Origin of the sequence: Octadecabacter dasysiphoniae, from assembly GCF_021532615.1 — a bacterium.
Taxonomy (GTDB): Bacteria; Pseudomonadota; Alphaproteobacteria; order Rhodobacterales; family Rhodobacteraceae; genus Octadecabacter; species Octadecabacter dasysiphoniae.
On the sequence record NZ_JAKGAQ010000001.1, the window covers coordinates 287771 to 342975 of the forward strand.

Annotated in this window: 58 protein-coding genes (2 of these 58 running past the window's edge); 28 read left to right on the forward strand and 30 right to left on the reverse strand. The window is 57.9% G+C overall.

Translation table 11 applies throughout. From position 1 onward, the window contains the following. Both L0664_RS01340 and L0664_RS01345 read left to right on the forward strand, forming a co-directional pair. A protein-coding gene (locus L0664_RS01340; protein WP_235223826.1) for a biopolymer transporter ExbB crosses the window boundary here: on the forward strand, positions 1-761 show its 3' portion. The gene continues 418 nt to the left of window position 1, outside the view; only the last 761 of its 1179 coding nucleotides appear in the window; the start codon falls outside the window, past its left edge; it ends in the stop codon at positions 759-761. A 3-nt stretch (positions 762-764) separates the two neighbouring features. Next, positions 765-2639 carry a peptidoglycan -binding protein gene (locus tag L0664_RS01345; protein WP_235223827.1) on the forward strand — a complete coding sequence of 625 codons (1875 nt, stop codon included), beginning with the start codon at positions 765-767 and terminating at the stop codon, positions 2637-2639. Between the two features lie 69 nt (positions 2640-2708). Here L0664_RS01345 and L0664_RS01350 read toward each other — a convergent pair whose 3' ends face one another. The 3 genes from L0664_RS01350 to gloB form a co-directional block, all read right to left on the reverse strand. Further along, positions 2709-3665, reverse strand: a complete 957-nt coding sequence (locus L0664_RS01350; protein ID WP_235223828.1) for a M23 family metallopeptidase — start codon at positions 3663-3665, stop codon at positions 2709-2711. After that, positions 3665-5986 (reverse strand): ATP-dependent Clp protease ATP-binding subunit ClpA, encoded by a 2322-nt coding sequence (gene clpA / locus L0664_RS01355; protein ID WP_235223829.1) that lies wholly within the window; start codon positions 5984-5986, stop codon positions 3665-3667. Before clpA ends, L0664_RS01350 begins: the two co-directional genes overlap by 1 nt. 198 nt (positions 5987-6184) lie before the next feature. Beyond that, a complete protein-coding gene (gene gloB / locus L0664_RS01360; RefSeq protein ID WP_235223830.1) occupies positions 6185-6946 on the reverse strand; it encodes a hydroxyacylglutathione hydrolase in 762 nt (253 codons plus the stop codon). 61 nt (positions 6947-7007) lie between these two features. Between gloB and L0664_RS01365 the strand changes: the two genes are divergently transcribed. The 7 genes from L0664_RS01365 (at position 7008) to L0664_RS01395 (ending at position 14344) form a co-directional block, all read left to right on the forward strand. Next, positions 7008-7754: a class I SAM-dependent methyltransferase gene (locus tag L0664_RS01365; RefSeq protein WP_235224878.1), complete on the forward strand. Its 747-nt coding sequence runs from the start codon at positions 7008-7010 to the stop codon at positions 7752-7754. 138 nt (positions 7755-7892) lie between these two features. Continuing rightward, on the forward strand, positions 7893-8939 hold the full coding sequence (locus tag L0664_RS01370; RefSeq protein ID WP_235223831.1) for a glycosyltransferase family 2 protein: 1047 nt from the start codon (positions 7893-7895) through the stop codon (positions 8937-8939). 319 nt (positions 8940-9258) lie between these two features. Then, positions 9259-9819, forward strand: coding sequence for a F0F1 ATP synthase subunit delta (locus L0664_RS01375; RefSeq protein ID WP_235223832.1), 561 nt, complete (start codon positions 9259-9261; stop codon positions 9817-9819). Beyond that, positions 9819-11357 carry a F0F1 ATP synthase subunit alpha gene (atpA, locus tag L0664_RS01380; RefSeq protein ID WP_235223833.1) on the forward strand — a complete coding sequence of 513 codons (1539 nt, stop codon included), beginning with the start codon at positions 9819-9821 and terminating at the stop codon, positions 11355-11357. Before L0664_RS01375 ends, atpA begins: the two co-directional genes overlap by 1 nt. 247 nt (positions 11358-11604) lie before the next feature. Next, complete coding sequence (locus L0664_RS01385; RefSeq protein ID WP_235223834.1) at positions 11605-12477, forward strand: F0F1 ATP synthase subunit gamma; 873 nt, start codon at positions 11605-11607, stop codon at positions 12475-12477. Between the two features lie 20 nt (positions 12478-12497). After that, complete coding sequence (atpD, locus tag L0664_RS01390; protein WP_235223835.1) at positions 12498-13922, forward strand: F0F1 ATP synthase subunit beta; 1425 nt, start codon at positions 12498-12500, stop codon at positions 13920-13922. A 23-nt stretch (positions 13923-13945) separates the two neighbouring features. Then, the gene (locus tag L0664_RS01395; protein WP_235223836.1) at positions 13946-14344 is read left to right on the forward strand and encodes a F0F1 ATP synthase subunit epsilon; all 399 of its coding nucleotides are present in this window, start codon (positions 13946-13948) and stop codon (positions 14342-14344) included. A 78-nt stretch (positions 14345-14422) separates the two neighbouring features. Here L0664_RS01395 and L0664_RS01400 read toward each other — a convergent pair whose 3' ends face one another. After that, on the reverse strand, positions 14423-15172 hold the full coding sequence (locus tag L0664_RS01400; protein ID WP_235223837.1) for a leishmanolysin-related zinc metalloendopeptidase: 750 nt from the start codon (positions 15170-15172) through the stop codon (positions 14423-14425). Positions 15173-15481: 309 nt separating this feature from the next. Between L0664_RS01400 and L0664_RS01405 the strand changes: the two genes are divergently transcribed. After that, positions 15482-16684, forward strand: a complete 1203-nt coding sequence (locus L0664_RS01405; protein ID WP_235223838.1) for an MFS transporter — start codon at positions 15482-15484, stop codon at positions 16682-16684. Positions 16685-16772: 88 nt separating this feature from the next. After that, positions 16773-17123 (forward strand): H-type lectin domain-containing protein, encoded by a 351-nt coding sequence (locus L0664_RS01410; RefSeq protein WP_235223839.1) that lies wholly within the window; start codon positions 16773-16775, stop codon positions 17121-17123. A 3-nt stretch (positions 17124-17126) separates the two neighbouring features. Here the strand turns inward: L0664_RS01410 and L0664_RS01415 are convergent, their stop codons facing one another. Next, entirely contained in the window at positions 17127-18146 is a 1020-nt protein-coding gene (locus L0664_RS01415; protein WP_235223840.1) for a ribose-phosphate pyrophosphokinase, read from the reverse strand. A gap of 95 nt (positions 18147-18241) precedes the next feature. On the opposite strand from L0664_RS01415, the gene L0664_RS01420 reads away from it, so the two are divergent. Further along, positions 18242-18838 carry a 2-hydroxychromene-2-carboxylate isomerase gene (locus tag L0664_RS01420; RefSeq protein ID WP_235223841.1) on the forward strand — a complete coding sequence of 199 codons (597 nt, stop codon included), beginning with the start codon at positions 18242-18244 and terminating at the stop codon, positions 18836-18838. On the opposite strand, the gene L0664_RS01425 is transcribed toward L0664_RS01420, so the two are convergent. The 6 genes from L0664_RS01425 to L0664_RS01450 form a co-directional block, all read right to left on the reverse strand. Next, complete coding sequence (locus L0664_RS01425; protein WP_235223842.1) at positions 18835-19875, reverse strand: threonine aldolase family protein; 1041 nt, start codon at positions 19873-19875, stop codon at positions 18835-18837. The two genes, L0664_RS01420 and L0664_RS01425, sit on opposite strands and share 4 nt — an antisense overlap. Further along, on the reverse strand, positions 19876-20346 hold the full coding sequence (locus L0664_RS01430) for a YcgN family cysteine cluster protein (protein ID WP_235223843.1): 471 nt from the start codon (positions 20344-20346) through the stop codon (positions 19876-19878). It lies immediately after the preceding gene. Next, the gene (locus tag L0664_RS01435; protein ID WP_235223844.1) at positions 20339-21271 is read right to left on the reverse strand and encodes a bifunctional riboflavin kinase/FAD synthetase; all 933 of its coding nucleotides are present in this window, start codon (positions 21269-21271) and stop codon (positions 20339-20341) included. Before L0664_RS01435 ends, L0664_RS01430 begins: the two co-directional genes overlap by 8 nt. 47 nt (positions 21272-21318) lie before the next feature. Then, on the reverse strand, positions 21319-21774 hold the full coding sequence (locus L0664_RS01440; RefSeq protein ID WP_235223845.1) for a MaoC family dehydratase: 456 nt from the start codon (positions 21772-21774) through the stop codon (positions 21319-21321). 94 nt (positions 21775-21868) lie between these two features. Then, complete coding sequence (locus L0664_RS01445) at positions 21869-22741, reverse strand: TIGR01459 family HAD-type hydrolase (RefSeq protein ID WP_235223846.1); 873 nt, start codon at positions 22739-22741, stop codon at positions 21869-21871. 121 nt (positions 22742-22862) lie between these two features. Next, on the reverse strand, positions 22863-23780 hold the full coding sequence (locus tag L0664_RS01450; RefSeq protein WP_235223847.1) for a manganese-dependent inorganic pyrophosphatase: 918 nt from the start codon (positions 23778-23780) through the stop codon (positions 22863-22865). 295 nt (positions 23781-24075) lie between these two features. Between L0664_RS01450 and L0664_RS01455 the strand changes: the two genes are divergently transcribed. Together L0664_RS01455 and L0664_RS01460 are read left to right on the forward strand one after the other, a co-directional pair. Beyond that, on the forward strand, positions 24076-24252 hold the full coding sequence (locus L0664_RS01455) for a hypothetical protein (RefSeq protein WP_235223848.1): 177 nt from the start codon (positions 24076-24078) through the stop codon (positions 24250-24252). 78 nt (positions 24253-24330) lie between these two features. Further along, the gene (locus L0664_RS01460; RefSeq protein WP_235223849.1) at positions 24331-24987 is read left to right on the forward strand and encodes a DUF2161 domain-containing phosphodiesterase; all 657 of its coding nucleotides are present in this window, start codon (positions 24331-24333) and stop codon (positions 24985-24987) included. Here the strand turns inward: L0664_RS01460 and L0664_RS01465 are convergent. Continuing rightward, positions 24984-25970, reverse strand: a complete 987-nt coding sequence (locus L0664_RS01465) for a TraB/GumN family protein (protein ID WP_235223850.1) — start codon at positions 25968-25970, stop codon at positions 24984-24986. The genes L0664_RS01460 and L0664_RS01465 overlap by 4 nt on opposite strands. 189 nt (positions 25971-26159) lie before the next feature. Here L0664_RS01465 and L0664_RS01470 point away from each other — a divergent pair, with 189 nt between their 5' ends. From L0664_RS01470 to groL, 3 genes are all read left to right on the forward strand, one after another. Further along, complete coding sequence (locus tag L0664_RS01470; protein WP_235223851.1) at positions 26160-26984, forward strand: hypothetical protein; 825 nt, start codon at positions 26160-26162, stop codon at positions 26982-26984. Between the two features lie 183 nt (positions 26985-27167). Then, on the forward strand, positions 27168-27455 hold the full coding sequence (locus L0664_RS01475; RefSeq protein WP_235223852.1) for a co-chaperone GroES: 288 nt from the start codon (positions 27168-27170) through the stop codon (positions 27453-27455). 40 nt (positions 27456-27495) lie between these two features. After that, entirely contained in the window at positions 27496-29139 is a 1644-nt protein-coding gene (groL, locus tag L0664_RS01480; protein ID WP_235223853.1) for a chaperonin GroEL, read from the forward strand. A 125-nt stretch (positions 29140-29264) separates the two neighbouring features. On the opposite strand, the gene L0664_RS01485 is transcribed toward groL, so the two are convergent. Continuing rightward, positions 29265-29717: an NUDIX domain-containing protein gene (locus L0664_RS01485; RefSeq protein ID WP_235223854.1), complete on the reverse strand. Its 453-nt coding sequence runs from the start codon at positions 29715-29717 to the stop codon at positions 29265-29267. 77 nt (positions 29718-29794) lie between these two features. On the opposite strand from L0664_RS01485, the gene L0664_RS01490 reads away from it, so the two are divergent. After that, entirely contained in the window at positions 29795-30529 is a 735-nt protein-coding gene (locus L0664_RS01490; protein ID WP_235223855.1) for an esterase/lipase family protein, read from the forward strand. Between the two features lie 87 nt (positions 30530-30616). On the opposite strand, the gene L0664_RS01495 is transcribed toward L0664_RS01490, so the two are convergent. From L0664_RS01495 to L0664_RS01505, 3 genes are all read right to left on the reverse strand, one after another. Beyond that, the gene (locus L0664_RS01495; protein ID WP_235223856.1) at positions 30617-31690 is read right to left on the reverse strand and encodes a 5-(carboxyamino)imidazole ribonucleotide synthase; all 1074 of its coding nucleotides are present in this window, start codon (positions 31688-31690) and stop codon (positions 30617-30619) included. Further along, entirely contained in the window at positions 31683-32168 is a 486-nt protein-coding gene (purE, locus tag L0664_RS01500) for a 5-(carboxyamino)imidazole ribonucleotide mutase (RefSeq protein ID WP_235223857.1), read from the reverse strand. The genes L0664_RS01495 and purE overlap by 8 nt, the downstream gene beginning before the upstream one ends. Before the next feature lie 82 nt (positions 32169-32250). Next, positions 32251-32469, reverse strand: coding sequence for a YdcH family protein (locus L0664_RS01505; protein WP_235223858.1), 219 nt, complete (start codon positions 32467-32469; stop codon positions 32251-32253). 191 nt (positions 32470-32660) lie between these two features. Between L0664_RS01505 and L0664_RS01510 the strand changes: the two genes are divergently transcribed. The 3 genes from L0664_RS01510 to L0664_RS01520 are packed head-to-tail and all read left to right on the forward strand — an operon-like array spanning position 32661 to position 34398. Next, positions 32661-33074 (forward strand): Hsp20 family protein, encoded by a 414-nt coding sequence (locus L0664_RS01510; protein ID WP_235223859.1) that lies wholly within the window; start codon positions 32661-32663, stop codon positions 33072-33074. A 3-nt stretch (positions 33075-33077) separates the two neighbouring features. Continuing rightward, positions 33078-33302 carry a DUF1150 family protein gene (locus L0664_RS01515; RefSeq protein ID WP_235223860.1) on the forward strand — a complete coding sequence of 75 codons (225 nt, stop codon included), beginning with the start codon at positions 33078-33080 and terminating at the stop codon, positions 33300-33302. 55 nt (positions 33303-33357) lie between these two features. Continuing rightward, positions 33358-34398 (forward strand): succinylglutamate desuccinylase/aspartoacylase family protein, encoded by a 1041-nt coding sequence (locus L0664_RS01520; RefSeq protein ID WP_235223861.1) that lies wholly within the window; start codon positions 33358-33360, stop codon positions 34396-34398. Between the two features lie 103 nt (positions 34399-34501). Here L0664_RS01520 and L0664_RS01525 read toward each other — a convergent pair whose 3' ends face one another. Beyond that, complete coding sequence (locus L0664_RS01525) at positions 34502-36214, reverse strand: bifunctional sulfate adenylyltransferase/adenylylsulfate kinase (RefSeq protein WP_235223862.1); 1713 nt, start codon at positions 36212-36214, stop codon at positions 34502-34504. A gap of 283 nt (positions 36215-36497) precedes the next feature. Further along, entirely contained in the window at positions 36498-37442 is a 945-nt protein-coding gene (gene trxB, locus L0664_RS01530) for a thioredoxin-disulfide reductase (RefSeq protein ID WP_235223863.1), read from the reverse strand. Between the two features lie 182 nt (positions 37443-37624). Between trxB and L0664_RS01535 the strand changes: the two genes are divergently transcribed. Further along, on the forward strand, positions 37625-38125 hold the full coding sequence (locus tag L0664_RS01535) for an Lrp/AsnC family transcriptional regulator (RefSeq protein ID WP_235223864.1): 501 nt from the start codon (positions 37625-37627) through the stop codon (positions 38123-38125). Positions 38126-38136: 11 nt separating this feature from the next. Here the strand turns inward: L0664_RS01535 and L0664_RS01540 are convergent, their stop codons facing one another. The 5 genes from L0664_RS01540 to lgt all read right to left on the reverse strand — a co-directional run bounded on the left by L0664_RS01540 (position 38137) and on the right by lgt (position 42413). Next, the gene (locus L0664_RS01540) at positions 38137-38820 is read right to left on the reverse strand and encodes a Hint domain-containing protein (RefSeq protein WP_235223865.1); all 684 of its coding nucleotides are present in this window, start codon (positions 38818-38820) and stop codon (positions 38137-38139) included. A gap of 437 nt (positions 38821-39257) precedes the next feature. Then, positions 39258-39422 carry a hypothetical protein gene (locus L0664_RS01545; protein WP_235223866.1) on the reverse strand — a complete coding sequence of 55 codons (165 nt, stop codon included), beginning with the start codon at positions 39420-39422 and terminating at the stop codon, positions 39258-39260. A gap of 269 nt (positions 39423-39691) precedes the next feature. Beyond that, the gene (gene pgeF / locus L0664_RS01550; protein ID WP_235223867.1) at positions 39692-40459 is read right to left on the reverse strand and encodes a peptidoglycan editing factor PgeF; all 768 of its coding nucleotides are present in this window, start codon (positions 40457-40459) and stop codon (positions 39692-39694) included. Continuing rightward, positions 40456-41502, reverse strand: a complete 1047-nt coding sequence (locus L0664_RS01555; protein WP_235223868.1) for a class I SAM-dependent methyltransferase — start codon at positions 41500-41502, stop codon at positions 40456-40458. The genes pgeF and L0664_RS01555 overlap by 4 nt, the downstream gene beginning before the upstream one ends. Continuing rightward, a complete protein-coding gene (gene lgt, locus L0664_RS01560; protein WP_235223869.1) occupies positions 41499-42413 on the reverse strand; it encodes a prolipoprotein diacylglyceryl transferase in 915 nt (304 codons plus the stop codon). Before lgt ends, L0664_RS01555 begins: the two co-directional genes overlap by 4 nt. Positions 42414-42513: 100 nt before the next feature. Here lgt and L0664_RS01565 point away from each other — a divergent pair, with 100 nt between their 5' ends. Continuing rightward, positions 42514-42753, forward strand: coding sequence for an accessory factor UbiK family protein (locus L0664_RS01565; protein WP_049833660.1), 240 nt, complete (start codon positions 42514-42516; stop codon positions 42751-42753). Between the two features lie 142 nt (positions 42754-42895). On the opposite strand, the gene L0664_RS01570 is transcribed toward L0664_RS01565, so the two are convergent. Then, positions 42896-44017: an FAD-dependent oxidoreductase gene (locus tag L0664_RS01570; RefSeq protein WP_235223870.1), complete on the reverse strand. Its 1122-nt coding sequence runs from the start codon at positions 44015-44017 to the stop codon at positions 42896-42898. A gap of 257 nt (positions 44018-44274) precedes the next feature. Between L0664_RS01570 and ileS the strand changes: the two genes are divergently transcribed. Both ileS and L0664_RS01580 read left to right on the forward strand, forming a co-directional pair. Further along, entirely contained in the window at positions 44275-47259 is a 2985-nt protein-coding gene (ileS, locus tag L0664_RS01575) for an isoleucine--tRNA ligase (RefSeq protein WP_235223871.1), read from the forward strand. A 118-nt stretch (positions 47260-47377) separates the two neighbouring features. After that, complete coding sequence (locus L0664_RS01580; RefSeq protein WP_235223872.1) at positions 47378-47830, forward strand: methylated-DNA--[protein]-cysteine S-methyltransferase; 453 nt, start codon at positions 47378-47380, stop codon at positions 47828-47830. 44 nt (positions 47831-47874) lie between these two features. On the opposite strand, the gene L0664_RS01585 is transcribed toward L0664_RS01580, so the two are convergent. The 5 genes from L0664_RS01585 to fsa form a co-directional block, all read right to left on the reverse strand. Continuing rightward, a complete protein-coding gene (locus L0664_RS01585; protein WP_235223873.1) occupies positions 47875-48582 on the reverse strand; it encodes a CDP-alcohol phosphatidyltransferase family protein in 708 nt (235 codons plus the stop codon). 41 nt (positions 48583-48623) lie between these two features. After that, complete coding sequence (locus L0664_RS01590) at positions 48624-49562, reverse strand: tyrosine recombinase XerC (RefSeq protein ID WP_235223874.1); 939 nt, start codon at positions 49560-49562, stop codon at positions 48624-48626. Then, positions 49562-50293 carry a DUF484 family protein gene (locus tag L0664_RS01595; RefSeq protein WP_235223875.1) on the reverse strand — a complete coding sequence of 244 codons (732 nt, stop codon included), beginning with the start codon at positions 50291-50293 and terminating at the stop codon, positions 49562-49564. The genes L0664_RS01590 and L0664_RS01595 overlap by 1 nt, the downstream gene beginning before the upstream one ends. 111 nt (positions 50294-50404) lie before the next feature. Continuing rightward, positions 50405-50599 carry a hypothetical protein gene (locus L0664_RS01600; RefSeq protein ID WP_235223876.1) on the reverse strand — a complete coding sequence of 65 codons (195 nt, stop codon included), beginning with the start codon at positions 50597-50599 and terminating at the stop codon, positions 50405-50407. Positions 50600-50770: 171 nt separating this feature from the next. Beyond that, entirely contained in the window at positions 50771-51424 is a 654-nt protein-coding gene (gene fsa, locus L0664_RS01605; RefSeq protein WP_235223877.1) for a fructose-6-phosphate aldolase, read from the reverse strand. A gap of 126 nt (positions 51425-51550) precedes the next feature. On the opposite strand from fsa, the gene L0664_RS01610 reads away from it, so the two are divergent. Further along, positions 51551-52180 carry a LysE family translocator gene (locus L0664_RS01610; RefSeq protein ID WP_235223878.1) on the forward strand — a complete coding sequence of 210 codons (630 nt, stop codon included), beginning with the start codon at positions 51551-51553 and terminating at the stop codon, positions 52178-52180. Continuing rightward, the gene (locus tag L0664_RS01615; RefSeq protein ID WP_235223879.1) at positions 52180-54372 is read left to right on the forward strand and encodes a primosomal protein N'; all 2193 of its coding nucleotides are present in this window, start codon (positions 52180-52182) and stop codon (positions 54370-54372) included. The genes L0664_RS01610 and L0664_RS01615 overlap by 1 nt, the downstream gene beginning before the upstream one ends. Before the next feature lie 89 nt (positions 54373-54461). Here L0664_RS01615 and L0664_RS01620 read toward each other — a convergent pair whose 3' ends face one another. Continuing rightward, complete coding sequence (locus L0664_RS01620; RefSeq protein ID WP_235223880.1) at positions 54462-54752, reverse strand: DUF6958 family protein; 291 nt, start codon at positions 54750-54752, stop codon at positions 54462-54464. Positions 54753-54828: 76 nt separating this feature from the next. On the opposite strand from L0664_RS01620, the gene L0664_RS01625 reads away from it, so the two are divergent. Then, on the forward strand, positions 54829-55205 hold the 5' portion of the coding sequence (locus L0664_RS01625) for an MFS transporter (RefSeq protein WP_235223881.1). The gene runs 856 nt beyond the window's last position; only the first 377 of its 1233 coding nucleotides appear in the window; the start codon lies at positions 54829-54831; the stop codon falls past the right edge of the window.

Consider the following 55205-nt stretch of genomic DNA (forward strand, 5'->3'; position numbering starts at 1 on the left):
TCGTCAACACATTGATTTTTCTTGGTCTTTTGGGCACGTTTTATGGCCTTGCAACCACGGTGCCGGCCTTGGTCGAAACCATCCAATCCCTAACCCCCGGCGAAGGCGAAACCGGCGCACAGGTGTTTGAACGCTTGCAGGCGGGCCTCGAAAGCCAGTTGGGCGGAATGGGAATTGCGTTCGCGTCGTCCCTGCTTGGTCTTGCAGGGTCTTTGGTCGTCGGGCTTTTGGAACTGTTTGCAAGCCACGGGCAGAACCGGTTTTACCGCGAACTCGAAGAATGGTTGTCCACGATCACGCGCGTCGGGTTGGCCGCAAATGACGAAGGCGGTGGCGATCAATCCGCGATGGCGGGCGTCGTTGATCATATGGTTGAACAGATGGAACGCATGCAGGTGATGTTTGCCGCGTCCGAGGCCAGCCGCACAGAAGCCAACGAACGTATCGGCGCGCTTGCGGGTGCTGTTGAACAACTCGCTAAAGGCACGTCAACAGACGAAGCATCGGCGCAACTGACCCGCGTGGCCGACGCCCAAGAAAGCCTGATTGCTGCGCTGAAAGATACGGGCATGGAAGGCATCGACGCCGAAAGCCGGATGCGGTTGCGGTCCATCGATGTCGGTTTGCTGCGCGTTCTTGAAGAAATGGCCGCCGGACGTCAGGAAATCATTCAGGACCTGCGCGCAGACATGGCAGGGCTGACCAAGGCCGTGCGCCAAGGCACACGCGAGGCGCGCAAAACCAATCAGGATGGCGGCTAAGTCATGGCCTTAAGCCGCAGAACAGGTGCGCGTTTTCAAGCGTCTATCTGGCCGGGCTTCGTAGACGCGATGACCGGGCTATTGCTGGTGCTGATGTTTGTCCTGACCATTTTCATGGTTTTGCAATTCGTCCTGCAAGAAACGATCACTGGGCAGGAAAACGAGCTGGATGAGCTGAACGCGCTGGCCAATTCGCTGTCGCAAGCCTTGGGGATGCAAGAACAACGCTCGGCTGATCTTAATGCGCAGGTCGGCACGTTGTCTGCTGATCTGGCAACCATGCAAACCGCGTTGAACGACAGTGAGGCCGCTGTTGCGCGACAAAATGCGATTATCTCACGGCTTAATACCGACCTTTCGAACGCAACTGCGCGCATCACGGGGTTCGAGGCGCAAGTGGCGGGATTGTTGGCGCAACGCCGTGATGCAACGGCGGCGATTGAAGCGCTGGAAGCCCGTGAGGCCGAGCTGATTTCATCCCAAGAGGCGTTGAACCTGGCATTGGCACAAGCACGAGACGAGATTGATGCGGGTGCAGAAGCCGCACGACTTGCCGCCGCGCGCCGCGAAGCCCTAGAGGCCATGATTGCTGAACTTGAAGCAGACGGCACTGCGGCGGACGAACAGATTTCCGCGCTCGAAGCCCAGCGATTGGTTGATGCAGCCGCCGCCGAAGCCCTGCGCGCGCGCCTTGAAAATGCGGACACGGAACTGACCGCGATGACGCTTGCCCTGGAAGAACAGCGGCGCGATGCAGAAAACACACTGACATTGCTCGCTGCGGCCGAGGCGGCGCGGGATGATTTGGACAGCAATCTTGCGATTGCATTGCTGGCCCAACAAGAAGCAGAGGCAGCCGCGCAATCCTTGGGCCTTGAGCGGGAGGAGCTCGCGCAGCGATTGGCCGCAGCCGTTGAGGATCAACAGGACGCGGATGTGACGCGCGCCGCGCTTGAGACGCAGTTGGCCCAAGCACTGATCGCGCGCACGGAGTTAGAGGCTGCTATGTCTGATGCCGCAGACCAACGGGCGACCTTGGGCGATGAATTGGCCGCAGCTGTTGCGGCGTTGGCGGCGGCGCAGGCGTCTTCGGGGGCTGTTTCAACCGATCTGGATCGTCAGACAGCGTTGCTTGCACAAGCGAACGAAGCGTTGTCCCAAGAACAAGCCTTGTCTGCCGAAAGCCAGCGGCAGGTCGCATTACTGAACGAGCAAGTGGCCGCGCTGCGCAGCGAATTGGGCCGCCTGCAAGGGTTGCTGGATTTGGCAAACGACGAAGATGTAACGGCAAACGTACAGATCGAAACTCTGACGCAGGATTTGAACACGGCCATGGCGCGGGCGTTGCTAGCTGAACGGCGCGCCAGCGTTCTGGAAGCCGCTGAGCTGGAACGCCTCGCGGCAGAAGCGGTTGAATTGGAACGGTTCCGGTCGGATTTCCTTGGCCTGCTGCGCGGGGTGCTCGAAGGTGTCGACGGCGTGCGGATTGAAGGGGACAGGTTCGTGTTCTCCTCTGAGGTGCTTTTCGAACAGGGCGCCGCCGAACTGTCTGCCGAGGGACGCCAGGAAATAGCCAAAATTGCCCAAATTTTGCGCGACGTCGCGGGGGAAATCCCGGATGAGATCGATTGGGTCATTCGTGTCGACGGGCACACCGACAATGTGCCGCTGTCGGGCGCAGGCGCTTTTGCCAACAACTGGGAGCTAAGCCAGGCACGCGCGCTTTCCGTTGTGCTATACATGGTGAATTTCCTTGCGATTCCGCCAGATCGCTTGGCGGCGAACGGGTTTGGGCAGTACCAGCCATTGAACCCGGCAAACACGGATGAAGCCCGCGCGCAGAACCGCCGGATTGAGCTAAAGCTGACAGAGCGGTGATCTGAAGGAGCGGCTTCGACGCGCATGATCCTTGGCGCGTGGCGCTGGCACGAGACAATCGCGGGGCAGTTACGGCAGGGTGATGACCGTGATTTGACGGTCAAGTTCGACGCCATCGCGCATTTGGATCGCCGTGCCCGTATAGTTGCCCGCAGGAAAACCAACGTCTGGCGGATTCAGCCCGCCGGCGCGCATGAACAGGGCTTGTTGACGATCCAGCACATCTTCGGTTTCAAAAAGCGGGCCGCCGGGCCCTTCAATCGATAAGGTCATGACATCCCCCGCTTGTGCGCCAAATGCAAAGGCCCACAAAACAATTGGTGCATCCGACATCAGCGTTTGCGCCGCTGCAGTGCCTGCTTTTACGGCTGCGTAGTTCGGGATTTTGGCGGAAAACCCTGTCGCAAGTAGGCCGCCAGTCGGTGTGGTGATTGAGGCATCCCAAAGGCCATCGACAGGTGCAGCGTTGCAATCTGTCTGTCCTTCAGGCGCAAACGGATCAACCATTTGCCCACCTTGACGCACCGAGATGTGGACATGCGGGAACTGGGTGCGCCCCGAAAGACCAACCAGACCCAAGACATCACCGGTTTCGACGATATCGCCGGGCAGGACCGAGACTGAGCCCATGCGCATGTGACAATACTGGGTTTCCCACCCATTATCATGCACGACAACGACACCATTTCCGCAATCGCGCCCATTGATTTCGCCAGCCAGATCAAGCGTATACAGCACATCACGCATGTCATTGCGCACGCCGCGCACGGTACCAGCCGCCGCTGCGAGAACGTCGACACCATCTTCCATTGCAGTAAGGGAGATCAGCCCGAAATCCGTGCCTTTGTGGCCATCATAAGTGAGGACGCCACACTGGAAATCTGACGCGCCTTCGGTGGGGTCATGATCGACGTAATTCTGGATATAACAGCTGTCGCCCAAGGTGCAGTCGATCGGAAGGGCGAGGGAAATATCCTGCGCCACGGCGGGCATGGCGCAGGATAGGAGTGCAAGTGTAAGGCGCATTAGTCCGCTGCGAGGAGGGGTGGTTTGTCCTTAGAAATACGAGCCTTTTCCGGAGGTTCGATCTGCAAGTCCAATTCACCTTTTTTCATACCAACTTTGACGTGGCCACCTTTGGCGAGGCTGCCGAATAACAACTCTTCGGCCAGTGGTTTTTTGATGTGTTCTTGGATCACACGGCCCAGCGGACGCGCACCCATTTTGTCATCATAGCCCTTGTCAGCCAGCCATTCAGCCGCCGGGCGTGTCAGTTCAATCGACACATTGCGGTCCATCAATTGGGCCTCAAGCTGGAGGACGAATTTTTCGACCACCTGCAAGATCACTTCTTTGCCCAAAGGCGCAAAGCTGACCACTGCATCCAAACGGTTGCGGAATTCCGGCGTGAACGTCTTCTCGATGGCTGCTGTGTCTTCGCCTGTGCGGCGATCACGGTTAAATCCGATCGCTTCTTTCGCCATTTCAGAGGCACCTGCGTTGGACGTCATGATGATGATAACATTGCGGAAATCGGTTGTCCGGCCGTTATGGTCGGTCAGTTTGCCGTGATCCATCACCTGCAACAGAATGTTGTAGACGTCCGGGTGGGCCTTTTCCATTTCATCAAGCAGCAATACGCAGTGTGGATTTTGATCAACTCCATCAGTCAGCATGCCACCTTGATCAAAGCCGACGTAGCCGGGAGGGGCACCGATCAGACGTGAAACCGCGTGCTTTTCCATATATTCAGACATGTCAAAGCGCATCAATTCAACGCCCAAAGTATCAGCCAACTGCTTGGCGACTTCGGTTTTGCCCACGCCTGTCGGACCCGCGAACAGGTAGTTTCCGATAGGTTTTTCAGGTTCGCGCAGACCCGCGCGTGCCAGTTTGATGGCTGAGGACAGCGCCACAATTGCATCGTCCTGCCCGAACACCACGCGTTTGAGGCTTGATTCCAGATCTTTCAGAACTTCGGCATCGTCTTTCGTGACATTCTTTGGCGGAATGCGGGCAATTTTCGCGACTACGGCCTCGATCTCTTTGGCGCCGATGGTCTTACGGCGCTTGGATTCGGTAACCAGATGCTGTGCGGCACCTGCTTCGTCGATCACATCGATCGCTTTGTCAGGCAGCTTGCGGTCATTGATATAGCGCGCGGCGAGTTCCACGGCGGATTTGATCGCGTCCGCGGTGTATTTGATCTGGTGGTGGTCCTCGAAATACGGCTTCAACCCTTTCAAAATCTTGATTGAATCCTCAACCGAAGGCTCGTTCACGTCGATTTTCTGAAAACGACGGGCGAGTGCGCGGTCCTTCTCGAAATGTTGGCGGAACTCTTTGTAGGTTGTCGAACCCATGCAGCGCAGTTTGCCGCCCGCAAGCGCGGGTTTCAGCAGGTTGGACGCATCCATTGCGCCGCCAGACGTGGCACCTGCGCCAATTACAGTGTGGATTTCGTCGATGAACAGCACCGCATCGTCGTGATCCTCAAGTTCGGTCATGACGGCCTTCAGGCGTTCTTCGAAATCACCGCGGTAACGGGTTCCGGCCAGCAGCGCGCCCATGTCCAACGAATAGATCGTCGTTTCAGACAGGACCTCGGGCACTTCGCCGTTAACCACTTTGCGTGCCAAACCTTCCGCGATGGCGGTTTTGCCAACACCTGGATCACCCACCAAAAGGGGGTTGTTCTTGCGGCGGCGGCACAGCACTTGAATGCAGCGTTCGACTTCGTGGTCGCGCCCGATCAGCGGGTCAACATCGCCTTCCTGGGCTTTGACGTTCAGATCGACACAGTATTTCGCCAGCGCGCTTTCGTCCTTACCGGAATCACCTGCTGCCTCTGCTTCTTCATCCAATGATGGGGCGCCTGATACCGGGCGCGCTTCGCCGAATGCGGGGTCTTTGGCGACACCGTGGGCAATGAAATTCACTGCGTCATAGCGCGTCATATCCTGATCTTGCAGGAAGTAGGCGGCATTGCTTTCGCGTTCGGCAAAGATCGCGACCAGCACATTTGCGCCAGTGACTTCGGTGCGCCCGCTGGATTGGACATGGATTGCCGCGCGTTGGATCACGCGTTGGAAGGCGGCTGTCGGGACCGCTTCGGACCCTTCGACTTCGGTCACCAGCGTGGACAGGTCGTCCTCGATAAAATCATCAAGCGTTTTGCGCAATTCTTCGAGATCAACCGAACAGGCCTTCATGACGCGTGCGGCGTCAGGCTCATCGATCAGGGCGAGCAACAGGTGCTCGAGTGTGGCGAGTTCGTGTTTGCGCGCATTGGCCAAGGCCAGCGCGGAATGAATGGACTGCTCAAGCGTTGTCGAAAATGATGGCACGTTGCGTGCTCCTCTTTATCGGGGGTCTGCGCGGGTCTGTGTTTCGCGCCAACCGTGACCTCTTATAGTTAAATTTCGGCTTATTCTGCGCGGCTTCAAGGAAAAACTTGCCACGATGTTGTTACATTGTGTCTTTTGTAGCCTGCATGTGCGTCTGACAGGCCTGTTTTTTAGGCGTATGCGGCGATTTCCGGCGTTCTAGAAAACATCGCGTTTTTTGCGCACGGCGGTAAAGACATCGACCGGATCGGTGTTGGTTAACCCCATGGCAGATTGAAGCGCGCCCACATCGGCACGCAGGAACGGGTTGGTGCGCTTTTCGACGCCGAGGTCAGATGGGACTGTCGGGTGCCCTGCGGCGCGGGTTTTGGTGATTTCGTCTACCCGAGAGATAAGGTCCGCGTTCTCAGGTTCAATAGTCATCGCGAACGCCGCGTTCGTTTCGGTATATTCGTGCCCCGAACAGACCCGCGTATCATCGGGCAGGGCGCGGAGTTTTTGCATCGAACCCCACATCTGCGCGGGCGTGCCTTCGAACAATCGCCCACACCCCAGCGCCATGAGGCTGTCGGCAGTGAACACAATGCCAGAACCCGCAAAGTGCAGTGCGATATGGCCAATGGTATGCCCGGACACATCCATCACATGCGCATCTTCGCCACAAATGCGGACAACGTCCCCTTCAGCTATTGCGAGATCGAGGCGGGGCAGGCGGTGCGCGTCTGCCTGGGCACCGATCACCCGCGCCGATCCCCGAAGCGGTGCAAGCCCGTCCACATGATCCCAATGATGATGGGTCAGCAAGATATCCGTCAATGTCCAGCCTTGTGCGTCAAGTGCCGCCTGAATGGGCGGCGCATCCGGCGCATCCACCAGCAACGTCTGTTCTGTATCCGCGTTGTGCAGCAAATAGGCGTAGTTATCCGCCAGGCAGGGGATCGTGAGCAGTTCGAGGGGCATGGCGTTGTCACCTTGTGTTGCTATGGTATCTTAATTGTCGCTGAAACGACGTGGGGCCGCAATGCATCTGGACGTGCATGATCTTCGGGAATTTTATTATCGCAGCCCGCTTGGGCGTGCGGCCCAAAAGGTTATCCGTACAGAACTGGTGCGGATGTGGCCCGATGCAAGGGCACAAACTGTTGTTGGGTTCGGATTCGCGGTGCCGCTGTTGCGCCCGTTTCTGGGTGAGGCGCGCCGCGTTATCGGGCTGATGCCGGGCCCCCAAGGCGTGATGCCATGGCCCGCAGGGGAAAAGAACGTCAGCGTGTTGTGCGAAGATACGTTGTGGCCGCTTGCCGCCGGTTCGGTGGACAAATTGGTGCTGCTGCACGGTTTGGAAACGTCCGATCATCCTATGGCGATGTTGGATGAATGTTGGCGTGTGCTGGCCCCTGAAGGGCGGGCGGTGTTTATTGTGCCTAACCGCACGGGGCTTTGGTCACGTTCGGACGCAACGCCGTTCGGGTTCGGGCGACCCTATTCCATGGGGCAGCTCGAATTGCAGCTGCGCTCCATCGGGTTGATCCCGACAAAAACGCTTTCGACGCTGTATCAACCCCCATCGGCCAAACGCGGCTGGCGCAAGCTGGCCAATACAATGGAAAGTGCCGGACGTCATTTACCCGTGTTCGCAGCGGGCGGTGTTTTGATGGTGGAAGTCACCAAACAGGTGCCCCAGCCAAAACGCCCGGGCCTGACAGAGGCGGTCAAACGGCCCCTGCGTGTGCTTGAGGGCATGGGCGGCCCCGTGGTGAAGCCGATCTAGGGCCAGCGCCCCAATTGCCCCTTCTACACCCAACAATTGCAGCGTTTTGACCCTAATGTTGCCGTTTTCATGAACAATTAATCAATAAATCGTTCAGTGCGGCACGTGTCGGCACAGCAATATAAGGGAATCGAGCATATGCGAGTGACATCTATCACCCCAATGAAAAACGAAGGCCCCTATATCCTTGAATGGGTGGCGCACAATCGCTCTATCGGTATCAACGATATGCTGGTTTTTTCCAATGATTGCTCTGATTTCTCTGACCTGATCCTCGAACGGCTGGATGAAATGGGCATTTTGCGCCACACAACCAATCCGTCCGTGCGTATGAACAACCCACGCCATCACATCGAACTGGTCCGCTACGTCAATGAATTGGCCCGCCTGCGCCGGTCTGACTGGGTGACGCATCTGGACGCTGACGAATTTATCCGCATCAAGGTCGGCAATGGCAAAATCGAAGATCTGGTTGCGGCCGTGCCCGAAGCCGACGCAATTTCACTTTCGCTGCATACATTCGGGTGTGGTGGTAATGACGGTATTCTGACGGAAAACAGCCTTGTCACTGAATCCTTTCATCTGCGGGCAGACACCAACAATCGCCGAGCACCTGTGAAATATCTGGCCCGTGGTGAATTCTCATGGGTCAACTTTGCAAATAACTCCCCCGAAATCGCGCCCAAAGACGTGGATCGCGTGCGCTGGGTGAACGGTGACGGCGAATATATCCCGGCTGAAAAATTCAGTGAACCATTTAAGGCATTGCCTGCGCGCATGACGGCGTTTGGCCTTGTGGATGTGGCGCATTACACGATCCGGTCGTTTCAGGGCTATCTGCTTCAACGCGATCGCGGCAATGCCAACCCGATGAAGGGCGTTCAACCCACCGAGCTCGACCTTGAAAATGCGCTGCATTATTGGGAAAAATTCAATCACAACGACGTGGTTGATGAAATGTCGACGCAGGCGAACCCTGATCTGCGCGACGCAGTGGATGATTTGCTGAAAGACCCCGAATTGTTCGATCTGCACGAAGCGTCGCTTGATTGGCATCGCACACGCGCGCAAGAACTGTTGCAGGTTCCGGCCTACGCCGAGCTTTATGACAAGATCAAAGCGAGCCATTTTGCCAGCACGCCGCCCGTGCCGTTTTACGATGAACCAGTGGCTCTTTCGGCTTAAGGGACAAAACACCCGCAAAGCGCGAAAGAATCGCCATTGTGTGCCCTTCGTTTCCACCAACTTGGCGCTAATCGAAGGGATTCATCTGTCCGGTTGGGTCCAAAGTGTCGCAGGTCGCTGCGCCACCATGCTGCATCTTCATATGTTTAAGGCAAAAATCGCTTAACAAATTGCGACGCAAGGCGGTTGCCCCACGCCAAACCCTCTGCTACATCGCCCCTGATTTAGCTGCCTCGCGTTTGCGTGAGGCTTGAGAGTGGCGCCCTGCGGAGTTCCGGACCGGAACGAAAATAGGGCCATGAACATCGGAAGGGTGGACGTGTCCGAACCAGCTTCGATTTCCTCCGGCATCGCCACGCGCTATGCCACCGCTGTCTTCGATTTGTCGAATGACGCGAAAGGGCTTAAAGCTCTTGAAACTGACATCAATGCCCTGTCGTCCGCCCTTGAGGGCAGCGATGATTTGCGCGCCTTGATCACATCCCCACTCTATAGCCGTGCCGAACAGGGTGCTGCAATCGGGGCCGTGGCCAAGAAAATGAAACTGTCCAAGACCATGACAAACACAATGGCGCTGATGGCGTCCAAGCGTCGTTTGTTCGTGGTCCCGCAGATGATCGCCGCATTGCGTGCGAAAATCGCGGAACAAAAGGGTGAGGTAACGGCAGACGTCGTTTCCGCCAAAGCCCTGACCAAAGCACAATCTGACAAACTGGCGAAAACGCTGAAGGCGTCCGTCGGCTCAGATGTAATCATCAATGCGAGCGTCGATGAAACCCTCATCGGCGGTCTTGTCGTTAAAGTTGGCTCCAAGATGATCGACACGTCGGTCAAATCAAAGCTCAACGCCCTCCAGAACACTATGAAAGAGGCCCGGTAATGGCGATCCAAGCTGCGGAAATCTCCGCGATCCTCAAGGACCAGATTAAGAACTTCGGCCAAGAAGCCGAAGTCGCAGAAGTAGGCCGTGTGCTGTCCGTCGGTGACGGTATTGCGCGCGTTTACGGTCTGGACAACATTCAGGCCGGTGAAATGGTTGAATTCCCCGGTGGAATTCAGGGCATGGCGCTGAACCTTGAATCCGACAACGTCGGTGTTGTTATCTTCGGTTCCGACCAAGACATCAAAGAAGGCGACACAGTTAAGCGGACGAACGCAATTGTGGACGTGCCAGTTGGTGACGAACTTCTCGGTCGCGTTGTTGACGGTCTCGGCAATCCGCTGGACGGTAAAGGCCCTATCAAAACCAAAAAGCGCGCGATTGCGGATGCGAAAGCACCGGGCATCATCCCGCGTAAATCTGTTCACGAGCCTATGGCGACTGGCCTGAAATCTGTGGACGCGATGATCCCCGTTGGCCGTGGCCAGCGCGAATTGATCATTGGTGACCGCCAGACAGGTAAAACAGCGATCGCGCTTGACACGATCCTGAACCAGAAATCCTACAACGAAGCCGCGGGCGACGATGAGTCCAAGAAGCTGTATTGCGTTTACGTGGCCATCGGCCAAAAGCGTTCCACAGTGGCACAGTTGGTCAAAAAGCTCGAAGAAGCAGGCGCGATGGAATATTCTGTTGTGGTTGCTGCGACAGCGTCTGACCCGGCTCCGCTCCAGTTCCTCGCACCATATGCTGCGACATCCATGGGCGAACATTTCCGCGACAATGGCCGCCACGCGCTGATCATTTATGATGACCTCTCCAAGCAGGCTGTTGCGTATCGCCAGATGTCCCTTCTGCTCCGTCGTCCACCAGGCCGCGAAGCGTACCCTGGCGACGTTTTCTACCTTCACTCTCGTTTGCTTGAGCGTTCTTCCAAATTGAACGAAGACAACGGTTCCGGTTCTTTGACAGCCTTGCCTGTCATCGAAACACAGGGTGGTGACGTGTCCGCGTTTATCCCGACAAACGTGATTTCGATCACCGATGGTCAGATTTTCTTGGAAACAGAATTGTTCTACCAAGGTATCCGCCCTGCTGTGAACACAGGTCTGTCCGTGTCCCGCGTTGGTTCGTCCGCGCAGACAAAGGCGATGTCCTCTGTGGCTGGTCCGGTTAAACTGTCCTTGGCTCAGTACCGTGAAATGGCTGCCTTCGCGCAGTTCGGTTCCGATCTGGATGCTGCAACGCAGCGCCTTCTGGCCCGTGGTGCCCGCCTCACAGAGCTGATGAAGCAAAAGCAGTATTCACCGCTGACAAACGCTGAAATCGTTGTCGTCATCTTTGCTGGCACGAACGGCTACCTCGACAACGTCGACGTATCCCGTGTCGGCGAGTGGGAAGCAGCATTGCTTAAGCATATGCACGCCAACCACGCGGATGTTTTGGCTTGGATCACGAACGACGATCCCAAGATCAAAGGCGATGCAGCTGACAAACTGAAAGCAGCACTCGATCCGTTCGCAGCTGACTTTACTTAAGGGAAGGATGCCTTTCACCTACCTCTGTCTGCACTGCAAGAAGGAACGGATAGAAAAGTTCTCACCTTGCGATGGTTGCCCGGGTGGTCAGGTGTCGATGTATAGAAAAGAGGTTTCTTTAGAAACTTTTAGAAAAATGAAACATCAGGACCACGTTACAGGTGTAATTGTTGTCCTCTTGGGAGCGATCGGCGTCATGTCCTTAATTTTCATGTCGCTGTTTTAACTAGAAAGGGGGTTAAGCCAAATGGCTAACCTTAAAGTCCTTAAAAATCGGATCGCGTCGGTCAAATCGACCCGCAAGATCACGAAAGCCATGCAAATGGTCGCGGCCGCTAAATTGCGCCGCGCCCAAGAAGCGGCTGAAATGTCCCGTCCTTATACGGAACGTTTCAATGCCGTTATGGCTGGTCTCGCGGCGTCCGCCGGTGGTGAGGGTTCGCCCAAACTGCTGTCCGGCACCGGGTCCGATAACGTGCACCTTCTTGTCGTGATGACGTCAGAACGTGGTTTGTGTGGTGGTTTTAACGGCAACATTGCCAAAAACGCCAAAGCACATGCCGCCAAACTTCTGGCCGCTGGTAAAACAGTGAAAATCGTCACGGTTGGCAAAAAGGGCCGTGATTCAATGAAGCGTGACTTGGGCGATCATTTCATCGCCCACGTTGACCTGTCTGAGGTTAAGCGCATCGGTTATGACAACGCACAAGACATCGCCCGCGATGTTCTGGGCCGTTTTGATGCCGCTGAATTCGATGTTGCGACGATTTTCTACGCGAAATTCCAGAACGTCGTCACGCAGATCCCGACAGCACAGCAGATCATCCCGTTCGAGGCGCCCGAGGGTGCCGAGGCTGATGACAGCACGCTTTACGACTACGAGCCAAGCGAAGAAGCCATTTTGGCCGATTTGTTGCCGCGCGCAGTTGCGACCCAAATCTTTGCGGCCCTGTTGGAAAACGGCGCATCCGAGCAAGGTGCTCGTATGTCGGCGATGGACAACGCGACCCGCAACGCTGGTGAAATGATCGACAAACTGACAATCCAATACAACCGATCCCGTCAGGCCGTCATCACCAACGAGCTGATTGAAATTATTTCCGGCGCGGAAGCGCTGTAAGAGAACCGGAGACCGAAAACATGGCTAAAGCAAATGGCAAAATCACACAGGTGATCGGCGCCGTCGTGGACGTTCAGTTTGATGGCGATCTGCCAGCGATCCTGAACGCCCTGACAACTGACAACAACGGCAAGATGCTGACGCTTGAGGTTGCACAGCACCTTGGCGAAAACACAGTGCGCGCCATCGCGATGGACGCCACCGAGGGCCTCGTTCGTGGTCAGGCTGTGACAGACATGGACGGACCGATTTCCGTGCCCGTCGGCAACGCAACATTGGGCCGCATCATGAACGTCACGGGCGACCCCGTTGACGAACAGGGCCCGGTGAACACGAAAGCCCGCCGTTCGATCCACGGCGACGCGCCAAAGTTCGAAGACCAGTCCACAGCGACAGAAATCCTCGTGACAGGCATCAAGGTCATCGACCTTCTCGCGCCTTACACGAAGGGTGGTAAAATTGGTCTGTTCGGTGGTGCCGGCGTTGGTAAAACAGTCCTTATCATGGAATTGATCAACAACATCGCGAAGGTGCACTCTGGTGTGTCCGTGTTCGCCGGTGTGGGTGAGCGTACCCGTGAAGGCAACGACCTTTACCACGAAATGATCGAATCCGGCGTTATCGTTCCCGATAACCTCGAAGAGTCCAAAATCGCGCTGGTCTACGGCCAGATGAACGAACCTCCCGGTGCGCGTATGCGTATCGCTTTGACAGGTCTGTCCTTGGCTGAGCAGTTCCGCGATGACACGGGTTCTGACGTTTTGTTCTTCGTGGACAACATCTTCCGCTTCACACAGGCCGGTTCCGAAGTATCCGCGCTTTTGGGTCGTATCCCGTCCGCTGTTGGCTACCAGCCAACACTGGCGACAGACATGGGTGCGATGCAGGAACGTATTGCGTCGACAAAAGGCGGCTCGATCACATCCGTTCAGGCCGTGTACGTCCCTGCGGATGACTTGACAGACCCCGCGCCAGCGACATCGTTTGCGCACCTTGATGCGACAACCGTTCTGGACCGTGCGATTTCCGAAAAGGGTATTTACCCTGCGGTTGACCCGCTTGGCTCCTCCTCGCGTTTGCTTGACCCGCTGATCATTGGTGATGAGCACTACAAGGTTGCGACAGACGTTCAGCAGATCTTGCAGCGTTACAAATCCTTGCAGGATATCATCGCGATTTTGGGCATGGACGAATTGTCAGAAGACGACAAAATGACTGTGACACGCGCGCGTAAGATCGAACGCTTCTTGTCCCAGCCGTTTGACGTTGCCAAGGTCTTCACCGGTTCCGACGGCATTCAGGTGCCACTGGAAGACACAATTGCATCGTTCAAAGCAGTTGTTGAAGGCGAGTATGACCACCTTCCAGAAGGTGCGTTCTACATGGTTGGCGGCATCGAAGATGTGAAAGCCAAAGCCGAAGCAATGGCCGCTGACGCGGCGTAAGTCGAAAATTTTAGGAGCCTAATATGGCAGACTTCAAATTCGATCTTGTCTCTCCAGAACGCCGTTTGGCGCAGATGGACGCGACCGAGGTGCAAATTCCGGGTGCTGACGGGGATATGACGGCCATGGCCGATCACGCCCCCACAATCACCACCCTGCGCCCCGGTATCCTGACTGTCACCCATGCGGGCGGCGTTGAGGATTACGTGGTCTCCGGTGGGTTCGCTGAAATCACTGGCACGGGTGTTTCCGTGCTGGCTGAAAAAGCATTCCCCAAGTCCGAAGCCACGGCAGAGCAAATGGAAAAGCTGGTCGCAGATGCAACAGTCGCCTTTGAGGCCGCCAAAGCCTCTGGTAATGGCGCTGATGAGGCCGACATGGTGCGCAATGCAATGGTCGAAGTGGCCGCTGCTGTCGCCTAAGGCACTGATACAGAATTGGAAAATGGCGTCCCGATCGGGGCGCCATTTTTCGTTTGGGGCAGGGCAACGTGAACTTGCCTATGGGGACGTTTGTCCAAACACGTATGGTTCAGGGCGACCCATCCGGCATAAATCACAAATGCGCACCGCCTCTGGGACACCCATCAGCGCCAGATCGTGAAAGCTTGGCAAAACGAATGTGTCCGCGCGGGTGTAATCGACATCATACCCAAGGTCTTCAAATGACGCGATCGACGTCCGGCTGAGCGGGCGATCATTGCCCGATAGGAACCCCGTCAGCAATTCATCCCCGAACACCAGTTCGCGCCAGTGCCCTTCGCGCGTTCCCGCGCCGCCTGTATTGGCCAAGGGCACCGCCGCGCCCCCGTCGGGATCAAGAACTGCGTATTCCCGCGATGCAGCGGCCCCAACAAAACGCGGGTCCAACGATCCGGCCCCCGCAATCAGATTGTTGCGTGCCCATAGCGTTCCAAATCCAAGAACATGGGCCATTTCATGCAAGATTACGTCTTCAAAACTGCCCGCATTTTCCAAGGTCACGATATCCGCTTGATCAAATTCCATGATCCCGACCAGCGGCAGTTCTGATCCGGGCCGCAGCACGGTTGGTCCGGCTTGGCCCAAAACGCCGCTTGGCCCATCGATATCCGCGATGGATGCGTCAATGCGCACGCCCGTTATGTCCGTTCCCTCAAATTCGATTGGTTCGAACTGCGTTTCTATGATCGTTTCCCAACGCTGGGCCGCGCGTTCGAAAACTGCGCGGCGGGCGGCGGTGAACTCTCCTGAGAAAACAAGTGTGATCATCTGGCGTGCCTCACATTTGGGTATCCTTCGCCGATATTACCCGAAGGTCGACCCGCGATGAAACCTGCCGCGCGCGGTTCGGCGTGCACCAGCCCGATCCGGAATTTTTGTGGGCCGAAACATGCTGGTTATCGCGAAATCTGTTCAAAAACCTGACGCAGCCCATGCAAACCGGCGTTTGAACTTGGTGCAAAACTGTCAGAATACGCCATTTCAGGCTGCATTACCCATGTCTGCTGACACAAGGGTGTCACCATGCCACCCTTTTTTGCACTTGCCACATGCCCCCCAAAAGCGTCACGTGCGGGGATGCAAAACCGTGCCTATATTTTCATCCTCATCACCCTCATGATTGACGCCATCGGTATCGGTCTGGTGTTCCCGATTATGCCGGATCTTATGGATCGTGTGGGCGCGGGCAGCACTGGCGAAGGTGCGCTTTGGGGTGGGGTGTTGATGGCGTCCTACGCCGGCGCGTTGTTTCTGTTTGCGCCAATTATCGGCAGTATTTCAGATGCCTACGGGCGCAAACCGGTGTTGATCGCAGCGCTCACCGTGCTCGCGATTGATTACGTCATCATGGCTATGGCCGAAGTGTTCTGGGTTTTGTTGATCGGTCGTATCCTTGCGGGTATCGCGGGCGCGACCTACACGACGGCCACAGCCTATATCGCGGATATCTCCAGCCCCGGTGAACGCGCCGCGCGATTTGGCATGGTTGGCGCGGCCTTTGGCATCGGTTTCGTCCTTGGCCCCGCCATCGGGGGGATCGCTGCGGAATGGCACATCACCGCTCCGTTCTGGATCGCAGCGGCCATGTCTGCGGCGAACGTGCTGTTCGGACTATTCGTCCTGCCTGAAAGCTTGGCAGAGGAAAAACGCCGCCCCATTGCGGTGCGGGATTTCAATCCTTTCAAAGCCATCATCGGGGCATTCAAGGTGCCCGGCCTTGCGATCCCCCTCGTGTGCCTGTTCATTTTTGAATTCGCAAATATGGTCTATCCGACCCTCTGGGCGTTCTTCACGCGAGAGCTGTTTGGCTGGTCGACGTTGTTGATTGGCGTCTCTTTGGCGGGGTACGGGGTCATGCTGGCCGGGGTGCAAGCCGGGTTAATGCCCGTGCTGATCAAACGGATCGGCGAATACCGAACATTGCAGCTGGGCGTCGCATCGGCGTTGGTCGGCTTTGTCGGGTTCGGCCTGATATCAACCGTTGCTGCGTTGGTGATCGTGCTGATTTTTGCGGCCCTGTCAGACCTCGTGCCTGCATTGCTGATGGCGATATCGGCCAATCTAGTGGGCGAGGACAAACAAGGCCTTGTGCAAGGTGTCATCGCATCCTTGGCGTCCATCGCCGCGTTCCTTGCGCCGCTGTTCATGACGGGCGTGTTTGAAATCTTCGTGGATGACACAGGCGTCTACTTGCCCGGCGCGCCGTTTCTGATCGGTGCTGTTCTAATCATCGCCATCGTGCCATTGATCCTGCGTTTGCGCGGGGCCGCACAATCCTGAACCGATCATGGCTTAAATCCGCCGCGATTTAAGATTATGGTTACGGGATCAAGCGAAGGTACGTCGTTGCTGGACGGCGGGAATTGACATGAAACGGATGCGGAATCACTTGATCGGGGTGGACCATGGGGACGTGGTTCTATTTTCCGACTTTGAACATGACGGTGTCATGTGGACGGGCGATGGCGCCCGCCAAACCCGTGCGCACGTTGAATTTTCCGAAAGCTTCCGCGGGTTGCCAGTGGTGCAGGCCAATCTCTCGATGTTTGATATTTCGAACACCTCAAACGCCCGCGCGGATGTGCAGGCCGAAGATATCACCGAAGACGGATTTGCGATCGTGTTTCGCACATGGGGCGACAGCAAAATTGCCCGCGTCCGCGTTGCATGGCAGGCGATGGGTGAATTGCGTCAGGCCGATGAATGGGATCTGTACTAGGTCTTACAGGCCTGAATACATACCTTCATAGATCGGCTGGAGCGTGTTGTGATCAAACAGCGATGACACCGATGTACCGTTCCACGTGTTCATGATCGCTTGTGCGAACATGGGGGCCGTTGGGACGATCCGTATGTTTTTACAGTCTTTGACCGCTTGCGTGGGCAGGATCGTGTCGGTGATCACAAGGTTCTTCATCACGGATTTGCTGACCCGTTCAATCGCGGGGCCGGACAAAACGCCGTGTGTGATATAGGAATGAACTTCTTTCGCGCCGTGTTCCATCAGAACCTCGGCCGCCTTGCACAGCGTTCCAGCGGTATCGACGATGTCGTCCACAATCAGGCAAACGCGGTCTTTGACGTCACCGATAACAGTCATTTCAGCGACCTCACCGGGCTTGCCGCGGCGTTTATCAACAATCGACAAGGGCGCGCCGATGCGTTGGGCAAGGTCACGGGCGCGGGCCACACCGCCGACGTCAGGGGACACAACCATGACTTCGTCCATCTGGCCTTTGAAGTGGTGCATCGCATCCAACGCGAAAACAGGCGACGCGTACAGGTTGTCCACGGGAATATCGAAGAAGCCCTGAATTTGGGTGGCGTGCAGATCGAGGGTTAAGACCCGTTCGATGCCCGCCTCAACCATCATGTTCGCCACCAGTTTGGCAGTGATCGGCGTGCGGGCCTTGGATCGACGATCCTGGCGGGCGTATCCGAAATAGGGGATGACGGCGGTGATGCGATCCGCGGATGATCGGCGCAATGCGTCCGTAATAATCAACAATTCCATCAGGTTATCGTTGGCAGGGTTCGACGTGGGCTGGATGATATACATATCCTCACCGCGCACATTTTCGTAGACTTCGACAAAAATCTCACCGTCGTTGAACCGTTCAACCCGTGCATCCACAAGGCCGACATTCACGCCGCGATGCATCGACATCCTTTTGGCAACAGCTTTGGCGAGCGGCATGTTCGCGTTGCCGGAAATCAATTTAGGTTCGATGAGGTTTGGCATGTGGCAGGGTCCATTCTGACAGAATCGTGACGTTGACACGGGGTAGCACGTCCTTAGGGTCGCACCAACAAAACAGCGCAATTTAAGGGGGCCAAATGGCACATATCGACTACTACTTCGCTACGATTTCTCCGTTTACCTATTTGGCGGGCCCACAGTTCGAAGAAATTGCGAAAAAGCACGGTGCGACGGTCACGTATAAGCCCCTTGATATTATGGGGCTGTTTGAACGCACGGGCGGGCTGCCACCGGGCCAGCGCCACATCAACCGTCAGGAATATCGCCTACAAGACATGCGCCGCCGCGCCATTGTCACGGGTCTGCCGTTCACAATGAAGCCCGCGCATTGGCCGACAAATCCCGCGCCCTCGTCCTACGCGATTATCGCGGCACAAGAGGCCGGCGGCGATGTTGGTGGTTTGATCAATGCGCTGACACGCAGCTGCTGGGCGGACGATAAAAACATCGCCGAAGACGACGTGATCCGCGCCTGTCTGGAAGAAACGGGGTTTGATCCGTCGCTCGCCGATTCCGGCCTGATGGTCGGCGCGGACACCTACGCGCGCAACCTGGAAGAGGCCGTAAGCAAGGGCGTCTTTGGCGCGCCGTTCTTCATCAGCGACAAGGATGAACGGTTCTGGGGCCAAGACCGCCTGGACGATCTGGACCGCCATTTGTCAGGCGAATTCTAAGACTTCAGGGCGGCGAGGAATGCATCCACGCCGTCCGACCCCACGGACCAATCACAGACAAGACGGCCTAGGACCATTTCGTCGTCGTCCCCGTCCAGCGATCCCATGACATAGTATTGCGCGCCCGCCGCTTGCACCTTTTTGTGCAAGGCGCGCGGCGCTTCAAAAAACATCAGGTTGGCCTCTGGTTCATAGGGAAATGTCACCGTGTTTGACCCGCGAAGACCATCCGCCAGACGTTGCCCTGCCGCGTTCGCGCGGGTCGCTAGATTGTGCCACAGGTTGTCCGTGAGGTAAGCCTCCATCTGGGCGGACAGGTAGCGGTGTTTTGAAAACAAATGCGCCCCGCGTTTGCGGCGCAATTCAAATTCCCAGGCGTGCTGCGGGTCGAAAAACACGACAGCCTCAACCCCCATCAGACCATTCTTGGTGCCGCCAAAACAGACACAATCAATGCCTGCCTTCCACGTCATTTCAGCAGGCGTGCAGCCCAGCGTGACGATGGCATTGGCAAAACGCGCGCCGTCCAAATGGGTTGCCACGCCGAATTCTTTGGCCACGTCAGTCAGGGCTTTCAGTTCTTTCAGCGTGTAAACTGTCCCCTTTTCAGTAACTTGCGTGATCGATACGGGCCCGCGTTGGGGCCCGTGGACGCCGCGGGTTTCCTCAGCCGACATTGCCGCGCGCAAGGTGTCCGGCGTCATCTTCGCGTTTTCGTCTTTCACCATCGTCAGCTTTGCACCGCTGTAGAATTCTGGCGCGTTGCATTCGTCTTCGTTGATATGCGCAAGCTTGGTGCAGAAAATTGTCTGCCACGGTTCGGACAACGTCGCCAATGCGATTGAATTGGCCGCTGTGCCTGTCGCGACCAGATAAACGGCCGCCTCGGGGGCTTGGAACAGGTCGCGGATCATGTCGCGCACGCGGTCCATTTCTGGATCCGCGCCGTAGCCAAAGCGGTATCCTTCGTTGGCGCGCATCATGGCGTCCATCACGTTTGGATGGGCCGGGCCTGAGTTGTCAGAGGCGAAAAACATTTACAGTGGCTCCTCGATTATGTGGTCTTCCCAGTCGTCTTCGGGGGTGTAGGCCTCTGATATGGTGAGGCCCTGAACCGACACGCCCGCATCGTGCACAGATTGGGATGTGCCACTGATCAGCGGGTGCCAGTGGAATAGGTTTTTGCCCTCAAATACAAGGCGGTAGGCGCAGGTTTGGGGCAGCCAGTACATGTTGTCTTCGATTGTTTTCGGGGTCAGCACGATGCATTCGGGCACGTGTTGGTGGCGCGTCGGGTACAGCGCGCAATGGCAGCTGGAATCGTCCAGCAATTTGCATGCCACGCGGGTCATCACGACCTCGCCGGTGTCCTCGTCCTCCAGCTTATTCAGGCAGCATTTTCCGCAGCCGTCGCACAGGGCTTCCCATTCGGTCTTGGTCATTTTGGACAGGGGAACGTTGGACCAGAATTCAGGCCGGATGTCGTCGCGTTTGATGGGATCAGACATCTTTCAGGATGTCCCGTGCGCGGGCGCAGTCGGCGTCCATCTGGGTGATCAGCGCGTCCAACCCATCGAATTTTTCTTCGCCGCGCAGGTATTCGACAAGGGCGACGCTGATCTCGGTTCCATATAAATCCCCTGCGAAATCAAACAGAAAGCTTTCGCAGTTGGGGGTGTTTACGCCAAACATCGGGCGCACCCCGATAGAGGCCGCGCCATCGTAGCTGCCTTTGTGCGGGCCTTCCAAAACGTCAACCTTGACCGCGTAGACACCGAATTTCGGCGGATGCAGACCATCGATGGACATATTGGCTGTCGGATAGCCAAGATCACGGCCGCGTTGATCGCCTTTGATGACGGGGCCATCGATGCGGTGCCAATGGCCGAGCATCTCTGCGGCGGCGCGCGGGGTGCCATCTGTTAACGCTTGGCGGATCGCGGTTGAGGACACGTTGCCGGCCGTCGTGGCGAGCATTGGGGCGATTGTAACGTCGAACCCCATTTCTGCACCAAAATCCTTAAGATTGTCTGCATTGCCCGCGCGATCCTTGCCGAAACAGAAATCCTGCCCCACGACGACATGGGTCAACCCGAGGCGATCCTTGATCACGGTTTGGGCAAATTCACGGGGCGTTAGCGCGGCGAGGGCGGCGTTGAACGGCACCTCGTACAGGCGTGCAACGCCCAGTTTTTCAAGGCGATTGGCCTTGGCGGCAGCGTTCATCAAACGGAACGGCGGGGCGTCTGGTGCGAAGTGATCGCGTGGGTGGGGTTCAAACGTCAGAATGCCGAGGGGCGCGCCATTTGCCACCGATTTGGTCAGATCAATGACGGCTTGATGGCCGAGGTGAACGCCATCGAAATTGCCGATGGCCGCAGCGGCGCCGCGGTCAGTGTCAGCGATAAAGGCGGGGTCTCGAATGATGCGCATGGGATTGCGTAGCGCGCCCGCGCGGCAGGTTCAAGCCAGCCTTGCAGTCAGTCGAATTTGCGCGACGGAGCGAGCACAATTGCTTCGCCTTTGAGAACCTTTTTGCCGTCGATTTCGCAGTGGGTTTCCATCGTGACTTTGCGTTTGCCGATGTCCATATCGGTGACGGTTACCACGGCTTCTACCATGTCGCCGGGGCGCACGGGGGCCAGGAATTTAAGGCTTTGACCGAGGTAGACGGTGCCGTGACCGGGGAGCTGTTCGCCGATCACCGCAGAGATAAGACCCGCCGTCAGCATCCCGTGGGCGATGCGGCCTTCAAAAATGGTGTCGCGGGCGTAGTCGTCATCCAGATGAACAGGGTTATGATCGGTCGAAATTTCAGCGAACAATTCAATGTCGCGGTCCGTGATGATTTTGCGCAAAGAGCGCGACATGCCGATTTCGATGTCTTCGATACAGATCGTGCCGCGCAGGTCGTTCTTGGGGTTTGTGTCGAGCATGCCATCATCCATTCGGTAATAAAAAGACTTCTACATTGGTTATGTTGAAACTTTATTACTTTGCAGACGCAGCATAAGTCAAGGCATTCTTGCCTTATCGCAGAAAGCCGATGGCATAGGTCGGTGTCACTTTTTCCGTTTCAATATAAGCGTTTAGCGCATTTTGATCCGGTTGTTGATCGGTTTTGGTTTCTGATGCGGCCAATCCGCCGGTAATAAATAGGCTGTCGATGTCTTCTTGTTGGCCGCCAAGGATGTCGGTGCGAATCCCGTCACCGATGGCGATAATACGTGGATCGGATAGCGAACCGGTTAATGCGGCGTACCGACGACGGGCGAGGTCGTAGATGGGCGGGTGGGGTTTGCCGAAATAGAGGCTTTCACCGCCCATTTCAGTGTAAAGCGCGGCCAAAGCGCCGGCGCACCATTCGCGGATTTCGCCGCGATCCACGATGATGTCAGGGTTGGCGCACAGCAATTTCAGCCCCTTGGATTTCGCATAGAGGAAATCGGGGCGGTTCACGTCAAGATCAGCCTGCGTATCGAAGGGGCCGCAACAAACGATGCCTTCGGCCTCTGCCAAGGGGACCTTTTGGATATCGACGGGATTTTCGATGATTTTCAAGGGTTTGAAGAAATCATCATCGCGCGGGGTTTCGCCCATGAAATAGACTTTGGACCCGACGGCACCGCGAAACATCGCGGCGCGGGCGCTGTCGCCAGAGGTTGCGATTGCGTCCCAACAGGTGTCCATTCCCATGTCCAAAAGCTGCTGCGCAACACTGTCCCACGGACGGGGGGAGTTCGTGACCAGCACCACTTTGCCGCCGCGTTCGCGGTAGGATTTCATCGCCGCCACGGCATCCTGAAACGGGGTAATTCCGTTGTGCATACAGCCCCAAAGATCGACGAATGCCACGTCATACTGATCGGAAATTTCGGCGAAAGTGTTAACGATCTGGGACATTTCGGGCCTTTCGGGCGGGTATGGTTTGGGTATGGGTCGCGTATGGTTCTGGTATGGGTCGTGGTATGGAAAAGGGCGCCCAAGCCGAGGTTGGACGCCCTTAGATACTGATATATAACGATTAAACCTTAAGGGATGGGATAATCTGTTTCTTACGGCTCATGATGCCGGGCAGAACCACGTTGTCGCCGGACACTGTGACGCCGAAAGATTTTTCGGCGACGGTCTTGGTCAACTCGTTGGGGATCAGCAATGTTGCCTCTTCGTTGAGGATGTCGACCACGAACAACAGCACCTGATCAACGCCGTCTTCCGTTGCGACGGCTGTCATGGAGTCCATGATCGATGCTTTGCGGTCCAGCACGATTGCGGGAGCAGTGGTTTCCAGAACGGAGACGCGGAAGGCTGTGCCGTCAACGGTGAATTCTTTGCTGTCCATGCGCAGCAATTCGGCGTCCGAAAATGCGGAGACGTCGGATTTTGCAGCGAACATTTCAGACGAATAATCCGGGATCGCGAGGTTGAGTTGGGCGGCCAGTGCCACCGCCAGATCACGGTCCTGATCGGTCGTCGTGGGGGAGCGGAAGGCCAGCGTGTCAGACAGGATACAGCTGAGCATCAGGCCCTTGATGTCGTCGGGCATGTGGGCCGCGTGATTGCCCATCAGGTCGTACATGATCGTCGCGGTGCACGCGAGCGGGCGAATTGTGATATCGATCGGGCCTTTGGTTTCAAGGCCGCCGACCAGTTTGTGGTGGTCGATGATCGCGGTGACGTCCGCGCCGTTGATGTTGGCGGGCAGTTCGGCGGGGTTGTTGGTGTCCACGATGACGCAGGGCTGATCGTCGGCCACATCGGCGATAATGTCAGGCTGCGCAAAGCCCCATTTCTCAGCGACAAAGGCCGCTTCTGTGTTGGGGGTGCCAAGCAATTTGGCCGAGGCATCCACGCCCATGTGATTCATATACCAAGCCCAGATCAGGGCAGAGCCGAGAGAGTCAGTGTCGGGGGCCTTGTGGCCGAAAACGAATGTGGTCATTGCAAAAACGCCTATCAGGGTTGGATTTGCCGCCTTATATGGGCGTGCCGGCCGCGTGTCACCCCTGCGAATTGGCATGGCTGGTTTGACCTGAGGGGGGTGTTTGGGGTAGAATAGATGCCTGTAGAGGAGTGCCCGACCGATGATCATTTTCATCTGATCCGACTGAACCCTTTTGGCTGCGCGCACGTGCCAGCCCCTACTTTCACAGGAGTATCCTGACAATGGACATGCACGGCTAACCGTCGTCGCAGCTGCGTGCTGCATCATTCCCATTTATATCAGGAGGCACATCATGCCCCGTAAAACGAAATCCCCCCGCAAGGCTGCGGGCAAATCCCCTGTGGCACGCCCCAATCGCCGTGCCGTGGCCCCCAAACAGGCGCGTGCGCCGTCAGGATTGGAGCGCCATGGACGCGGGGCGCAGGCCGCACGACCCATGAAGTTCCCCGGTCGACAAGGCGGGCGGTAACAACGCGCCCCCGACGCGCAATGTGTCGGGGGCGTTTGGTGGCTTGGATCGGCGCGCCAAACTGATAGCGTGGCGCCCATGAGCAAGGCACGCGAAGCAGATTTATACGCACCCGTGAAGGCCTACCTTCAGCGTCAGGGCTATGACGTGAAGGGGGAGGTCGGGGCTGCGGATGTCGTGGGGCGGCGCGGGGGCGATGTTGTGATTGTTGAACTCAAGCTCGGGTTTTCGCTGGCGTTGTTTCATCAAGGGATTGAGCGGCTGGCGGTGACGGATGATGTATATGTCGCCGTGCCTGCGGGCGGTAAGGGCAAGGCGTTGCGATCCAACGTAAAGCTGGCGCGCAGGCTGGGCCTCGGTGTTTTGACGGTGCGGGCGCGCGATGGTTTCGTTGAGGCGCTGGCCGATCCGGGGCCGTATTCTGCCAAGAAGTTGAAAAAGAAGAAAACGTCGCTGTTGCGTGCGTTTGATCGTCTTGAGGGCGACCCCAACGAAGGCGGCGCCACGCGCCACGGCATCGTGACGGGCTATCGTCAGGACGCGGTGAAATGCGCGCGGTTTTTGGCGGTGCACGGGCCAAGCAAGGCGGCCAAGGTTGCCGAATGGGCCGAGGTGCCCGTGGCGCGCAATATCATGGCGGATGATCATTACGGCTGGTTCACTCGCGTTGAACGGGGCGTGTACGGGCTGACGGCGGCGGGCAAAAAGGGCCTGATGGATTGGGGCGACGTCTAAAGAGGGGTGATCGTCCAGCCGTTTTGCGCAAGCAGGTTCAGCACGCCGTCTTCGCCGATCAGATGGGCCGCGCCAAAGCCGATAAAGATGTCGTCATGGGTGGCGGCCGTGTCTTCGATCACTGGAATCCATGCGCGGTTGCGCCCCCATAGCAGGGCGTCTTCGAATTCGGCCATTGAGGCTTCGAATTCTTCCATCGTTATGTTGGGCATGAACTGCACCCCGTAACGGGCCATGTACCAGCCGACTGCGGTTTCGCCGCTGAAATAGCGGTCTGTCAATTCAGTGATCATCGCGTCCTGTAGATCAGGCGCGAGCAGCGACATTTCGAGGACTTCGATTTGTTCTTCCTGTGTGCCGCTCGCCATGAGGGCGAACATGTCTTCCCACGGTTCCAGCGGGGCGGTGGGGATGTTGTTCGCGCTGGCGGCGGTCATCAGCATCGCATCAAGGCCAAGGCCGCCGCTGGCCATGGAGGCCATCGCGCAGGGCGGGATCGACAGCGTCAACGTCAGGAACCAGGGTTCCATTTTGGCGGCCATGAAACCGGGGATGCCGCGCGCTGATGCCGCGTCTTGCACGGCGGCCCATGTGGCGTCATCCAGCAAATCAGGTAGGGCCGGACCGGATGTGATGGACATGATGTCGGGGTTGCGGGCCATGAAAACCTGCATGTCGGTTTGATCTTCGAGGGTGGCTTCGACGAGCATGATATCGGCGGATTCGAGCAGGGGCAGGGCGCGGGCCATCAGCGCGTCATGGCGCGGGTCGGGCAGGTGCATCGTGCCAAGGATCGTGATGTCGGTGCCATCTTTGCTGGCCTGCCAGAACAGGCCTTCGCCAAACGGTATCGCGTCGGCGGTGGCCTGAAGCGCGGCCTGATCTTCGGACGAGAGCATATCGATAAAGCCCGGGCCCACGCATTGCGCGGCGGCAGGCACGGGGGCGAGGATCGTTAAGACAAAAGCGGAAATGCGCAACATTCGGGGGCCTCATGGGGTTTTCATCTGACCATAGACGCGGGCTGGTTGTTTGCAACACAGCGCTGCGCGTGGCCTTTGGGGTTCTGGCAACGTTGAAAACTGACCTAATCATAACCATCTAAAATTAAAGGGATTAGTCGGAGGATACCGTTGCTGAATTTGGTGAATATTGAAAATGTTAAACTGGGCTTGCCCAAATCCAAGACGTTTGGCGCGCTGGATCAGTTGATTTACAGCAAGTTTCTTGAAAAGCGTATTCTGGCGCAGGAACATGATATTCTGGAAAGCCACATTGAGGCGGTCGAACGTGACACCAAGATTGTCATCGATCTGGATACGGAATCAATTTCATCAATCGCGGCCTATCTGGAATGGATCGACGGGGCCAAATCGGTTGATCCAACAACCTATCCCGTGTCCGCCGAAAAATGGCAGGAGGCGTTGCGCCAACTGTTGAAGGGCAACAAAGACATGTTGCAGGCGCTGCAACGCGTGACCCCCGACACCATCGAACATTTTGACAAACACGGTGCAATCCCGCTTGAGGCTGCGATCGCGCTTGAGGGGTTGGAAATGGGGTCGATCATGCCTGTGCGCCGTCTTTTGCTGCGCAGCAGTGAGGCGGAGAATGCCCAAACGATCAAACGGGTGTTCATTATGGCGGGGGCCGTTGGCCTTGGTCCGATGATTTTGGTCGGGGTTATGACCCGTCTGCTTGGAATGGACGGTGCGTTGGCCGGCTGGCTGATGGTGCTGGCTGCGGTCGGGGGGCTGGGGACGTTTTTTCACCAGTTCATCGCGCAGGAATCCTGGATCAACCGGCGGTGTTTTGAACCGCTGGCCAAGTTCTGGATCAGCGACAAGGGCATATATGTTCTCAACAAGAGCTTTGGCGGCAATCCTGACAAAACGGTCCTGTGGCCCATTGGTCCGGTTGACGAAGACGTCGAGGCCCGAATTGCCGCACATATAAAAGCCACGCCAGACGTAGAACGCGCATTCGCGGGCTATTGAATGGCTGGATTTGCCCGCTGCGTGTCCCTTCTGCGGGCGGGACGTGCAACATTTCTTTCGTGCTGTGTTGACTCAGTGGTTTGGCTTGCCTACCTATCCGCTGCTGGCACTCGCATGATGTGAGTGCTAATGGCCCCAAATCGGGGCTAAGAAATTGAAAATGCAAAGCAAGGAGCTGTAATCATGGCTTTTACTCCGCTTCACGACCGCGTTGTCGTGCGCCGCACCGAAGGTGAAGAAAAGACTGCTGGCGGTCTGATCATCCCAGACGCCGCCAAAGAAAAACCAGCCGAGGGCGAAGTTATCGCTGTTGGCGAAGGCCTGCGCAAAGACAGCGGCGAGCTGATCGCAATGGCTGTTAAGCCCGGCGACAATGTGCTGTTTGGCAAATGGTCCGGCACAGAAATCACCATCGACGGCGAAGAGCTGTTGATGATGAAAGAATCCGACATCATGGGCATCCTGTCCTAAGTCGCCTGATCAAATTCTGAAATTCAAAAGGAGCTAATCAATGGCTGCTAAAGACGTAAAATTCGGGACCGACGCCCGTAACCGCATGCTGAACGGCGTGAACATCCTCGCGGATGCGGTCAAAGTCACACTTGGCCCAAAGGGTCGTAACGTTGTGCTGGAGAAATCCTTTGGCGCACCACGCATCACCAAAGACGGTGTATCTGTTGCCAAAGAGATCGAGCTTGAGGACAAGTTCGAAAACATGGGCGCACAGATGGTCAAAGAAGTTGCATCGCGCACCAACGACGAAGCTGGCGACGGTACAACAACCGCGACAGTTTTGGCCCAGGCCATCGTCAAAGAAGGCATGAAAGCGGTTGCTGCTGGCATGAACCCAATGGATCTGAAGCGCGGTATCGACCTTGCGACAACCAAAGTGGTTGAATCCATTGTCGCAGCTGCACGCCCTGTTGCGGATTCTGCCGAAGTTGCAAAAGTCGGCACGATCTCAGCGAACGGCGAAGCGGAAATCGGTCAGCAGATCGCAGACGCAATGCAGCGTGTTGGCAACGAAGGTGTCATCACTGTCGAAGAGAACAAAGGCCTGGAAACAGAGACCGATGTTGTTGAAGGCATGCAGTTCGACCGCGGCTACCTGTCGCCTTACTTTGTCACCAACCCTGACAAAATGACGACAGAGCTGGAAGACGTGATCATCCTGCTTCACGAGAAAAAGCTCGGTTCTTTGCAGCCAATGGTTCCACTGCTTGAATCAGTGATCCAGTCCGGCAAGCCACTTTTGATCATCGCAGAAGATGTTGAAGGCGAAGCGCTGGCGACTTTGGTTGTGAACAAGCTGCGTGGCGGTCTGAAAATCGCTGCTGTTAAGGCCCCTGGTTTCGGTGACCGTCGCAAAGCCATGTTGCAGGACATTGCAATTCTGACCGGTGGTCAGGTGATTGCAGAAGACCTCGGCATGAAGCTGGAAAACGTCACAATCGACATGCTGGGTTCTGCCAAGCGCGTTGCGATCACCAAAGACGAAACAACAATCGTTGATGGCGCAGGCGAAAAAGCCGAGATCGAAGCGCGTGTCACACAGATCCGTAACCAGATCGAAGAGACAACATCCGACTACGACAAAGAGAAGCTGCAAGAACGCGTTGCCAAACTGGCTGGCGGTGTTGCTGTGATCCGCGTTGGCGGCATGTCCGAAATCGAAGTGAAAGAGCGTAAAGACCGCGTCGATGACGCCCTGAACGCGACACGCGCTGCGGTTCAAGAAGGTATTGTTGTTGGTGGTGGTGTTGCACTTGTGCAGGCTGCGAAATCACTGGCTGATCTGGAAGGCGCAAACGCTGACCAGACGATCGGTATCAACATTGTTCGTAAAGCACTGGAAGCACCGCTGCGCCAGATCGCTGAGAACTCTGGTGTTGACGGGTCTGTCGTTGCTGGCAAAATCCGCGAATCCGATGACAAAGCGTTCGGTTTCAACGCGCAGACAGAAGAATATGGCGACATGTTCAAGTTCGGCGTGATCGATCCTGCGAAAGTGTCCCGCACAGCGTTGCAAGACGCGGCATCCGTTGCTGGTCTGTTGATCACAACAGAAGCCATGGTTGCTGACAAACCGTCCAAAGACGGCGGCGCACCTGGTGGCGGCATGCCCGACATGGGCGGCATGGGCGGCATGATGTAATTCAAAACGCATCGCGTTTTGGATCAGGGTGCAGAGTGACAGGCCTTTGCTTGCAAATGCCGAGAACTCTGAACCCTATCTGCCCAAGAACAAAGAAGGGCGGTCCTGACGGGCCGCCCTTTTTGCTATTTCAAGATCGCCTCGAGCGGATCATAGGCGGGCGCGCCGACGTCCCCCCACGCCACCGCGGCGAGGGATTTTGGACGCACTGTCATCGCGTCTACTTCGGCGCGGGTTGCCCATTTGCGCAGGGTTACAATCGCTTCGGGGTCTTCCCATGCGGGATCGAGTTCTGGGTTTGTGATGGTGCAGCGAAAGAACACGTCGACCTGATGGTAATCGCCGGTCGGGTCATGAAATTCGTTCAGCAGGCAGGGCGCGCCGGTTTTGATGGTCAGGCCTGTTTCCTCAAACACTTCGCGGGCAAGGTTTTCGGGCAGGCTTTGATGTAATTCGGCCCCGCCGCCCGGTGCGCACCACAGATCACCGCGCCCTTTGTAGGCGTTCACCAGAAGTAAACGATCGTTGTGCACGATGATGGCGCGGGTCGCGATGCGAATGGACGGGGTTCGGGACATTGGAGCAGCTTGGCGGTTTGGGCAAAGTCAGGCAAGCCAGACCTTATCATTTGTGCGCAGGGGCCTATGTTGGGGATATGAAACGGATTTTTGTTGCCCTTTGGTTGTTATTCACCCCGCTGGCCGCCGCCGCAGAGGACTGCGTGGTGCTGCTGCATGGTTTGGCGCGCACAGAGACATCATTTTTCCCGCTGCAAAAGCTGCTGGAACTTGAGGGCTATGTCGTTGTGAACAACAGCTATCCGTCCACGAGCGCGGATATTGAAACATTGGTCGCGGAAAATGTGCCGCAAGCGGTGGCGGCCTGTGGCAACCGGCGGGTGCATTTCGTGACACATTCTATGGGCGGCATTCTGGCGCGGGTGTATCTGGCGGATGCACGGCCCGAGATGATGGGCCGCGTGGTGATGTTAGGGCCGCCCAACGATGGGTCGCAACTGGTTGATATATTGGGCGTTCTGGAACCGTTCGAGTGGATCAACGGGCCTGCCGGAATGGAGCTCGGCACTGATGAGGTGAAGGATGCGGGCGCGCCGCTAAGCCTGCCGTGGCCGGACATCGAGCTGGGCATTGTCGCCGGAGACCGGACGTTGAATGCCTATTATTCCAGCCTGATTGACGGGGCGGATGACGGGAAAGTCAGCGTGGCGAGCACGCGGCTTGGGGGGATGAACGACCACATCACGCTGCCTGTGACCCATACGTTTATGATGAACAATCCGTTGGTGATGCGTCAGGTGATGGCGTTTTTGAGCGAGGGTGCGTTTGACCGTGGCCTGACCATGGGCGGGGTCATGTTCGGGCTACAGTAAGGTTTGCGCGTGCCGCGAGCGGGGCAGGGGGGCCAGCCCCCCGTCCTGCGGACTCCCCCCGGGATATTTGAAAACCAAAGACGGGGTTTAGGACGCGGGGCCGGTGACGGTGTTGATGTGGCCCATTTTGCGCCCCGGTTTGGCGTCGGCTTTGCCGTAGAGGTGGATCGCCGTGTTGGTCTTGGCGATGTCGGGCAGGCGGTTTACATCATTGCCGATCAGGTTTTCCATCACCACGTTGGAATGACGCGACCCGTCGCCCAAGGGCCAGCCGGCGATGGCGCGGATGTGTTGTTCAAATTGATCGACAGCGCAGCCTGCTTGGGTCCAGTGGCCGGAGTTGTGCACGCGCGGAGCGATTTCGTTGACGATCAAGCCGTGCGAGGTGACGAAGAGTTCGACGCCCATCGTGCCGACATAATCCAGTGCATTCAGGATGTTGGCCGTCAGTAGAACGGCGTCGGTGCGTTGGGACGGGGTGAGTTTCGCGGGCACGGTTGTTGTGTGCAAAATCCCGTCGCGGTGGACGTTTTCACCGGGGTCAAAGCACGAAATCGCACCGTCGGCGCTGCGCGTTCCGATGACCGAGACCTCAACGCTGAAATCGATAAAGCCTTCGAGGACCGCCTGTTGGCCCGCCATATCGCTGAGTGCTTGGGGTGCATCATCTGGCGACATCAGGCGGCTTTGGCCTTTGCCGTCATAGCCGAGGCGGCGGGTTTTCAGGATGGCGGGGGTGCCGATCTGGTCAATCGCCTGTTCCAGCATTTCGGCGTTGTCCACGGCTGCGTAGGGCGCGGTTTGCAGGCCGATGCGGGTGAGGAAATTCTTTTCCAGAAAGCGGTCTTGTGAGGTGGCGAGGGCGTCGCGGTTCGGGTGGATCGGGGCGAGGGCTTCGATTACGTCGAGGGCCTCTGTCGGGATGTTTTCGAATTCAAACGTGATGACGTCACAGGCGTTGGCGAATTTTGTCAGCGCGTCGGTGTCGTTGTAGTCGGCCTTGAAATGGTAGTTGGCGACGTGGGAGGCGGGGCAATCGCTGCCCGGTTCAAAGATGCAGGTTTTGAAGCCGAGGCGGGAGGCCGCGACTGAGAGCATGCGGCCCAATTGCCCGCCGCCCAGGATGCCGATGGTTGCGCCTGTTTTGAGGGGATCAGTCATCGCTCGGGCTTTCTGGAATGGAGGCGGAGAGGGCATCGCGCCATGCGTCCAGCCGGTCGGCCAGATCGGGATCTTGCAGGGCGAGGATACCGGCGGCCATCAGCGCGGCGTTGGCCGCACCCGCCGATCCGATCGCCATTGTCGCGACGGGGAAGCCTTTGGGCATTTGTACGATGGAATAAAGGCTGTCGACGCCTGACAGCGCCTTGGTTTGAACGGGGACACCGACCACGGGGATACGGGTTTTGGAGGCCATCATGCCGGGCAGATGCGCCGCACCACCCGCACCTGCGATGATCACTTGGAGGCCGCGATCGGCGGCGGTTTTGCCGTAATCCCAAAGGCGGTCCGGCGTGCGGTGGGCCGAGACGATTTTGGCCTCATAGGTGATGCCCAGTTCATCCAGAAGCGTCGCCGCTTCGCGCATGGTGGCCCAATCGGACTGGCTGCCCATGATAATTCCGACGGATGGGGTCATTGGTGTGCGCCTTATACCGTTAAAGGGGCTTTATAACGGGCCACCACAGGAGCGCAATCAGGCGATGATTGCTGGCCAGAGGTCAGGCGATAATGTCCGGTGTCACGCGGTCTTCGAGGACTGCGATTTTGTCTTTCAGCGCCAGTTTCTGCTTTTTCAGGCGTTTCACGGTGAGCATATCAGCGGTGCCGGACGCCTGAAGGGCATGGATTGCATCATCCAGATCACGGTGTTCTTGTCGCAAAACACCCAGTTGGATGCGCAGAACCTCGAGCTGTTCCATTCGGGCAGAGCTGTTCATGGTGATTCCGCTGTTGGGGCCAAGAAGGGACAGGGTAGACGCAAACCCTTCATTCTCAAAAGGAAAACCGCGTCAAATTCGATTGGTCCAAAACCTTGCGCTGGCGGGGGTGTGGCCCCATATTTAACACATGCGGTTGCCGACAGCGGGGCCGTGTTTGAGATGTCGCTTAACGTAAAAGGACGTGTCGTATGAGCAAACTGACCCTTGGAACGCATCCGTTCCTTCTTGGCTTTGAAGAGCTGGAACGGCTGGTCGAACGGACCGCCAAATCTGGCAATGACGGCTATCCGCCCTACAATATTGAACAGGCGTCGGCGACGTCGTACCGCATTACGCTGGCTGTGGCCGGATTTGCCGAGGGCGATCTGGCCATCACGGTTGAGGACAACCAGCTGGTGATCCGCGGGCGACAAAGCGATGACAGCGAGGGCCGCGTGTTTTTGCATCGTGGCATTGCGGCGCGTCAATTCCAGCGGTCTTTCGTGCTGGCAGAAGGCGTGGATGTGGGTGAGGCAATCATGGAAAACGGATTGCTTCACGTCGATTTAACCCGCGCGGTGCCCGATAGCGTCGTGCAGACCATCAACATCAGGAAGGGCTAAGACATGGATACGAAATTCAATTTTGCCGACGTCGGGGACCGCGTTGTTTACGTGAAATCTGTGGATGTCGCCGACCTGCCCGATGATGTGCAGGAGGCCGCCGAGGGGCGCGAGCAGCTGTTTGCAGTGCATGACAGCGACGGGCAGCAATTGGCGCTGGTCGCGGATCGCAGAATGGCATTTATGCTGGCGCGTCAGAACGACATGCGGCCTGTCACCGTCCATTAACGCTTGCTTTTGTTGGGGTTTTGACGTCATTGGCGATTGAGCCAAAGGACGCATCATGCCCAATCGCAAGCCATTCGAATTTGCCGGACAAACCATAGACGGCGGCACGCGCCGCACGGTTGACCTGCCTGTTTCTACGTTGTCTGACCACACGCCGGTGTCGCTGCGGGTCCATGTGATCCATGGCAAAAAGGCGGGGCCGACGGTTTTTGTCAGCGCGGCGGTGCATGGTGACGAGGTCATGGGCGTTGAGATTGTGCGCCGCTTTCTACAGTCAGATTTGTTGAACGGGTTGCGTGGCACGCTGATGGTTGTGCCGATTGTGAATGCTTTCGGGTTTCACAACCGGTCACGATATTTGCCGGATCGGCGTGATTTGAATCGATCATTTCCGGGATCATCGCAGGGATCGCTGGCATCGCGATTGGCGGGGATTTTTCTGGATCAGGTGGTGAAGCGCTGTGATCTTGGGATTGATCTGCATTCGGCCGCGATCCACCGCACGAACCTGCCGCAAGTGCGCGTGAGTGCGGGCAATGATCGGGTGATGGCGCTGGCCAAAGTGTTTGGCGCGCCTGTGATTTTAACGTCTGGTCTGCGCGAAGGATCATTGCGCGCCGAAGCCGCAGAGGCGGGCGTCGACGTGTTGTTGTATGAGGCCGGCGAGGGGCTGCGGTTTGATGAAATGGCCGCGCGTGCGGGTGTTGCCGGAATTTTGCGCGTGCTGCGATCCATGGATATGCTGCCCGCCAAGGGGATTGCCAAGGCGAAGGTTCAGCCGCTGTTGTGCCAATCCAGCAAATGGCTGCGCGCGCCCACGGGGGGATTGTTGCGCACCTATCGCGGGGATGGTGATGTGGTGGAAGAAGGCGAGGTTATCGCGTCGGTGTCGGATCCGTTCGGAGAGCAGGACGTCGATATGGTGGCGCCGTCTGATGGGATTATCATTGGCCGCGCTGTGATGCCGGTGGTGAACGAAGGCGACGCGGTGTTTCACATCGCGGATGTGCGCCACGACGATCCGGCGCAAGCGGTTGAAGACATCGCAAACCAGCTGGAAAATTCACCGCTGTTTGATGAAGACGAGATTATCTGACGGGCGCAGCCCTGCGGGATTTAGGGCATTGTGGCCGTCTGAATATAGAGAAAGGCGCAGGGTGTGACACCTGCGCCTTTTGATTTGTCGGGATGCGGGCGGTTTATTCCGCGGCGATCAATCCCATGCTTTCGAGTTTCAAAATCACCTGATGGGCGCAGTTGTCGACGTCGACGTTTTCGGTTTCAACCGAAAGTTCAGGGTCGGCGGGCACATCGTAGGGGTCTGAAATACCTGTGAATTCCTTGATCTTGCCTTCGCGCGCGAGCTTATAAAGGCCTTTGCGGTCACGGCGTTCACATTCCTCGATTGAGGTGGCGACGTGGACTTCGACGAAGGCGCCAAAATCTTCGACGTCTTCACGCACGGCGCGCCGAGTTGTGGCGTAGGGCGCGATGGGTGCACAAATTGCGATGCCGCCGTTCTTGGTAATCTCGGATGCAACGTAACCGATGCGGCGAATGTTGAGATCGCGGTGTTCTTTGCTGAAACCAAGTTCCGAGGACAGGTTTTTACGCACGATGTCACCATCCAGAAGCGTGACCGGACGACCACCCATTTCCATCAGTTTGACCATCAATGCGTTCGCGATTGTGGATTTGCCAGAGCCTGAGAAGCCCGTGAAAAACACCGTAAAGCCCTGTTTGGAGCGTGGCGGTTTCGTGCGGCGCAGTTCTTTGACGACTTCTGGGAAGGAAAACCATTCAGGGATTTCCAGACCTTCGGACAAACGGCGGCGCAATTCTGTGCCCGAGATGTTGAGGATCGTGACGTTTTCTTTGTCCGCGATCTCATCGATGGCTTCGTATTGGGCGCGTTCCTGAACCCAAACCATGTGTTTGAAGTCCACCATTTCGATGCCCATTTCGTCCTGATGTTCGCGGAATAAATCCTGCGCATCATAAGGGCCGTAGAAATCCTCACCTTGGGAATTAGAACCTGGGCCTGCGTGGTCGCGGCCAACGATGAAGTGCGTGCAGCCGTGGTTTTTGCGGATCAGACCGTGCCACACAGCTTCGCGTGGGCCAGCCATACGCATGGCGAGGTTCAGCAGGGACATGGAGGTTGTGGACTGCGGGTATTTGTCGAGAACCGCTTCGTAGCAGCGCACACGGGTAAAGTGATCAACGTCACCGGGTTTGGTGAGGCCGACAACAGGGTGGATCAGCAGGTTGGCCTGTGCTTCGCGGGCGGCGCGGAATGTCAGTTCCTGGTGGGCGCGGTGCAGCGGGTTGCGTGTTTGGAACGCGACCACTTTGCGCCAGCCCATTTTGCGGAAATAGGCGCGCAATTCGTTGGGCGTGTTGCGCTTGGCGCGGAAATCGTAGTGCACCGGTTGCTGGATGCCTGTGACGGGGCCGCCCAGATAGATTTTGCCAGCTTGGTTGTGCAGATAGTTGACCGCAGGGTGCGCATCGTCATCCGCACCAAAGACTTTTTCAGCCTCGAGCGCTTTGTTCGGCGTCCAATTGTCGGTGACGGTCATCGTCGCGAGGATCACGCCTTCTTGGTCGCGCAGGGCGATGTCCTGACCGATTTCAAGGCCAGCGGCGAAATCTTCGGACACATCGAGAGTGATCGGCATGGGCCACAGGGACCCATCCGCGAGGCGCATGTTTTTGACGACGCCATCGTAGTCTTCCTCGCTCAGGAAACCCTTGAGCGGGTTGAAGCCGCCGTTCATCAGCAGTTCAAGATCGCAAATCTGGCGCGGTGTCAGGTCGTGGCTGACAAGATCGCCGGCCTCTGCTTTCAGCTTTTGTGCGGACTCATAGGAGACGAACAATTCGGGGATCGGGGCGAGGTTGGGGGTCATTTAATTTCACTCTACTATTTGCGACGGACTAACCGCACTGGTCAGTGTGTACGCGGGCGATAGAACGGGAATGTGGCTAAATTCAAGCGCTGGTGGCCAAAAAGACGGTTTTTAGCGGATTTTCCCCGTAAACGGGCGCTTAATGCCGCAGTGCAACAAAAAACGGCGCCCTGTTACGGGGCGCCATTTTCGATGGGTTTAAGGCGGTGGGCCTTGGGCGAGGAAGGGCGCGCCGACGATGGCTCATTTGCTCATCGCCGAGCCTTTCGAAACCGGGGATGCCCTAGTCGTCGTTTTCTGCCAGCCAGCGTTCCGCCTCAAGCGCGGCCATGCAACCCATGCCTGCGGATGTCACGGCCTGACGATATTTGAAGTCCGTCAAATCGCCCGCAGCAAACACGCCGGGGATGGATGTTTCGGTGCTGTCCGGTTTGGTCACGACATAGCCGCCCATGTGCGTTTCAAGCACGTCTTTGACCAATTCGTTCGCAGGGGCATGGCCGATGGCAATGAACACGCCCTTGGCTGGAATGTCTGTGATTTCGCCGGTTTTGACGTGTTTTACTTTGATACCTTCGACGCCAAGCGGGCTGTCGCCGCCGTAAACTTCATCCAACTGGTGATCCCAAAGGGGTTCGATTTTGGGGTTTTTCATCAACCGGTCAATCAGGATCGCCTCTGCGCGCAATTCATCGCGGCGGTGGACCAAGGTGACTTTGGATGCGAAGTTGGTGAGGAACAGGGCCTCTTCTACGGCCGTGTTGCCGCCGCCCACGACGACGATTTCCTGACCGCGATAGAAAAAGCCGTCACAGGTGGCGCAGGCTGACACGCCGAAGCCTTTGAATTTCTCTTCGCTTTCAAGACCGAGCCATTTGGCGCGCGCACCCGTCGCGAGGATGATCGCGTCGGCCTCATAGACGGTGCCGCTGTCGGATTGGCACACGAAGGGGCGTTTGGAAAAGTCGACCGAGGAAATGATGTCACCGATAATTTCGCAGCCCATGGCGCGGGCGTGGGCCTCCATGCGGATCATCAGATCGGGGCCTTGCACGTCGGTGTCGCCGGGCCAGTTTTCGACCTCGGTGGTGGTGGTCAGCTGCCCGCCCGGTTCGATCCCTTGCACAAGGATCGGGTTCAGCATGGCGCGGGATGCGTAAACGCCAGCGGTGTAACCCGCGGGGCCGGAGCCGATGATCAGAACTTTGGTTTTGCGTGTTTCGGTCATGTCAGAATCCCCCAAGGATCAGGTCTGCGTTGAGTGTGATATACGCACCCTGGCGGGCAGGGAAAAGGGGTGTCGCGTCCCTGTGATGAGGAGAAGGAATATTGCCCGAACGTGAAACATTGTTGCGCCCGCGCAGCACCTGACGTATGAATCGCGACAGCCAACAGGGGATGCGCGCAACGATGCCAGGACAGAAGCTAGACGATATCGACCGGATGATCCTTGCCGAATTGCAGGCGGACGGGCGGATGACGAACGTGGAACTGGCCAAACGGGTCGGTATTTCTGCGCCGCCGTGTTTGCGCCGCGTGCGCACGTTGGAAGAACAGGGGTTCATTCGCGGCTATCATGCAGACGTAAACGCGCGTGAACTTGGTTTTGAGGTTCAGGTGTTTGCGATGGTCGGGCTGGTCAGCCAGGCGGAGGTCGATCTGGCCGCGTTCGAGGCAAAATGTCAGGGATGGCCGCTGGTGCGCGAGTGTCACATGCTGAACGGCGAGGTCGATTTTGTGCTCAAATGCGTGGCACCGGATTTGCGCACCTTCCAGAATTTCCTGACAGAACAGCTGACGAGCGCGGACAATGTGGCCAGCGTTAAGACGTCATTGGTTATTCGCGGGGCCAAGGATGACCCCGGCGTGCCGTTTGACGTGTTGGAAGAACGGCTAAAGCGGGACGCCTAAGCGCGCGGTTTTTACGCGACGATCCCGAAATCCAGATCATGCATCGACAGGCGCGGGTGCATCAGCATTCCGAAATCTTCGATCCGCTGCATGTGCGGGAACAATCCCATATACAGATCCAGCATTTCACCGCGCAGGCCCAGTTCATGGCGCGCGCCGGGGTTGTGGCTGTCGACTTCGACGCCGTTGGCAACGATCCGTTCGTGATTGGTAAACCCAAGCTGGAAGACCTGCACAGGGGTCTGCGGTTGGACTTCGACGATGTTCACGCCGTCGATGAAATCCGACGCAGGGACGAAGGCGGCGGCATGTCCGGTGACGCGCTGCAATGTCGGGGAGCGGTGGTAAAGACGCGCGGACGGGCCGAGCAGCAGGTCGGGCATCGGGCGGCCAATCCCAAGGGAGTCGGCGGAAAAGCGGGTGAGTTTGCCCATGCGCGGGTCTTGGCCGGCTGCATTTGGCACCAAGGTCATTGCGCCGCGCCAATGCACGGTTTGAAAATCGTTCGTGACGGTTTTGACCTGATCACCGGGCAGGATGTCTTCGACGGCGACCATGCCGCGATCCGTCTTCAGAAGCGCGCCGCGCGCCAAGGCGCCAAAGCTGTCTTCGAAGGCGCGGTGCGCCGGTGCGATGCGGGTGAAGTCGTCAATGTCGCCATTGGAAAGCAGATGGACGACCTCGTATCGGCGCATAAGAGGCTGTGCGCGCTGAGGTCGTCCGTCTCGCTGAGTGAACCGGGCTGAGGAGGCTACCGGGTCTGAATTTCGTCCCACCGCGAGGCCAGCGGTGGTAGGGGGGGTCGTGTAGGTCATGCGATCACCGATTTGGTTGGTCACATCATCTGTTGGCCCCCGCCAACAACATCTGAGGAGCGTTGCGTTGGGATGAATGTGGCGGATGTGGCCGCATTTCGTCAAACAATTCCGGTATTTTCTGTAAATGGCGGATCAATCTACGCCGGACGCGGCGGATTGTTCCCGATTTGAAAACGCTGCCGCCATAATTGGGGCGCAACGGCAATCAAAAATGTCCCTGAAACGAGAATCGCCGCCCCTGGAATGCAAACGGGGGCGGCGATTTTATGTGCTGGAGGGAGGTGCCAGCAGGGAGGTCGTGGTGTGGCGCGTGGTTAAGCGGCCGGACGCAGGGTGCGGGGGGCTTCGGCCAAAGCGGCAACAGCGCGACGGCTCGCGATGAAGGCTTGGCGGCGCAGACCGCGTTCCCAAGGCATCTTGGTTGTTACGTTTTCAGTCTCGTCGATGGCGGACTGGATCCAGCGTGGTGTCTTTGTCATCGGTTTTTCCTCATGTCTGTCTTCTTGCTCGATAGGGTTAAGATGACGTTGCAAAGCGGCATGAGTTTGACTGGTTTGTAAATTTTGAAAGAAATTTTGCGCGATGTGCGCAAGGATTGTGGCGCGGCTTAATTGGCGGTGCGGACGCGAAAACCCCCAAGATTTAAAGATTTGGCAACAATCAGCGTGCCGAGCATAGGATTGTTTCGAAAAAACTGTGGCAACGTGGGGGCGATGGTTGCCCCATTCGCGCCCAGATCAGGCGGTGTTCAAACCGCTGGGCCCAATGTGATCGCCGCAATCAGGCGGCCATAGTCTGCTTCTTTGTGATGGGTCGCGCGGCGGTAGCTATAGAACCGGTCCGCGTCGGCGTAGGTGCAGTGGCGTGTCCATTCCGCATGGCCAACGCCCGCTTGGCGCAGGCGGTGCAGCCCGAGGGCGGGCAGGTCGAATTGGAATTTGTCGCCGTCGCCTTGGGCAAAGAAGCGCGCGAAGCTTTGGTCTTGGGCGATGAAATCCTCAAAGAACTCCGGCCCGACTTCGTAGGCGGATTGGCTGATGGAGGGGCCGATCACGGCGTGGATGTTTTCACGGGTCGCGCCCAGTGCCTCCATTGCATCAAGAGTGGATTCCAGAACCCCGCCAAGCGCGCCTTTCCATCCGGCATGGGCCGCGCCGATGACTTTGGCCTTTGTGTCGGCAAACAAAACCGGCTGGCAATCGGCGGAAAGCACAGACAGCGCGACGCCGGGGCAGTTGGTGACAAGCGCGTCGGCCTTTGGGCGGTCCGTGTTGGGGGTGGTGACGGTGATTGCGTCAGGGGAATGGATTTGGTGCACACCCATCAAGGCATCCAGATGAACGCCCATTGCGTCAGCAACACGGGTGCGGTTGATCGTCACCGCCTCGTGTTGGTCGGTGCTGCCCATGCCGCAGTTCAACCCGGCAAAGATGCCAGACGATGCGCCACCACGGCGGGTAAAGAACCCGTGACGAATGGGGGTAAGGGCGTCTGATGTGATGATTTCTAGGGTCATGGTTCAAGTCCTGCGGGCGGCGGGGCCGCTGCTGGATAGAGCCCCATTACCTTGAACAGGGAACCCATTTCTTCGGGGTGCGTCAAGCGGCGGTGGGCGGCTATGTGCTGATCCAAGGGGTCGCCGGACAAGGCCTGCGCGAGGGTCTGGGCGCGCTGTGTGATGCCGAGACGTTCCAGAAAGACACCCTGCGGCGCAAGGCGGGTGAATTTGGCGGGGGATGCCGCATTGGCGATGGCTTCGAAATCGACATGGGCGGTCAGATCTGCGTGGCCGGGGTTTTCGAACGGGTCGGTTGGCGCGTGGTCTTGCAAGGCTTGCAAGGTATCCCCAAGCGAGCGCCAGTCGCCGTAATCAAGGATAAGCGCCGTGCCGCCGTGGTCAGCGATGCGCGTGGCGATGGTTTGGATAATGGCGGGCAGGGCGGGGCAGTGTTCGACGATGTCGCCCGGTTTCGTGTCGTTCAGGCGATGATCCAGCAGGGCGATGGGCGCAGGCGCGGACAGGCCTGCGGTGATGTCGGCGCCAATCTGGACTTCGCACCAGCCCTGCGGGTCGCGGTGGAATTGGCGGATCGGTAAGGCGTCAAAGAATTCATTGGCCACAAGGAACAGCGGTTGGTCGGGCAGGGTCGTCACATCGTCGTGCCATGTGGCGGTGATGCGTTTGGCCTGTTCTTGGCGCAAAGCGGGCGAGGTTTCCACAAGGTGGATGTGGGCCGCATCGCCAAAGCCTGTAACTTTGGCCGTGGCGCGCAGGATGTCGGCCATCAACGTGCCGCGCCCGGGGCCGAGTTCAGCCAGTGTGAAAGGTGTGGGGCGGCCTTGGTCGATCCATGCTTGTGCCAGCGACAGCCCAATAAGTTCACCAAACATCTGGCTGATTTCCGGCGCGGTGGTGAAATCCCCCGCCACGCCAAGGGGATCGCGGGTGCTGTAGTAGCCCAGCGTCGGGTGCATCAACGCCTCTGCCATATAATCGGCCAGCGTGATTGGCCCGTTCGCAGCAATGCGCGCCGCCATGAGGTCGCGCAGGGTGGTCATGTTTTGCGGCGGGTCAGATAGATCAGCGCGATGCCCGCCAGGATCATCGGGATCGACAGTGCTTGGCCTTGGGTCAGGCCCCATGTGCCGAAATCATAGGCCCAGCCGATCGGGTTGGTGGGGGATGTGAATTGCGCATCAGGCTGGCGCACGAATTCGATGGCAAAGCGCGCCGCGCCGTAGCCGATCAGGAATACCGCCACGAGGGACCATTGGCCTTTCAGCCAGCCGCGTTTGAAGGCGAGGAACATGATGATGGCGCCGAGAAGAAGGCCCTCGAGCCCGGCTTCATAGAGTTGGCTGGGGTGGCGGGCCGGTTCGTCGCCGTAATAGAACCACTCACCCACTGTGGTGCACAGCTGGCGGGCGGGATCAGCGCACATGGACGGAAATTTGACGCCCCAAGGCAGGTCCGTCGCGCGCCCCCAGAGTTCGGCGTTGATAAAGTTCGCAACACGCACGAGCAAAATGGCGGGCGTCGCGGTGAGCGCGAGGATATTGGCGACATCCCCCAAAGCGGCCCCGTAGCGGCGCGCGCAGGCGAATGTGGCAACGCAGACACCAAGAAAGCCGCCATGAAAGGACATGCCGCCATCCCAAATGCGAAAGATCGCGGCAGGGTTTTCGACGAACTGGCCGTCGCCGTAAAACAAAACATAGCCGAACCGCCCGCCCGCGATGACGCCGATGATGACCCACGTCAGCAGGTCTTCGATCTGGTCGCGTGTCAGGGGGGGCGTGTCGTCGCGCCACAGTGTTAGGCGTTTGCAGGCTTGGGTCGCGATCCACCAGCCGATCACGATGCCCACGATATAGCCCATGGCATACCAGCGCAGCGCGAACGAAAAGCCAAACAGCGTCAGGGTGAAAATCACCGGCGAAATATCGGGGAAGGGAATGGCGGCTAACATAGGCCCTGTTGTGACGCAGGGTGCGACGATGTCAACCAGATGCAGGGTTGTTTCGCGGCGGGGTCAGGCCCATATAAGGGCAAGTAATAGGAGAAACCCCATGCAAACGCGCAACAAAGTCTTTGACGACATTTCCCAACTGATGACCAACGCCATGGGCGTGGCCCAAGGTGCCAAGGACGAGGCGCAGACGGCGATGTCATCGATGGTGGACCGCTGGCTGGCTGACCGTGATTTCGTGACCCGCGAGGAATTCGAGGCGGTGCGCACGATGGCCCAGAAAGCCCGCGAAGAGAACGCATCCCTGCTGGCGCGCATCGAGGCGCTTGAGGGGAAGTAAGCGGAGCGGCTGCGCCGCACGCGATTTTTGGTTTGATGGGGGCTGCCGCTTGGTGGCCCTTTTTCGTTTGTGAGGGGCGTTAGGGCACAGGGGCGCTGCCCCGCGCTGCGCGCCCCCGGGATATTTGAAAACCAAAGAGGGGTCAGAGCCCTTTTATCGGAGACACCATCGTTCCGCAGACAAGGCTGGTGAGTATGCGGGGGGCCGGCCAGATCTGGCTGGCGGGAAACAAGGCGCGGTCGCGGATAAGCGGAAGCAGTGCGCTGTCGGATTGATACATCGGCGTGAAGGCCCATGACATCGCTTGATAGATTTTGGTGTGCAGGGCGCGCGCCAAGGCCAGTGCATCCAGTAGGGCCATGTTCGCCCCTTGGCCGAGTTGTGGAGAGGCACGATGCGCGGCGTCACCGATATGCACAAGGCGGTTGTTGTAGGGTTTGGATAACGTGCCATGGCTATAACGTGCCATCGTCATTTGGGACGCATCGGTGATTTGATCCGTGAAGGGCGCGAGCGCGGGCCACAGGGCCGTGGCCTCTGATTTCCAGGCGTCCAGACCTACGTCCAGCCATTTGTCGTGATCCCCTTGGGGAAGGGACCAGAAGACTGCGGCCTTAAACCCCTTTTGGCCGGGGATTTCACCGATGGGCAGTGCGCCGATCATGTTGGAGGCCTTGAGGTAGCGTTGGCTGAGGTGGTGTTTGGGAATATCTGTTTGAGGCCAATCCACCGTGCCCCAAATCGCGCCGTAGGGCAGGGGTTTGGCTGCAATCGGGGACAGGGGCGATCCGGCGCCCGCGCTGTCGACGACCAGTTCGAACGGGCCGTGAACGTCATTCGTGGTTGTGAACACTTCGGCGGTGTCATCGTCTTGGCGCACGGATTGAATGGCGGCGTTGCAGACCAGTGTGATGCCTGTGCGCAGCTGCATGGCCTGCCAAAGTGCGTCAAACAGCGCGGCGCGGTGGATCGCCAACCCGAAGGCGCTAGCGTCATGCAGATCATAGCGCACATCAAGGACGCGGCGGTGTGTTGCGGCCTCAAGCCCCAGCATGTGGGTCACGCGGTTTCCGAGCAGCAGCGCGCGATCAAGGGCCCCGATTTGCGCCAGAACCTGTTGGCCGACGGGTTGGATCACAAGGCCGGACCCGACGGGTTTGGGGCTGTCGAATTGATCAAACAGGGTGATGTCGTGGCCTTGGTCGGCCAGCAGGCTTGCTGCGGTTAGCCCGCCAATGCCCGCGCCGATGATTGCGATGCGCATGTCGTGATGGTCCTTTGTCACTCGTCCAGGTGGGGTATGAGATTTGCGCAGGTCCGTCGCAAGGTGTGTTGGGCCCAATGGCGCACTTTACCGCAGGGGCGTGCGGGCCTATAAGCGCGGTATGACCTATACCGCGTGTCAGATTATTCGAATTATATCCCCGACGTTGTGACCCCCACACGTCGGACCAAAAGGTGTCTGAGTGATCCGCGCCGCCCGAACTTACCCCAATTTTACCTATCCGAAGGACGCCCAAAATGTGCGCCGATAAGACCGATACGATCGACTATAAACATACCCTGAACCTGCCAAAGACCGAATTTCCCATGCGGGCGGGATTGCCCAAGCGTGAACCCGAATGGCTTGCGCGCTGGGCGGATATGGATGTCTATGGACAGTTGCGTGACAAGGCCAAGGCAGAGACACGCCAGCCGTTCACGCTGCATGATGGCCCGCCCTATGCCAACGGGCATTTGCACATTGGCCATGCGCTGAACAAGATCCTGAAAGACATGGTCGTGCGGTCCCAGCAGATGATGGGGCGCGATGCGCGTTATATCCCCGGGTGGGATTGTCACGGTCTGCCGATCGAGTGGAAGATCGAAGAGAAATACCGCGAAAAAGGTCTGGATAAGGACGCCGTGGATGTGGTGGAGTTCCGTCAGGAGTGCCGCGATTTTGCCGCCGGATGGGTTGATATCCAGCGCGAGGAATTCAAGCGGTTGGGGATCACCGGCAATTGGGCCGATCCGTATCTGACGATGAATTTCCATGCCGAACGGGTGATCGCCGAAGAATTCCAGAAATTCCTGATGACGGGCACGCTGTATCAAGGGTCAAAGCCTGTGATGTGGTCGCCGACGGAGGAAACCGCGCTGGCGGAGGCCGAGGTTGAGTATCATGACAAGCACTCGTTCACGATCTGGGTGAAGTTCCGTGTTCTTGAAAGTGTCGATACGCCTGTTGTTGACAGCGAAGATGCGACCGGCGCTGTGCAGGCGGTGAGTGATCTTGCTGGCGCAAAGGTTGTGATCTGGACGACGACGCCTTGGACGATTCCGTCAAACAAAGCGGTCGTCTATGGTGCCGATTATTCCTACGGGCTTTACGAAGTCACAGCGACGCCTGATGAATGCTGGGCCGACGTTGGTGAGCGGTTCTTGCTTGCTGATAAGCTGGCGGCGGACGTGTTTGCCAAGGCGCGGCTTGAGGACGATCAGTGGACGCGGGTGCGCGATGTACCGAGCGATGAACTGGCTGGTTTGTCGTTGCAGCACCCCTTGGCCGGGGCTGAGGGCGCGAATGGCGAATGGGATGATCCGCGTGATTTCCGTGCTGCCGATTTTGTCACGGATGAGGAAGGCACCGGATTTGTGCATTGCGCGCCGTCCCACGGGATGGAGGAATTCGAGCTTTATCGCGATCTCGGGATGTTGGCCGATGTGATCACCTACAACGTCATGGATGACGGGTCGTTTCGCGAAGACCTGCCGTTTTTTGGCGGCAAACGCATTCTACGCGCCAAGGCCAAGAAGGGCGATTGGGAGGGCGATGCGAACGGGGCTGTCATGTCCAAATTGGCCGAAGTGGGCGGGTTGTTGGCACGTGGCAAGATCAAGCACAGCTATCCGCATTCCTGGCGTTCGAAGGCTCCGATCATCTATCGCAACACGCCGCAGTGGTTTGCCGCTGTCGATAAGGCCGTGGGCGACGGGCAGGACACCTATGGCACCACGATCCGTGAACGCGCGTTGCGCAGCATCGATGAACTGGTGACGTGGACGCCGCAAAAGGGGCGCAACCGGTTGTATTCCATGATCGAAGCGCGGCCCGATTGGGTGCTGTCGCGTCAACGCGCGTGGGGCGTGCCGTTGACCTGTTTCACCAAAAAAGGGGCTGCGCCGACAGATGCGGATTACCTGCTGCGCGACGAAGCGGTGAACGCGCGGGTTCTGGAGGCTTTTGAGGCCGAAGGCGCGGATGCGTGGTACAAGGACGGTGCGAAGGCGCGGTTCTTGGGCAATGATCACGACCATGACGCCTATGATCAGGTCATGGACATTCTGGATGTGTGGTTTGATAGCGGGTCGACCCATGCGTTCACCTTGCGCGACCGGACCGATGGGTCCGAAGATGGCCTTGCTGATTTGTATCTTGAGGGCACCGATCAGCATCGCGGCTGGTTCCATTCATCCATGTTGCAGGGCTGTGGCACGATGGGTCGCGCGCCGTATCGTGGAGTTTTGACGCACGGATTTACGCTCGATGAGAAGGGCATGAAGATGTCCAAATCCGTGGGCAATACTGTCGCGCCTGAAAAGGTTGTGCAGCAGTACGGTGCGGATATTTTGCGTCTTTGGGTGGCGCAGGCGGATTATACTGTCGATCTCCGCATCGGGGATGAAATCCTGAAAGGCGTGGCGGATAGTTATCGCCGCCTTCGCAACACGGTCCGGTTTATGCTGGGGTCATTGGCGGATTTTGATGCGTCCAAGGCCGTGGCGCGCGATGATATGCCTGAGCTGGAACAGCTGATCCTGCACAAACTGGCGGTGCTGGATGGTGTCGTGCGTGAGGGCTATGCGCGTTACGATTTCCAAGGCGTGTTCCGTGCGATCTTTGACTTTGCAACGCTTGATCTCAGCTCGTTCTATTTTGATATCCGCAAGGACGCGCTGTATTGTGATGGTGACACCGACCGCCAGCGCGCAGCGTTGACGGTGTTGGATGCGCTTTATGCGCGCCTGACCACGTGGCTGGCCCCAATCCTGACCTTCACGATGGAAGAGGTCTGGCTGGAGCGGAACGGGCCGGACACATCAGTGCATCTGGTTGATTTCCCGGATACGCCGTCCGCGTGGCGCGACGATGCGCTGGCGGCGCGGTCAGAAACGGTGCGCGCGGTGCGTCGTGTGGTGACGGGCGCGTTGGAAGAACAGCGCACCGCCAAAGTCATCGGGTCCTCTCTCGAGGCGGCGCCGACGGTGTATTTGTCGCCGGATTTGGCAGCGGTTATCACGGACGCGGATACGTTCGCGGACCTGTGTATCACCAGCCAGATCACGATTGTCGAAGGGGATGCGCCAGAGGGTGCGTTTACCTTGGCAGATACGGCTGGCGTGGGCGTTGTGTTTGGGACATCAGACGGTGAGAAATGTGAGCGCTGCTGGAAAATCCTGCCGGATGTGGGCACGCATAGCCATGCAGGCGTGTGTGGCCGCTGCGACAGCGCGCTGGACTAACCGACTAAGGTAGCGCCAAAAGCCGAATGGCTTTTGGCGCGCCTCCCGCCCGCGGCACGCGCACGTGCTTTAGCACGTTTCGGATTGAAACCGTGCGAAGATGCGGTGAAGGTGGGGTATGCCCAGCCTTACCGCCCTGACCCAATTCGGCCCTTTGACCATCTATGAGGACGACGGTGCCATTGTGCGGTTGGAATGGGACGGCAACGGCGGTGATGAGACCCCTTTATTGATAGAAGCTGCGCGCCAGTTGCGGGCCTATGATGCGGGGGAACTGCACGACTTTGACCTGCCATTGCGTGTTGCGGGGTCTGATTTTCAACGCGCCGTTTGCGCGCAAATGTCGGCTATTCCATTTGGGGATACTGTCACTTACGGGGATATAGCCAAGGCATTGAACCAGTCTGCGCAGGCTGTTGGATCAGCCTGTGGCGGCAATCCTATCCCCGTGATTATCCCGTGCCACCGCGTTATGGGTGCCAAAGGTTTGACAGGGTTTTCTGGTAAGGGCGGGGTTGAAACCAAGGTCGCGCTATTGCGTCATGAGGGTGCGGGCGGGTTTTTGATTTAGCGGCGGATGCCTCCGGCGGGGATATTTGAAAACCAAAGAAACGATTATCCGTCTGGCCCGTAAATGACTTGCTGCACCGCCCCGGCGCCAAGCAGATAAATCGAGGTGACCATCAGGCCCCAAAAGACCCCGCTTGCCGGTTCGAAATTGGCCCAAGCCGCAAAGCCGGCGAACACTGTCCATGCCAATGCCATAGGAAGCGAGACGACGCGCCAGCGGTCGGTGCGCACAGGGTGGACGAATTTGACGGGAACAAACATTGTGACGGCCAAAAGCGCGACCAACAACAGACAGGCCCACCATGGCGGGCTGAGGGCGAACAGCACAAGGATCAGCATATTCCAGCATCCTGGGAAGCCGGAAAAGGAATTATCCTTTGTTTTCATGCGTGTGTCGCAGAAATACAGGGCCGATCCGAAGGTGATAACGATGATCGCGACCCAGCCGGACCAGCCATCCATCAGGCCGGATGCATACAGCGCATAGGCGGGGATGAAGACGTAGGTCAGGTAGTCGATGATCAGATCCAGAAGGTAGCCGTCAAATTGGGGCGCGTATTTTTTGACGTTGAAGTGGCGTGCCAACGGCCCGTCTATCCCGTCAACAGCGAAGGCGACGATGAGCCAGACGAACATCATCGCCCAGTCTTTCTGGATCGCTTCGAGCATGGCGAGCATCGCGAAGACGGCGCCTGTCGCCGTGAGAAAATGGACGGCGAGCGCTTTGAGCTGGTCTGGGGTCAGTTTGTTCATTCCGGTTTCATGACGCAACATCGCGCAAGGGGCAAGCGCACTTAGCCTGCGGCGCGGGGGTGGGCTGCGTCGTAGACTTCCATCAAGCGTGCGGTGTCCACGGCGGTGTAGGCCTGTGTGGTGGACAAAGATGCATGGCCCAGAAGTTCCTGAATGGACCGCAGATCACCACCGGCATTCAACAGATGGGTCGCAAAGCTGTGGCGCATCGCATGCGGGGTCGCTGTGGCGGGCAGGCCGAGTTGCATGCGCGATTGCGCCATCACCGACTGGATGGCACGCGGATAAAGAGGGCCGCCGCGCAGCCCGCGAAAAATTGGCTGACCCGGTTCAGCATCATAGGGGCAGTCGCGCAGATAGGCTGTCACGGCGGCGCGGGCGGCGGGGATGACGGGCACCAGCCGTTCTTTGCCGCCCTTACCCAGAATGCGCAGCGTGGCGGGCAGGGGCACGTCATCGCCGGTTAATCCCAAGGCTTCCGATATGCGCAAGCCGCACCCGTAAAGCAGGGTCACCACCGCCACATCACGCGCCGCGATCCATGGTTCGCGGGCTTGCAGTTCAACGGTGTCAATCATGGCGCTGGCGGCATCCACGGCCAGCGGACGGGGGAGTTTCTTTTGGAATTTAGGGGAGCGGGTGGACAAAACGGCAGTGGGTTCAAACCCTTCGCGTTCGGCCAGCCACCGATAAAACGATTTCACGGCTGATAGGCTGCGCGCCAAGGATCGCGCTGCCACGCCGCGCCCGCGTTCATGGGCCATCCAGGATCGCATATCTGTGATGGCAATTTCGGCAATCGGGCCAAGGCCCATGCTGTCGCCGTGGTGCTGGGCCATAAAGCTGAGGAACCCGAGGACGTCGGTCTGATAGGCGGCAACCGTGTTTTCCGCCGCACCCTTAAGCGCGCGCTGATGGTCCAGCCAATCGTCGAGTGCGGCGGACATGGCAGGGGATATCGTCAGCCAAGCCCCGTTCATCAGCTGAGCCAGCGGCGCATGACCCGTTCGAACACGCCAGCAAAGAACGTCAGCAGATCAGTGCCTTGTTGTGGGGTGAACTGATGCGGGTCTTCTGCGCCGAATACCAGCATGCCGGGCAAGCGCCCTGTGCCGAGATCAAGGCGCAAGCAGGCCTCTGACCGGATGTATTCGGCCTTGTCGCCAAAGATTTCGATGTCGTTTGTGCGCACCTGTCGCAAGGTGACCTGACGCGCAGAGGAGGACCGACCCTGAAGGATATAGTCATCCACGAAACCCGGTTCGGCGACCGACAGCACATCCCCCAAACGGGCGACGGCAGGATCATCGTCGGGCTTAGCGGATTCCAGCACGAGGCGGACGGCATCAACGCGTAGAATGTCGGACACCTCACCGCGCAGATCGCGCAGGAAGGGTTCAAATTGCGTCGCGTCCATCATCCGCAGAATGGCGCGGTGAATTTGGTTCGTTCCGGCAAGGTTTTCATAGGCTGCAGCGATGACATTTCGGTGCGTGTCCTCGAGCCGGTCCAGACGGGATTCAAGGCGTTCCATGGCGATGCCGCGCAGGTCGATAATATTGCCGCCGGACCCTTCGCCTTGGGTTTTTTCGTTGGCGACGACCAGCGCGCGCATGATGTCTTTGTCCTCCAACAACTTGGCGGGGTCGGATATGATTTTGTCACGGATATCTTCCGCAAGGGGATCGTTCAGGATGGGATCGCTGCTCATGCTCGTCTCGTGTTTTTATGGGTTAAGACGGGGTTTAACAGACCCAAGGCCGCGTCGCATAGGATTATTTATGATGAATCCAAAGTGTTGCAGGGCGACACTCATGTAAAATCAGCGCAAATCCAGCGCGATCTGTGGGGCAGTGGCGTAGGGGAACATGGCTTTTTCCCCAAGATCAAGCGCCGCTAGGGTGGCGGTGCGGTCGTGCGGATCGGCGGGTTCGAACCATGCGGATCCAATCCACCAGTAAACGGCCTGCGGAATGTCGCCTACTGCGGTGTTGATCACGATGACCGCGTCTACCATCTGGCCCTGTGCCAAAGTGCAATGTGCGGCGAGCCAGACGACCCCGGTATCAGATAAAATGCGATCGGGCGTCCCAAGCGCCAGTGATCCATTTTGGTCTTTGAGTTGCTGCGAACGTCGGGGACGTTCGCAGCAGATTCAGTGTTTTTGCCAGTTCGGCATCAACCGCCATCAGACGATCTTGATGTTGGCCTTTTTGGCATCTTCAAGGAACGCCGCGAGGCCTTTATCTGTCAGCACGTGGTTTGCCATGGCTTTGATGACATTTGGCGGCGCTGTGCAGACGTCGGCACCGATTTTGGCACATTCGGACATATGGTTCGCGCTGCGGATAGATGCGGCGAGGATCTGGGTGTCAAAACCGTAGTTGTCGTAAATCGTGCGGATGTCTTCGATCAGCTCGAGCCCGTCGAGGTTGATATCATCCAGACGGCCGATGAACGGGGAAATGAATGTTGCACCGGCTTTGGCGGCCAGCAGGGCCTGATTGGCGCTAAAGCACAGCGTGACGTTGACCATATTGCCTTCGCCCGACAGCACTTTGCAGGCCTTCAGGCCGTCCCATGTCAGCGGAACTTTGACGGCGATGTTGTCTGCGATCTTGGCGAGCTTGCGGCCCTCTGCGATCATTGCGTCGGCTTCTGTAGCGACGACTTCTGCGGAGACGGGGCCTTCGACCAGATCACAGATTTCTTTGGTCACTTCGAGGATATCACGGCCCGATTTTGCGATGATGGACGGGTTGGTTGTGACCCCGTCAACCATGCCAAGGTCGTTCAGTTCGGAAATGGCGGCGACGTCTGCGGTATCTACAAAGAATTTCATGGGAGGGCTCCGGCTTGAGTGAATTTGGCGAACAGATAACGCAAACAAGGCTGGTCTGGAAGGGGCGGTTGTGCGCGGCTTTGTGCGGGTGTCTAATGCGGCTTCGGGCGGGCACAGGAGATTCCCATGGACCTATCACTTTGGATGACATTTGTCGGTGCGACGGTTCTGTTGCTGATCATTCCCGGCCCTACAATTGTGCTGGTGCTGACATACGCATTGACCCAAGGCCGCCGCGTGGCGGTGGCGTCTGCGGCGGGTGTCGCGCTGGGTGATTTCATCGCGATGACCGCGTCGCTGATCGGGCTTGGCGCGCTTGTCATGGCGTCGGCCACGTTGTTTGTGGCGCTGAAATGGGTCGGGGTGGCCTATCTTGTTTGGATGGGGATTGGCATGGTCCGCAGTGCGGGTGGCACCAAGGCCATCCAGATCGAAGACGCCCCCCAGCTGAGCGCGCGTGACGTGTTTCGCAATGCTGCCGTGGTGACCGCGCTGAATCCCAAGGGCATCGTTTTCTTCATCGCCTTCGTGCCGCAGTTCATCCGGCCCGAAACGGCATTGGCGCCGCAGTTTGCAATTTTGATCGCGACGTTCGTGGGCCTCGCGACGGTGAATGTGCTGATCTATGCGCTGCTGGCGGATCGGCTGCGATCAACCATTCGCCGCCCAAGTGTTCTGGCGTGGATGACCCGCGTGGGTGGCGGTGTTCTGATCGCTATGGGCGTGTTGACGGCGACGCTGCGCAAAGCCACCTGATGGCCCAGGAGTTTTTCCATGAAGGTGATTTAGTAGGTGTCCTGACGACGCAACCGTTGGACCGCGTGCTGGATTACAAAGCGCCCGAAGGCGGCTGCCATCTGGGGGCGTTCGTTGAGGTGCCCCTTGGCCCGCGCAAAGTGCTGGGCGTGGTCTGGGGCAACGGTAAGGGTGATTGGGATTACGCCAAAGTGCGGTCGGTTATTCGCGTGCTGGACGTCGCACCCATGGCGGATGAAATGCGCCAGTTCTTGCAAAAGGCCGCCGATTATACGTTGACGCCGATGTCGGCAATGTTGCGCCTGGCAACGCGTGCGCCAGGCCTTGGTGATGCGCCATCGATGCGCAAGGTCTACCGTTTGGGGTCGGTTGAACCGGATCGAATGACCGATGCACGCCGCAAGGTTCTGGATGTTTTGCGCGAATACGGCGGGCTGGCCTTCACCCTTAAAGAAGTGGCGGACACGGCGGGGGTGACCAGTTCTGTTGTCAAAGGATTGGTCAAACTTGGCGCGGTGAGTGAGGAAGACAGCCCGCGCGATGTGCCCTATCCGCGCCTTGATCCCGAATATGGCAGTAAGGAGCTGACGCAGGATCAGCTGACAGGGGCAAAGGTCCTGCGTGAGGCCGTGCGATCCGGCGCATATGGCACCACATTGCTGAAAGGCGTCACAGGATCGGGCAAGACCGAAGTATACCTAGAGGCCGTGGCGGAATGTTTGCGTGCGGGGCGACAGGCGTTGGTGTTATTGCCCGAAATCGCGCTGACGGCGGAATTTCTGACGCGGGTCGAGGCGCGGTTTGGCATGAAACCCGCCGAATGGCACAGCGGCGTAACCATGACAGAGCGGCGCCGCTGCTGGCGCATGGTCGGGCAGGGGGATGCACAGTTGATCGTCGGGGCGCGGTCTGCGTTGTTTTTGCCCTATCGCGATCTTGGCCTGATCGTTGTCGATGAAGAACATGACACGTCCTACAAACAAGAAGACGGCGTGCTGTATAACGCCCGCGATATGACCGTGCTGCGCGCGTCATTGAATGCCGCACAGGTGGTATTGGCGAGCGCGACGCCATCTTTGGAATCTTGGGCCAACGTGGAGGCTGGTAAATACGCGCGGGTCACGCTGACGTCGCGGTACGGTGCGGCAGTGATGCCGAAAATGTCAGCGATTGATATGCGGGTAGAGGATTTGCCCGGGTCGCGCTGGGTGTCACCGACATTGCAAAAGATGGTTGAGGCAAGGCTGGAGCGCGGGGAACAATCGCTGCTGTTCCTGAACCGCCGCGGCTATGCGCCTGTTACGATTTGCCGTGCATGTGGGCATCAGATTGGCTGCGATGATTGCGATGCGACCATGGTAGAGCATCGGTTCCTGAAACGTCTGATGTGCCATCAATGCGGGGAAACAAAGCCGATGCCGACAGTCTGCCCAAGCTGTGAGGCAGAGGACCGGTTGGCCCCTGTTGGCCCCGGTGTTGAACGCATGGCCGAAGAAGCGCAGGCGTTGTTTCCGGATGCGAAGGTCGCGACGCTGTCATCTGACCTGTATGGGTCGGCGCGCGCGCTAAAGGAGCATATTGAGTCTATCGCGCGCGGTGAGGCGGATGTGATCGTGGGCACGCAACTGGTTGCCAAGGGGCATAATTTCCCCAAACTGACGCTGGTGGGCGTGATTGATGCCGACCTTGGCCTGCAAGGGTCTGATTTACGCGCCGCCGAACGTACGTTTCAGTTGATGCGGCAGGTTGCGGGCCGCGCCGGGCGGGCGGAAACCCCGGGTGAGGCCGTACTGCAGACGTTCCAGCCCGAACACCCCGTCATCCGCGCGATTTTGGGCGGTGATGAGGAGGCGTTCTGGGCCGCTGAAGCAGGAGAGCGGCGCGCGGCGGGGGTGCCACCCTACGGGCGCATGGCGGGGATCGTTCTATCATCGCCCAACGTCCAAGAGGTCTTTGATCTGGGTACAGAAATGGCGCGCAACGACGCACCCTTGCGCAAGATCGGTGCGCAGGTTTACGGACCAGCCCCCGCCCCAATCGCGCGGATACGCGGACGGCACCGGGTGCGGTTGTTGGTGAAGGCCGAAAAATCCGCACCGTTGCAGGCCGCACTCGCGGCGTGGGCAGCGCAGTTCAAGCTGCGCGGTGAGTTGCGCATGGCCATCGATATTGATCCGCAGAGTTTTTATTAGGATCGAATGGGCAAAGCCCATCCGACCAAGATGGGGCGCTGCCCCGCCTGCGGCCCCCCGGGATATTTTTGAACCAAAGAAAACGAAGGTTAGGTCAGGAAAAATCGGAGGGGTTTTGTGGCCGAACGGGTGATGATGCCTTTGGCCTCAAGGTCTAGTTGGACGCATTTTTGCCACCAGCCCGCGGTCGCCCCTGCAGGAAACAGGGTTTCTGGCAAATGGGGCAGCGTTGCCGCTTTGATGTCTTTGGCGGTGTCGCCGGGGGCTGTGTGTGGCATGACCCGCACCATAGCGTCGCGCATGGCGTTATATTTGGCGGTGTCGACGCGGGTTGTGATGCCGAGTGTGTTGATGTTTTGGACTTCGGTTTTGTCGGACATGAGGAACCCTCCTGATGGGATCTTGCCGCATAAATGCGGGTTCGACAAATCGGGGTGGCGGGCGTAGGACAAGGCCATGCAAACTGTTCGCCTTTCTGATGCACATGCGCTGCCGCTTTGGCGCCGCCCCGTGACGCTGCTGTTTTTGATGGCGGCGGCGATGCCGATTGCGTTTTCGACATGGTCTGCGTTGCTTAATAACTTCGTGATCGAGGTTGCTGATTTTGATGGGTCCGACATTGGCTGGCTTCATACGGTCCGCGAAATTCCAGGGTTTTTCGCCGTTGGCGTGATCGTGCTGCTGATGATGTTTCGCGAACAGGTGTTGGGTTTGGTGGCGCTTGTGATGTTAGGGGTCGCCACCGCGATCACCGCGCAGTTTCCGTCTATGGGCGGGATTTTGACCGTTACCATGCTGAGTTCGATCGGGTTCCATTACTATGAAACCGTGAA

Coding starts and splice junctions, on each gene's coding strand:
- gloB (WP_235223830.1), bottom strand. CDS start 6,946: ATGCCCCTCGAACTGCTCACGATCCCCTGCCTGGCGGATAACTACGCC.
- L0664_RS01615 (WP_235223879.1), top strand. CDS start 52,180: ATGGCCCAGGAGTTTTTCCATGAAGGTGATTTAGTAGGTGTCCTGACG.
- L0664_RS01620 (WP_235223880.1), bottom strand. CDS start 54,752: ATGTCCGACAAAACCGAAGTCCAAAACATCAACACACTCGGCATCACA.
- L0664_RS01420 (WP_235223841.1), top strand. CDS start 18,242: ATGGCACATATCGACTACTACTTCGCTACGATTTCTCCGTTTACCTAT.
- L0664_RS01455 (WP_235223848.1), top strand. CDS start 24,076: ATGCCCCGTAAAACGAAATCCCCCCGCAAGGCTGCGGGCAAATCCCCT.
- L0664_RS01565 (WP_049833660.1), top strand. CDS start 42,514: ATGCAAACGCGCAACAAAGTCTTTGACGACATTTCCCAACTGATGACC.
- L0664_RS01405 (WP_235223838.1), top strand. CDS start 15,482: ATGCAAAACCGTGCCTATATTTTCATCCTCATCACCCTCATGATTGAC.
- L0664_RS01415 (WP_235223840.1), bottom strand. CDS start 18,146: ATGCCAAACCTCATCGAACCTAAATTGATTTCCGGCAACGCGAACATG.
- L0664_RS01385 (WP_235223834.1), top strand. CDS start 11,605: ATGGCTAACCTTAAAGTCCTTAAAAATCGGATCGCGTCGGTCAAATCG.
- L0664_RS01345 (WP_235223827.1), top strand. CDS start 765: ATGGCCTTAAGCCGCAGAACAGGTGCGCGTTTTCAAGCGTCTATCTGG.
- atpD (WP_235223835.1), top strand. CDS start 12,498: ATGGCTAAAGCAAATGGCAAAATCACACAGGTGATCGGCGCCGTCGTG.
- L0664_RS01555 (WP_235223868.1), bottom strand. CDS start 41,502: ATGACCACCCTGCGCGACCTCATGGCGGCGCGCATTGCTGCGAACGGG.
- groL (WP_235223853.1), top strand. CDS start 27,496: ATGGCTGCTAAAGACGTAAAATTCGGGACCGACGCCCGTAACCGCATG.
- L0664_RS01590 (WP_235223874.1), bottom strand. CDS start 49,562: ATGAACGGGGCTTGGCTGACGATATCCCCTGCCATGTCCGCCGCACTC.
- trxB (WP_235223863.1), bottom strand. CDS start 37,442: ATGACCGAAACACGCAAAACCAAAGTTCTGATCATCGGCTCCGGCCCC.
- purE (WP_235223857.1), bottom strand. CDS start 32,168: ATGACCCCATCCGTCGGAATTATCATGGGCAGCCAGTCCGATTGGGCC.
- L0664_RS01515 (WP_235223860.1), top strand. CDS start 33,078: ATGGATACGAAATTCAATTTTGCCGACGTCGGGGACCGCGTTGTTTAC.
- L0664_RS01440 (WP_235223845.1), bottom strand. CDS start 21,774: ATGCTCGACACAAACCCCAAGAACGACCTGCGCGGCACGATCTGTATC.
- L0664_RS01505 (WP_235223858.1), bottom strand. CDS start 32,469: ATGAACAGCTCTGCCCGAATGGAACAGCTCGAGGTTCTGCGCATCCAA.
- L0664_RS01395 (WP_235223836.1), top strand. CDS start 13,946: ATGGCAGACTTCAAATTCGATCTTGTCTCTCCAGAACGCCGTTTGGCG.
- L0664_RS01350 (WP_235223828.1), bottom strand. CDS start 3,665: ATGCGCCTTACACTTGCACTCCTATCCTGCGCCATGCCCGCCGTGGCG.
- L0664_RS01435 (WP_235223844.1), bottom strand. CDS start 21,271: ATGCGCATCATTCGAGACCCCGCCTTTATCGCTGACACTGACCGCGGC.
- L0664_RS01450 (WP_235223847.1), bottom strand. CDS start 23,780: ATGACCACATTCGTTTTCGGCCACAAGGCCCCCGACACTGACTCTCTC.
- L0664_RS01410 (WP_235223839.1), top strand. CDS start 16,773: ATGAAACGGATGCGGAATCACTTGATCGGGGTGGACCATGGGGACGTG.
- ileS (WP_235223871.1), top strand. CDS start 44,275: ATGTGCGCCGATAAGACCGATACGATCGACTATAAACATACCCTGAAC.
- L0664_RS01465 (WP_235223850.1), bottom strand. CDS start 25,970: ATGTTGCGCATTTCCGCTTTTGTCTTAACGATCCTCGCCCCCGTGCCT.
- lgt (WP_235223869.1), bottom strand. CDS start 42,413: ATGTTAGCCGCCATTCCCTTCCCCGATATTTCGCCGGTGATTTTCACC.
- L0664_RS01580 (WP_235223872.1), top strand. CDS start 47,378: ATGCCCAGCCTTACCGCCCTGACCCAATTCGGCCCTTTGACCATCTAT.
- L0664_RS01600 (WP_235223876.1), bottom strand. CDS start 50,599: ATGGTAGACGCGGTCATCGTGATCAACACCGCAGTAGGCGACATTCCG.
- atpA (WP_235223833.1), top strand. CDS start 9,819: ATGGCGATCCAAGCTGCGGAAATCTCCGCGATCCTCAAGGACCAGATT.
- L0664_RS01585 (WP_235223873.1), bottom strand. CDS start 48,582: ATGAACAAACTGACCCCAGACCAGCTCAAAGCGCTCGCCGTCCATTTT.
- L0664_RS01425 (WP_235223842.1), bottom strand. CDS start 19,875: ATGTTTTTCGCCTCTGACAACTCAGGCCCGGCCCATCCAAACGTGATG.
- L0664_RS01570 (WP_235223870.1), bottom strand. CDS start 44,017: ATGCGCATCGCAATCATCGGCGCGGGCATTGGCGGGCTAACCGCAGCA.
- L0664_RS01510 (WP_235223859.1), top strand. CDS start 32,661: ATGAGCAAACTGACCCTTGGAACGCATCCGTTCCTTCTTGGCTTTGAA.
- L0664_RS01430 (WP_235223843.1), bottom strand. CDS start 20,346: ATGTCTGATCCCATCAAACGCGACGACATCCGGCCTGAATTCTGGTCC.
- L0664_RS01400 (WP_235223837.1), bottom strand. CDS start 15,172: ATGATCACACTTGTTTTCTCAGGAGAGTTCACCGCCGCCCGCCGCGCA.
- L0664_RS01475 (WP_235223852.1), top strand. CDS start 27,168: ATGGCTTTTACTCCGCTTCACGACCGCGTTGTCGTGCGCCGCACCGAA.
- L0664_RS01610 (WP_235223878.1), top strand. CDS start 51,551: ATGGACCTATCACTTTGGATGACATTTGTCGGTGCGACGGTTCTGTTG.
- L0664_RS01490 (WP_235223855.1), top strand. CDS start 29,795: ATGAAACGGATTTTTGTTGCCCTTTGGTTGTTATTCACCCCGCTGGCC.
- L0664_RS01495 (WP_235223856.1), bottom strand. CDS start 31,690: ATGACTGATCCCCTCAAAACAGGCGCAACCATCGGCATCCTGGGCGGC.
- L0664_RS01460 (WP_235223849.1), top strand. CDS start 24,331: ATGAGCAAGGCACGCGAAGCAGATTTATACGCACCCGTGAAGGCCTAC.
- L0664_RS01535 (WP_235223864.1), top strand. CDS start 37,625: ATGCCAGGACAGAAGCTAGACGATATCGACCGGATGATCCTTGCCGAA.
- L0664_RS01370 (WP_235223831.1), top strand. CDS start 7,893: ATGCGAGTGACATCTATCACCCCAATGAAAAACGAAGGCCCCTATATC.
- L0664_RS01485 (WP_235223854.1), bottom strand. CDS start 29,717: ATGTCCCGAACCCCGTCCATTCGCATCGCGACCCGCGCCATCATCGTG.
- L0664_RS01525 (WP_235223862.1), bottom strand. CDS start 36,214: ATGACCCCCAACCTCGCCCCGATCCCCGAATTGTTCGTCTCCTATGAG.
- L0664_RS01595 (WP_235223875.1), bottom strand. CDS start 50,293: ATGAGCAGCGATCCCATCCTGAACGATCCCCTTGCGGAAGATATCCGT.
- L0664_RS01545 (WP_235223866.1), bottom strand. CDS start 39,422: ATGACAAAGACACCACGCTGGATCCAGTCCGCCATCGACGAGACTGAA.
- L0664_RS01520 (WP_235223861.1), top strand. CDS start 33,358: ATGCCCAATCGCAAGCCATTCGAATTTGCCGGACAAACCATAGACGGC.
- pgeF (WP_235223867.1), bottom strand. CDS start 40,459: ATGACCCTAGAAATCATCACATCAGACGCCCTTACCCCCATTCGTCAC.
- L0664_RS01540 (WP_235223865.1), bottom strand. CDS start 38,820: ATGCGCCGATACGAGGTCGTCCATCTGCTTTCCAATGGCGACATTGAC.
- L0664_RS01445 (WP_235223846.1), bottom strand. CDS start 22,741: ATGTCCCAGATCGTTAACACTTTCGCCGAAATTTCCGATCAGTATGAC.
- fsa (WP_235223877.1), bottom strand. CDS start 51,424: ATGAAATTCTTTGTAGATACCGCAGACGTCGCCGCCATTTCCGAACTG.
- L0664_RS01365 (WP_235224878.1), top strand. CDS start 7,008: ATGCATCTGGACGTGCATGATCTTCGGGAATTTTATTATCGCAGCCCG.